Origin of the sequence: Corynebacterium sp. HMSC05E07, from assembly GCF_001807225.1 — a bacterium.
Taxonomy (GTDB): domain Bacteria; phylum Actinomycetota; class Actinomycetes; order Mycobacteriales; family Mycobacteriaceae; genus Corynebacterium; species Corynebacterium singulare.
This window is the reverse complement of sequence record NZ_KV788209.1, coordinates 56920-114590: the sequence shown is the minus strand read 5'-3', so window position 1 is coordinate 114590 and position 57671 is coordinate 56920. Positions and strand designations below refer to the sequence as shown.

Below are 57671 nucleotides of genomic sequence, written 5' to 3'. Positions count from 1 at the left end.
TCTGCTGGGAGCTCGCGAGCCTGAAGGCGGTCGAAGAGCTTCTTTTCTTCTGGGTGGGCGGCTGCCCATTCATCGAACTTCTTCTGCCATTCGGCATGCTTCTGCGCGCCGCGCTCGGTGAGCTTGCGGGTATGGGCAAGCACCTCGTCGTCGATGTGGAAGTGCTGGTCGGGGTCGAAACCAAGAATCTCCTTGGTTGCCGCAACTTCCTCCTCACCGAGGGCCGCGCCATGAACACCGCCGGTGTTCATCTTGTTCGGTGCTGGGTAGCCGATGACGGTCTTGACGCGGATGAAGGACGGGCGGGTAGTCTCTGCGCGGGCAGCTTCAGCTGCTGCTTCGAGTGCCTCGACATCCTCACCGGACTCAACCGTCTGCACGTGCCAGCCGTAGGCCTCATAGCGCTTCACGACGTCCTCGTTGAAGGCGATGTTCGTGTCGTCCTCGATGGAGATACGGTTGTCATCCCAGAACACGATGAGGTTGCCCAGCTGCTGAGTGCCTGCCAAGGAGGAAGCTTCAGCGGTCACGCCCTCTTGCAGGTCACCATCGGACGCGATGACGTAGACGAAGTGATCAAAGGGGGATTCGCCGGCGGGTGCGGAAGCGTCGAAAAGCCCGCGTTCCTTGCGCGCGGCCATCGCCATACCGACGGAGGAGGCTAGGCCTTGGCCCAGCGGGCCGGTGGTGATTTCCACGCCATCGGTGTGGTGAACCTCCGGGTGGCCGGGAGTCTTGGAGCCCCAGGTACGCAGAGACTTGAGGTCTTCCATCTCAAGGCCGAATCCGCCCAGGAAAAGCTGAATGTACTGGGTTAGTGAGGAGTGGCCTACGGAGAGCACGAAACGGTCACGGCCAGCCCAGTGCACGTCCGCTGGGTCATGATTAATGATGCGCTGGTAGAGCGTGTAGGCCAGCGGTGCCAGGGACATCGCGGTGCCAGGGTGACCGGAGCCGCAGTTCTGCACAGCGTCGGCGGCGAGAACGCGCACGGTATCCACGGCGCGGGTGTCTAGGTCACTCCAGTCAGAGGGGTAACGGCGCTGGACCATAGCCTGCAGTTCCGGGGACAACTTATCGTGCGACACGGTGAAAACCTCACTTCGCTTCTGGAAACAGATATACCGTTTATCAGTGTAAAGGTTTTTGAATCCCCGGCGGGTAATTATAGAAACCACGATCTGGGCGGTAGGGTGGCATGGTTGAGGCCGGTCGGTTTGTACTCAGGTTTTCCGGAGATTGTCTTCACACCAATGTGAGGATGGTTGTCGGGAACTTTCGAGCCCCCGCAGCCGACCACTACTAAGACCCACTGCTCGTACGCTGTCGTTGCCAGATATACGGAGGATTGTTCCTTGGAGACCATCAAGGCCTATTTTGCGCTGACGAAACCGAGGATCATTGAACTCCTCCTCGTTGCGGCAATCCCGGCAATGCTCCAAGCACAGCGTGGATTTGACGCTGTCTCCTCGAACTTCTGGCTCATTATTTCCACAATTTTCGGTGGCTGGATGGGCGCGGCCGCAGCCCACACGTTTAACAACGTTGTGGACTATGAAATCGATCAGAAGATGCAGCGAACTCGCGCCCGTCCGCTTGTTCGCGCCACCATCTCGCGCCGCAACGCGGCCATCTTCGCATGGATTATGTTGGCCCTCTCTGTCTTTTGGTTGGCTGTGCTGGCACATTCGTGGCTCGCGGCATTTTTCGTGCTTCTGACGAACTTCTTCTACGTGTTCGTCTACACCAAGTTCCTCAAGATGCGTAACGCCCAGAACATTGTCTGGGGCGGTCTGGCCGGATGTATGCCAGCCATGGTGGGCTGGGCCGTCATTCGTGATAACGCCCCAGCGGGGGAGCCGGACCGCTGGTGGCAGGCCGTTGTCCTTTTCCTCATCATCTTCTTCTGGACGCCGCCCCACACGTGGGCATTAGCCATGAAGTACAAGGAAGATTACCGTAAGGCTGGCGTGCCCATGCTGCCTGTAGTAGCAGCGGAATCGGAGGTCACGCGGCAAATCGTGTGGTACACGGTGGGCACCGTGATCGTGACGTTGCTCATCATTCCAGCTGCCTCGTGGATATACCTCGTGGCTGCGGTGGCATCCGGTGCGGTCTTCTTGTGGATGGCAATCCGTCTCCACCAGGGAGTGAAACAAGGCGCCAAGGTCAAGCCTATGCGCCTGTTTATCTACTCCAACAACTACCTTTCGGTGCTGTTCATTGGACTGTCCGTTGACGCCGTTGTGGGGTGGGAGCCCATTGGCCGCATGCTCGGCTGGTCCGCTACCTTCTTCTAGCCGCGCAACGCGCGTCGAACCATGCTGGTCAGTTAATCCTCGCGTACACGCAAGACAATGGATCCGGTAGTCTTACGGTCTTGCAAGTCGCGGTGAGCCTGTGCAGCCTCGGCGAGTGGATACTCCGCCGAGACACGGAACGTGATATCACCGTCAATAACTGCTTGGACCACGGCCTGAGCACGCATGTGGAACTCACCCTCCTGCGCGGTCCACGCGCCCAGGGAGGGGCGGGTGAGGAAAATTGAGCCGTGCTTGTTAAGCAGCTGCGGGTCCATAGGGGGAACCGGGCCGGAAGCAGCGCCGAAAAGCGCCACTGTGCCGCGTGGGCGGACAACCTCGAGGGACTCGTTGAACGTGTCCTTGCCCACGCCGTCGTAGACCACATCCACGCCGCGTCCACCGTTGAAGCGGCGTACCTGCTCCGCCAAGCCTTCGCTATAGAGGAAGACTTCATCGGCGCCGGCCTCGTAAGCCAGCTTCTTCTTTTCTTCGGTCGAGACGACTGAATACACCGTTGCGCCGAGGGACTTAGCCATCTGGGTGAGAACGAGGCCCACACCACCTGCGCCGGCAGTAATTAGGCAGGAAGCGCCTTCGCCGAGCTGGTAAACGCCGTGGCTGAGGTAATGGGCCGTCATGCCTTGCAGCAGCATTGAGCCCGCGACAGCAGAAGGAATCTCATCGGGGACGGCGACGACGCGGTCACGGGGCACGCAGACCTGTTCTGCGTAGGAACCAAAGGCATGGTCCCAGGCCACCATGGTGCCCTCGGCAATCTCGCCCTTCGGATCATGGACTACTCGTCCGCTTCCCTCAAAGCCCACGATAAATGGGGTAGAGGCGTTGTAAATGCCTTCACGGTAGTAAGTATCGATGTAGTTAACACCGGCCACGGAGACGTCGATAAGCAGCTGCTCGTCCGTCGGCGTTGGGTTGTCTACCTCGGTGTAGGTGAGGACCTCTGGCCCTCCGGTCGTGGTTACCTGAATTGCATGCATATACCTAGGCTAAACGAAACCCCGATCACAGCGCAGCAAAAAGGCACCGCCTCCCACAGACGGGGATGCGGTGCCTAAGTGTCGTTATGACTGGGGACAGGCGTTTGAGTCGATTTCTTAAACGGCTTAGCGCTTTGTGGTCGGTTCACCGTCGAGTGAATGCACATCACGTGCATCCACGCGGCGGCGGCCATGTGCCCACAACAGTGCGGTGAACGCGGTGACCACGGAAGACATGCCGACGTGGAAAGGTACTGTCCAACGCGGAATGTGCAGGTAGAACTGGGCCACACCAATAGCCCACTGCACGACGATGCACATGATGAGAACCCAACCGGCGTTCTTGGCGGCCTTGGGAGCACTCGAGCGGTGCAGAAGAAAGACCATGATCAACGTCAGGGCAAGGTACACATACATGCAGATGGCGTGAATGACGGCCATGCCATAAGTGTCAACACCGAGGCGCCCTTCCATGCCAACCCCAGCATCACCGGAGTGAGTACCTGAACCTGTCACAAAGGTGCCGGTGAGCAAGACGATGGACAGCGCCACGGCGGCGATGACTGCGAGCGTACGAATAGCAGTAGGGAAGACGCGCGTGGGGATGCCATCATCGGGCTCAGCGATGCGTGAGTAGAGCATGGCGGCGATCCACACCAGAACCATCGACGGCAGGAAGTGAATGGCCACCGACCACCAGGACAGCTTGAGGAAGACCGAAAGAGCACCGATGAGGGCCTGCACCACGATGCCGGCCAAGCCGAGCCATGCGTAGACCTTTAGCTCGGTGCGGCGCTTGGCTTTATGCATCGCCACGATAGTGGCCACAGCGGCGGCTCCCACGACAAACGTCAACAGGCGGTTGCCAAATTCGATCACCTGGTGCACGAGCGGTGCAGCACCCTCGAGCGGCACCAAGGAGCCGGGGTGGCAATTGGGCCACGTGACGCACCCCAGGCCGGATCCAGTAACACGAACGATGGATCCAGAAACGGTGATGCCAGCCTGGCACAGCAACAGGATGAGCGCGAGGATGCGCTGCGTCTTCACTGAAGGGCCGACGGCGTGTCCGAAATCCTGGATAGAAGAGTGGGGCGACGAAATGTTGGCAGTACTCACGGCTCCTCAGCCTACCGCTCGGGCGTTCCCGGGACTAATGCCACCTGCTGTGCCCACGCTTGGTGGGGAGAAACGTCACATTTAACCGTCGAAGCGGAACCAACGCACCGCGGCGAACGACGCGACTGCCGCCCACCCCGCAAGGACGAGTAGCTCGGACCCGGGGAATCCGCCGGTCAACGCAGTGTCGAGCCCACTTGCCATAGCCACGGTGGGTACAAGCGTCAAGAGGCCGTTATCGCCCAAACCTTGGGAATACATGACCCAGCCCACCGTACCGAGCAGGATAAACCAGATGAGGTTGGATACAGCGAGAACCACCTCGGAGCTCATCGTGCCGCCGAGAAGCAGGCCTAGCGCAGTGAAAGCGGCGACGCCAAGGATCAAGGCCACGATACCTACCGCGATGCCCTCCGCACCTACCCGTAATCCCAGGATGGCTGCGACGGTACCCAGCACGAGAACCTGGATAACCACCATGGAGAGCACCGCGATGATCTTGCCCACGATAATGGCCCAGGCAGGCACTCCCGAGGCACCTGTACGTTTGAGTGCGCCGTAGCGACGATCGAAGGCGAGGGAAATCGCTTGCCCCGTAAAACCGGAGGAGGTGGCGGCGACGGCAAGCACCATAGGGAAAATCTCCTCCAGGCCATGGCCCGTAATGCTTTCTAGCTTGTGGGCACCGATAAGAATCGCGAGAGGAATAATAACGCTGAGCAGCTGTTGCTCGCCGTGGCGCACCATCAGCTTGGACTCAATGGCTCCTTGTGCGCGGGCCATGGCGGCTACGCCCACGCGCTGGGGCTGTGGGGAAAAGGTTCCAGGTGCGAAGGTGCTCATAGTGTGTGTCCTTAGGTGCGCGCGGTGTACGGGATTGTTCTAGCTACGCATTTCCCGACCTGTGAGGTCGAGGAAAACTTCTTCGAGGTTGCGGTGCGAGGTTTCCAGGCTGCGCAGCGTCACGTCTTGTGCGGCCAACGCGGTGGCGAGAGCCGCAATAGCCTCAGGGCTGACGGTGCTGGCGAGTCGATAGTGGAGCGGGCGCACGGCCTCGGCAGAAATACCTGCGGTGTGAAGGGCCTCAAGGTCTACCGGGGTAGCAGTTTCAAAGCTTACTTGCGCGGCTTCGGAGGTCTCCATGAGATCTGCCGTGGTGCCGCTGGCTACGAGTTGGCCATGGTCGATGATGACGACTCGGTCCGACAGTGCCTCTGCCTCATCCATCAGGTGTGTGGTGAGGACAACGGTGACGCCATCCTCCCGCAGAGCGCGAATGAGATCCCAGACGGCGAGGCGCGATTGAGCATCCATGCCGGCCGTAGGTTCATCGAGGAAGACGAGTTCGGGGCGCCCGATTATCGCCAGCGCCAGAGAGAGGCGTTGCTGCTGTCCACCGGATAGGCGACGGTATGTGTTCTTTGCCACGCCGGTGAGCCCGAGGGTCTCGAGCAACCAGTCCGGATCGAGCGGGTTGGCGTTATATGAGGCGCTTAGTTTCAGCATCTCGCGCACCTTGATTCCGGAATAGGAGCCTCCCCCTTGCAGCATGATGCCGATTCGTGCACGCACGGCATCGGGGTGACGAGAGGGATCTAGGCCGAGAACGTCGATGTTTCCGGAGGTGGGCTTGGTGAAACCTTCACACATTTCGATGGTGGTGGTCTTGCCGGCTCCGTTGGGCCCGAGTAAGCAGAGGATTTCGCCCCGGTTGACGCGGAAACTGAGTCCGTCCACAGCATTGACATCGCCGTATGTTTTGACGACGTTATCCAGGACCAGAGCTGTTGTATTCACGAAGGCTTAGTGTAGGACACGGACGCCGGCCCTGCGTAGCGCAACCCACCCCGCGGTTGCGAGGATAAGGAAAGTGACCACGGCTGCTAGGTAGATGACGAGTACTGTTCCCGGCGGAAGGCCAAGTCCGCGCGGGAGCACGATGAAACTCATCACTCCCGAGTAGATAATGACCGCCATTCGGAAGAACCGGCGGTTGGCCCACGCGGCAAGGGGGAGCACGGCCCACAGGATGTACCACGGCTGCACGACGGGAAAGAAAACGACGAGGACGAATGTAGACACGCCTAATCCACCGACGGGATGAATCGCGCCGCGATAGGTGGCGAAGAGCATGCGCGCCATGAACGCAGTGGCGATGAGAACACCCACCGCGCGCGTGACGGTGAGGATGGCATCGGTGTGATCACCCAACCCCAGTAGCATTCCGAGGAATCCGGCGCCGACGCCTACCGACGTCGTCGTGGACAGCCAGGATCGGATGGTAGCGGCACCGCCCTGGCCAAAAATCCACCCGATGTCGATCCCTGTCGTGATGGTGACTGCAGCAATCGATGCGGCAAGAATCATAACCTGTGCGATCCCAGCACGGAGGATGGCGCGCACTGGTGAGACGCCGTGCTTATCGACGAGCATTCGGGCCAGCGCCATCCCCACAAAACCCAACCCGATGAAACCCGTGACCTTGACCATGCCCGCACAGGAGATAAGCACACCGGAAACAAGGAAAAGAACCCAGCGGTGCCATCGTGAGGAGTTCTCGTCGCCCACAGCTCGCAGCCCGCATTCCAGGCCGACGAGGGCCAAACCCAGCATGAAGGCCTCGTTGTGGATGCCGCCGACGAGATGCAGGATGGTGAGAGGGTTAAGGATGCCCAGCCAGAGAGCGGCCTCAGGGGAGACCCGGCAACGCACAGCAAGGCGTGAGATAGCCCATCCTGCGGCGATAATGCCGGCCAAGGAGAGAACTCGGTGCGCCACTACACCCCAGATGATGGAGTCACTCGTTATCCAGCTCACAGCCGCAGCCAATCCCAGTGCCACCGGGCCATAGGGTGACGGTGAGTTAGCCCAGATGAAGGGCACGGAACGCGCAAGATCATTATCTGCACCTAAGAGTTCCACCGGACCCGCCGAATAGGGGTCGAGGCCTTGGAGAACAATGGAGCCGTTGGCCAGGTAAGAGTAAATGTCCTGGGTAAAGAGGGGAGCGGTGAAGAGAAGCGGCAGCACCCACCCCAACCATGTGCGCCACATGTGGCTTTGTGTTACGACGTGGGGGGAGTGGCTAAACTGCTGCGTGTGTACTGAATCTTCCCCACGGCTGCGGCGCGAAAGGCGCAGTGGGGCACCTACGAGGGGAGCCATGCAGATCCAGGCGATCACCATGAATCCCACGCCGATGAAAACTATGGCCGAGGCGGACTGCAGCATGCGGGACATGAGTGAGCCAAACGGCAACGACTCATAGGGATTTCCCACCACAGGCAGCGCGCCGGCGCCTAACCCTCCTAGGGCGATGAGAAGCGAGCCAATGGTGCCCAGCCATCGGAGTGTGAAGAGAGTGCGGAGATGGGCGATGGTGCGACGGTGGACGTCGCTAAGCGCGGCGTCCTTGCCCGTTCCCAGCGAGTCCGGAGCGTCCTGGTGGAGCAGCGCGGAGCGGGACCCTGCTAAGCCCATCCGTGGCAGCTCATCGCGCACACCCCACACGGCGCGCTTGAATCGCCCCGATCGGGTGTAGTGACGCTCCTCTTTCATGAGTGTCTACCTTAGTCGCTCGCCTATCGGGCGACACGCAGGTGCCTCTGTGGATGAAAGAGTGGAAATTGGGAATGAATTAAGGAACACTAGTGTTGTCTAATCTGAGACACGTTTGCTAAGACACACTCAAGGAGGTGCACACCGTGACGAAGGAGACTCGCTCCACTGAAGGCGATACCCGCCGGCATGTCATGCTGTTGCTTCTCAAGGACGGTCCGGTCACGGCGTCGTACCTGGGTGAGCGTCTAGGTCTCTCGGCTGCTGGCATTCGTCGGCACTTAGACATTTTGGTGGAAGAAGGACTCACCGAGGTGGTTCACCGCCGTCCGCCGGCCCGCCCAGGGCATACGGCTGGCCGTGGCCGCCCCGCTAAGCACTTCCGCCTCACAGATCAGGGCCGTGCCCAATTTGGCCACGCCTACGACCAGCTCGCCGCCGAAGCTCTCACTGCGCTCCGGGAAGCCGGCGGGCCCGAGGCCGTGCGCCGCTTTGCGAAGGCTCGTTTCGAGCGCCTCGTGGAGGACGTGAAACCTTTGGTGGCTGACGATGAATCGGTACCGGAGGTAGCACGTCAACTTGCCGAGGTTCTTGATGCACATGGTTACGCTGCCACAGTGACCTCTGTGGGTAACGGCGTGCAGATCTGCCAGCACCACTGCCCGGTCGCCCATGTGGCTGCCGAGCATCCGGAGCTGTGTGAGGCTGAGCAGGAAGTCTTCTCCGCCCTCTTAGGAAAACATGTGCAGCCCCTGGCCTCTATTGCGGATGGCCACGGAATCTGCACCACAAACATCCCTCTTACACCCGTGCCGCCGTCTTCGGCGGGACGGGAAGAACGCTAATCGACGAGAAAGGAGCGGGCTTTGACACAGGCACAACCAGCACCAGGGCTTGAAACCAAGATGAGCGATGATGAAATCATCTCCTCCATCGGTGGCTACGAGTATGGCTGGCACGATTCCGACGAAGCCGGCCAGGCAGCACACCGCGGATTGAGCGAGGATGTCGTTCGTGACATCTCGCAGAAGAAGAACGAGCCGGAATGGATGCTCGAGTCGCGCCTCAAGGCACTGCGCGTGTTCAACAAGAAGCCGGTTCCGACGTGGGGCCCGGATCTGTCTGACATCGACTTCGACAACATTAAGTACTTCGTCCGCTCCACCGAGAAGCAGGCCCAGACTTGGGATGACCTTCCGGAGGACATCAAGGAGACTTACGACAAGCTGGGCATCCCGGATGCAGAGAAGAAGCGCCTTGTCTCCGGTGTTGCTGCTCAGTACGAGTCCGAGGTTGTTTACCACAAGATCCGCGAGGATCTTGAGGAACAGGGCGTTATCTTCGTCGATACCGATACTGCTGTGCGTGAGTACCCGGAGATTCTTCAGGAGTACTTCGGCACTGTTATTCCGGCCGGTGACAACAAGTTCTCCGCGCTCAACAACGCCTGCTGGTCCGGTGGTTCCTTCGTGTACGTGCCGAAGGGCGTGCACGTGGACATCCCGCTTCAGGCTTATTTCCGCATTAACACGGAGAACATGGGTCAGTTCGAGCGCACCCTCATCGTCGTCGAAGAGGGCGCTTATGTTCACTACATTGAGGGCTGCACCGCCCCGATTTACAACTCGGATTCCCTGCACACCGGCGTCATTGAGATTGTGGTGAAGAAGGGTGGCCGCTGCCGCTACACCACCATCCAGAACTGGTCCACCAACGTGTACAACCTGGTGACCCAGCGCGCCAAGGTGGAAGAGGGCGGCACCATGGAATGGGTTGATGGCAACATCGGCTCCAAGGTCACCATGAAGTACCCGTCCTGCTGGCTCACCGGTGAGCACGCCAAGGGCGAAGTTCTTTCCCTGGCTTTCGCTGGCGACAAGCAGGTCCAGGACACCGGATCCAAGATGATCCACATGGCGCCGAACACCTCCTCCAACATCGTGTCTAAGTCCGTGGCCCGTAACGGTGGCCGCGCCGCGTACCGCGGTCTTGTCCAGGTCAATAGCAATGCCTCGAACTCCACCGCAAACGTCGAGTGTGATGCTCTGCTGGTGGATAACGACTCGCGTTCGGACACGTACCCGTACAACGATATCCGCAACGATCACGTCACCCTGGGCCACGAGGCAACCGTCTCGCAGGTCTCTGAGGAGCAGCTGTTCTACCTCATGTCCCGCGGTATCGCCGAGGAAGAGGCAATGGCCATGATCGTGCGCGGCTTCGTCGAGCCGATTGCTAAGGAGCTTCCGATGGAATACGCCTTGGAGCTCAACCGCCTTATCGAACTGCAGATGGAAGGATCGGTGGGCTAAGTGGTAGCTTCCAACGAATTTAACCCAGCTGACGTCACTAAGGGTGACCAGTTCACCTCGTTCAACGTCGAGGATTTCCCGGTACCGCACGGCCGTGATGAGGTCTGGCGTTTCATCGCGCTGCGTAACCTTCGCGGCCTGCACAATGGCGAGTTCGCGCCGGCTACCGCACAGAAAATAGACGTCACCACCCCGGAGGGCGTTACGTCTGAAACTGTCGCGGCTGATGACTCCCGTCTGGGTGCCGCTGGTGCACCAGCGGACCGCGTTGCCGCTCAGGCATGGACTTCCATGCCGGAAGCACAGGTTGTCACCGTCGCCGCAGAGGCACAGCTGGACAAGCCGGTTGAAATCACCATCACCGGCGCTGGCGAAGGCGTGACCTCCTTCGGCGCAACCTCCATCCACGTGGGCCACCACGCTGAGGCCACTGTCGTGCTGAAGTACGTCGGTTCTGGCACTCACGCAGACAACGTAGAGTTTGTGCTGGAGGATGGCGCCCAGGTCACCGTCGTTGTGGACGCCGACTGGGAGGATGACGCTGTTCACCTGTCCCACCAGGTAGCTAAGGTGGGTCGTGATGCGGTCCTGCGTCACAACACCGCCATCTTCGGCGGCGAGATTGTGCGCCTCGTCCCGCGCGTGGTCTTTGACGGCCCTGGCGGCGACGCCGAGCTGCTCGGTGTGTACTTCGCTGATGCTGGCCAGTACTTTGAGAACCGCCTGCTCGTGGACCACGATGTCCCGAACTGCCGCTCCCGCGTGTTTTACAAGGGTGCCCTGCAAGGCGCGACGGCCGCTGAGAAGGAGGAGGCTGGCGCCTCGTCCCGCACCCCTGAGGCTCGCACCTGTTGGGTTGGTGACGTGCTCATCCGCAAGGATGCCAACAACACCGACACCTATGAGACGAACAACAACCTGATCCTCACCGAGGGAGCGCGCGCTGACGCCATCCCGAATCTGGAAATCCAGACTGGTGAGATCGTCGGTGCCGGACACGCCGCGACCGTGGGCCGCTTCGATGACCTCGAGCTGTTCTACCTCATGTCCCGCGGTATTCCTGCCGCCGAGGCTCGCCGCCTCATCATCCGCGGCTTCTTCTCTGAAGTCATTTCCCGCATCCCGGTCGAGTCCCTACGTGAGGATCTGGAATCCCGCGTCGTCGACGAGCTCGCCAAGATCAACGCTTAAAACTCCCCGAAAGCAGGTACCAACTCCATGTCTACTCTGGAAATCAAGAACCTTCGCGCGCAGGTACTCCCGAATGAGGAGGACGGCGAGGCCAAGGAGATTCTCAAGGGCGTCAACCTCACCATCAACTCCGGTGAGACCCACGCTGTCATGGGCCCGAACGGCTCCGGCAAGTCCACTCTGTCCTATGTCATCGCTGGCCACCCCAAGTACGAGGTCACTGAGGGCGAGGTGCTTCTCGACGGCGAAAACCTCCTCGAGATGGAAGTTGACGAGCGCGCTCGCGCTGGCCTCTTCCTGGCTATGCAGTACCCGACCGAGGTACCGGGCGTGAAGATGGCTCAGTTCATGCGCTCTGCTGTCACTGCCATCCGTGGCGAGGCCCCGAAGCTGCGCGAGTGGAACAAGGAACTCACCGAGGCTCGCGAAAAGCTCTCCATCGATAAGTCCTTCGCTCACCGTTCTGTCAACGAGGGCTTCTCCGGTGGTGAGAAGAAGCGCCACGAGGTTATGCAGCTTGATATCCTCAAGCCGAAGTTCGCCGTTATGGATGAGACCGACTCCGGCCTGGACGTCGACGCCCTGCGCGTTGTTTCCGATGGCATCAACCGCTACCAGGATGAGACCAACGGCGGCATCCTCCTCATCACGCACTACAAGCGCATTCTCAACTACGTCACCCCAGACTTCGTCCATGTCTTTGCTGATGGTCAGGTCATCAAGACTGGTGGCGCAGAGCTGGCTGATCAGCTTGAGGCTGACGGTTACGATCAGTTCCTCAAGTAAAGCTAGTACCCCAACCACACCGAGACGCGCGATGGCCGCGCGCGACAAGTAGAAGAACCGAGCAGAAGGACCTATGTCTGAACTAGACGTTACTGCGATTAGGGAGCAATTCCCCATCCTTTCGCGCACTGTGCGCGATGGTAAGCCCTTGGTGTACCTGGATTCGGGAGCAACCTCGCAACGTCCGCTGCCGGTGTGGAAGGCTGAGGAAGCATTCGTCCTCGGTACCAACGCACCGGTGCACCGCGGCTCCTATCAGCTGGCGGAGGAAGCCGATGATGCCTACGAGTCCGCTCGTCAGGCCATCGCTGCCTTCGTCGGCGCCGACCGAGATGAGATTGCCTTCACAAAAAACGCTACTGAAGCACTCAACGAGGTTGCCTTCACGCTCAGCGATGAGCGTGCTGGTGAGCTCTACATTGGTGAAGGTGACACTGTCGTGGTCACCGAACTCGAGCACCATGCCAACTTGGTTCCGTGGCAGGAGTTGTGTCAGCGTACCGGTGCAACGCTCAAGTGGTACTCCATGACCGAAGACGGTCGCATCGACCTCGACTCACTTGAGCTCGATGATTCCGTCAAGGTCGTGGCTTTTACTCACCAGTCCAACGTGACAGGAGCAGTGGCTCCCGTTACGGAACTTGTACGACGCGCACGTGTCGTGGGTGCCATGGTGGTCCTTGACGCCTGCCAGTCCGTCCCGCATATGCCGGTGGACTTCCATGCCCTTGACGTGGACTTTGCTGCTTTCTCAGGCCATAAGATGTGCGGTCCGACGGGCATCGGCGTGCTCTACGGCAAGGCCGAGTTGCTTGCGAAACTTCCGCCGTTCCTGACGGGTGGTTCCATGATCGAAGTGGTGAAGATGGATAACTCCACCTTCGCGGAGCCGCCCACGCGTTTCGAGGCCGGAACCCAGATGACCAGCCAGGTCGTCGGACTAGGTGCAGCGGTGAAGTATCTCAGTGACGTGGGGATGGAGGCTATCCACGCCCACGAGCAGAAGCTCACTGCTTATGCGCTGGAGAAACTCAGCGAGATCCCAGGTCTACGCATCATCGGCCCCGAGAACACCGAGGAGCGTGGGGGAGCGGTATCCTTCGTCGTTGAGGGAATCCATCCGCACGACTTGGGACAGGTTCTCGATGCCCATGGAGTCTCCATCCGCACCGGCCACCACTGTGCATGGCCGTTGCACCGCGCGTGCAAAAATAATTCGACCGCACGTGCCAGCTTTTATCTGTACAACACTGAGGACGAGGTCGACGCCCTTGTAGAGGCGGTGCGGGAAGCCCGCGCCTTCTTTGGAGTGAGCGAATGAACCTAGATTCCATGTACCAGGACGTCATCCTGGACCACTACAAGAACCCGAAATTCTCCGGCCTGCGTGAAGGTCAGGCAGAGGTCCACCACGTTAATCCCTCGTGTGGCGATGAGATCACCTTGCGGGTGAAGCTGTCCGCGGATGGCTCTACCGTCGAGGACGTCTCCTACGACGCTGAGGGCTGCTCCATCTCGCAGGCATCGACCTCCGTTATGGCGGAGGAGATTGTCGGCCGCCCGCTTGAGGAGGCCAATGGCAAGCTCGCGGAGTTTGAGAAGATGGTGACCTCTCGCGGCGAGATCGAGGGTGACGATGAAATCATCGGGGATGGCATCGCCTTTGCTGGTGTGGCCAAGTTCCCCGCCCGTGTGAAGTGCGCGCTTCTAGGGTGGAAGGCTTTTCAGGCTGCCACCGCTGAAGCTTTGAACAAATTGGAGAAGTAAATGGCTGAGACCACGAACTCTACGGAACCCGCCGATCCGTACCAGGATGAGAACGCCTCCTTCGATGGCGGCGCTGTCAAACCTGAGCAGACCGAAGAGCAGATTGCGAAGGCCTTCGACATCACGGAGTACCTCCGCGATGTTATCGATCCTGAGCTCGGCATCAACATCGTTGACCTCGGCTTAGTCTATGACCTGTGGCTCGACGAGATCGATGGTAAAAATACCTGCGTCATCAACATGACGCTGACCTCCCCAGCCTGCCCGCTGACCGATGTCATCGGTGAGCAGATCGATGATGTCATCGTAGGAAACAAGCTCGCGGACGCAGTCCAGCTCAACTGGGTATGGATGCCGCCGTGGGGCCCGAACATGATCTCTGAGGAGGGGCGCGAAATGCTCCAGGCCCTCGGCTTCGCCGTCTAGCATCAGCGAGACGCCGCGGCCCAGCACCGACGCCGCCGGCCCGACATAGCGCTTTACCATGCGCGGACGGACCGGCGGCGTTCTGCGTATCAGTCCATCTCTCACTTGCCTTCATCGCAGTGTTTTCACTCAAATGCATATCCCCAGACCTCAAACCCGCAAGACGCAGGTGGACGTCGTCAAGCGCTGCTTCGTTGAGAACAAATGAGCAGGGAGTTGCGGGGCCTAGGTCTGGGGATTTGTGGGGTTGACGGTGGTGCCTCCACGGTGCCTCGTTGTGGAACTGTGCGGTTCGGGTTTATCTTCGCTGGTTGCTAGACTGTTTCGACGTGATTGTGACCAATGATTTCGAGGTGCGCGTCGGCGCACGGACGCTTCTCGACGCCCCCGGCCAGCACCTTCGTGTCCAGCCCGGGGATCGCATCGGCTTGGTGGGCCGCAATGGTGCGGGCAAGACCACAACGATGCGTATCTTGGCCGGCGAGACCGAACCCTACGGCGGTTCGGTGACCCGCTCCGGCCCCATTGGCTACCTGCCGCAGGACTCCCGCGAAGGCAACATCGAGCAGACTGCGCGTGAGCGAGTGCTCTCAGCCCGTGGGCTTGATGACATCAAGCGCCGTATGGCCAAGCAGCAAGAACTCATGGAAACCGCCACGGACGATAAATTCCGTGACAAAGCCATTCGGAAGTTCTCGCGCTTGGAGGAGGAGTACCACGCGCTCGGCGGATACGAAGCTGACTCCGAGTGCGCGCAAATCTGCGACAATTTGGGTCTTCCGCAGCGCGTTCTGGACCAGCAACTCAAGACTTTGTCCGGTGGTCAGCGCCGGCGTGTGGAGCTAGCGCAGATTCTTTTCGCGGCATCGGCTGGCTCCGGGAAGTCCCAGACCACGCTGCTTCTCGACGAGCCCACGAACCACCTCGACGCCGACTCGATCACCTGGCTTCGCGGCTTCCTGTCCAAGCATGAGGGCGGCCTCGTGATGATTTCGCACGACGTGGACCTGCTGGAGGCCGTATGCAACAAGGTCTGGTTCCTCGACGCAGTGCGTGCGGAGGCGGATGTTTACAACATGGGCTTTAAGAAGTACCTTGACGCCCGCGCTACCGATGAGGCTCGCCGCCGCCGCGAGCGCGCGAATGCTGAGAAGAAAGCTGCGGCGCTGCACAAGCAGGCCGCAAAGCTCGGCGCGAAGGCCACCAAGGCCGCTGCCGCAAAACAGATGCTGCACCGCGCCGAACGCATGATGAACGAGTTGGATGATGTCCGCGTGGCCGATAAGGTCGCCCACATCAAGTTCCCTGAGCCCGCTCCCTGCGGCAAGACGCCCATGAACGCCAAGGGCCTGACCAAAATGTACGGCTCGCTCGAGGTATTCGCCGGTGTGGACTTGGCCATCGATAAGGGTTCACGCGTTGTGGTGCTCGGGTACAACGGTGCCGGCAAAACAACACTGCTCAAGCTGCTCGCTGGCGTGGAGCGTACCGATGGTGAGGGCGGCATCGTCACAGGTCACGGCCTGCGTATCGGTTACTTTGCTCAGGAACACGACAACATCGACCCTGATAAGACCGTGTGGGAAAACACCATCGATGCCTGCCCCGATGCTGGGCAGCAGGATTTGCGCGGGCTGCTGGGTGCCTTCATGTTCTCCGGTGACAAACTGGAGCAACCCGCAGGAACGCTGTCTGGTGGTGAAAAGACCCGCTTGTCATTGGCCACGCTGGTGTCCTCCCGCGCGAACGTGCTGCTTCTTGACGAGCCCACGAACAACCTCGACCCGCAGTCCCGCGAGCAGGTGCTTGATGCCCTCGGCACCTACACGGGAGCTGTGGTCCTCGTGACCCACGACCCAGGAGCCGTCAAGGCACTCAACCCCGAGCGCGTCATCATCATGCCCGACGGCGATGAGGATCTGTGGAATGACGAATACATGGAAATCGTTGAGTTAGCCTAATAGGCTGATGAGCATGACTGCTCAGCCTGTCCTTCTTGACTGTGATCCCGGTATCGACGATGCTCTCGCTCTTATCTACCTCGCGGCGCTTCATCACGCCGGGGAGGTGGAACTGGTGGGGATCACCACCACTGCCGGAAACGTCGGAATAGACCAGACCGCGCGTAACGCTGCCTACATCATGGAGCTGTGTGGTCTTGGGGATATTCCGGTGGCTGCCGGGCTACCCAAACCTCAACACGTAGAGCTCGTCACGACCCCGGAAACACATGGAGACAGTGGTCTGGGGTACCTCTCGGTCCCGGAAAAGTCCTCGACAGCTACTGAAGAAGAGTTACCGAACTGGACTGATATCTGGTCAGCTGCCGCTCGGCGCGGCGCACTGCTCATCGTGACTGGCCCGCTGACCAACGCCGCTGAGTTCGCCGCCACGCATCGTGCTGAGTATGCCTCTTTTGCGGACGTGGCCGTCATGGGCGGCGCCGTGAACTATCCCGGTAATACTACGCCGACCGCAGAATGGAATTTTTGGGTCGATCCGCACGCCGCACGTGATTTCTTTGCGTCCGCATCGCGGCGCATAACGCTGTGCACCCTCAACGTGACTGAAACGATGTTGATTGGTCCATCCCGGCTTGATCAGCTCCTCAAGGCTTTAGGGCAGCATCCAACGGCAAAAATTCTGCCGGAGGTGATGCGCTTTTACTTCGAGTTCCATGAAGCGCACGGAGCTGGGTATCAAGCCCAGATCCATGATCTTCTGACCTGCATGGTCGCCCTCAATAAGGTCCCCTTCTTTACGGCATCCACTACTGTTCGAGTCGCCTCCGAGCCGGAGTGGCTGCGCGGCACGAGTGTGGCGGACCTCGAAGGTCGGTGGGGCGATGAGCCCAACACGAGCCTGGTGACGGCCGTCGATGTGGATAGTGCACACCGCGAGTTCCTTCGCGCTGCCGCGGTAATGGGCCGTCAGGAAAACCTATAGTGCGCTAGAATCGGTGGCACAATCACGAACCGCTCAAGACTCTATTTCTTGGGTCTCTTCCGTCTCCCACGTACAGGGTCTGCCAGTGGTAAGACCCCGCCGTGCTGGGCAAGAGAGGAAGAAGGACATGAGCACCGCCGACACCGTAGATACCGTCATTGAACCTTTACTGACAGGTTTGGTGAGCAAACGGCCCGATATCCGTGTGGACTGGGCCTACCCGGAACTCAAGAAAGGAATTGAGTCAGGGGAGTGGGACGACCACGTGGATCAGATCCGTGAGCGCCTGACTGGTTACCTGCGCACCGACAAGGTGTGGACCAAGTCGATGGCTACCCGCATTCTGAATGTCTTGGCTGAATCCAGCCACTTCCATTACGAGGACTACCTCACTTTCCGCGCTTGGTACGTCACAGAAGATGACACCCGCGGCTTCGTCAAAGACATTGGCCCTATCATGGCCGTCGGCCACGGCGCCGACTACGTAGAAACCTGTGTGCGTCTCGGAGTTATCCCGGCAGTCGAAGGAGCAGCCATTATCTCGTGCCGTCTGCGCGCGCCCGGTGGCGTGTGGCACGACGATGAAGGATGGCGGCTGGCTCGTGCTGCGTGCACGACGATAGCCAAGAGCACGTCACCGCACATGCTCGAGATTTGGACCGGGCGGCTCAGTGATACGGTTTTGACGGAAGGTGTTCGCAATGGCAACCGCGCTGTCGTGGAAAACTTCGCGCACTTTCTCAATGCCACAGCGCGCATGGTGCGCAGCGAAGCGGAGGATTGGGGGATTGACACCGACCGCGCACAGCTAGCGTTGCCATTGCTCGCCGGACTGGAAAAGCAACTTCGCAACGCCAGCGCCTGATTCGCCCTGAAGGAAGAGAGAATCCTGCGTCTTTAATTGCGGAAGCCGTGAACCGGCGCGGGGATGAAACCACCGCGGTTGATGAAGGTGGCGTTGCCTACCTCGTTAACCGGAATGACTGGGGCGTAGCCCAATAGGCCCCCGAAGTTGACCTCGTCGCCAGCCTTGGTGCCCGGGGCCGGGATGACGCGCACTGCGGTGGTCTTATGATTCATCACACCAATGGCGGCTTCATCGGCGATCATGCCGGCGATGGTTTCTGCGGAGGTGTCACCCGGGATAGCGATCATGTCTAAGCCCACCGAGCAGATCGAGGTCATGGCCTCGAGCTTGTCAATGGAGATGGCGCCGGAGCGCACCGCGTCGATCATGCCCTTGTCCTCGGAGACCGGAATGAAGGAACCGGACAAACCACCCACGCGGGAGCAGGCCATCATGCCGCCCTTCTTGACGGCGTCGTTCAGCAGCGCGAGAGCTGCCGTCGTGCCGTGAGTTCCCACCTGATCGAGGCCCATGTGTTCCAAGATGTGGGCCACGGAATCGCCCAGCTCCGCAGTCGGAGCAAGCGAGAGGTCGATGATGCCGAATGGAACGCCGAGGCGCTCTGACGCAAGCGAACCGACAAGCTGGCCGGCACGCGTGACCTTGAAGGCAGCCTTCTTGACCTCTTCAGCAACTTCATTGAGGGTGGCGCCCTTCAGAGAACCCAGCGCGCGGTCCACAACACCCGGGCCAGACACGCCCACGGAGACAACGCAGTCCGGCTCCTCGATGCCGTGGAAGGCACCTGCCATAAAGGGGTTGTCGCCCACGGAGTTGGCGAAGATCACGAGCTTGGCGCAGCCGATAGCGCTACGGTCCTTGGTGAGCTCGGCGGCCTCCTTAATAATGTGACCCATCTGTGCCGCAGCATTCATGTTGATGCCGGCACGCGAGGACGCGATATTCACAGAGGAGCACACCAAGTTGGTCTCTGCGAGTGCCTCCGGGATGGAGCGGATGAGAGCTTTTTCTGCGGTTGTCGCGCCTTTTTCAACGAGGGCAGAGTAGCCACCAACGAAGTCGACACCGGTCTCAGTAGCAGCGCGGTCGAGAGCGCGTGCGACGTCGACAGGGTTGCCGTCCACGCCTGCGACAATGAGCGATACTGGGGTGATAGAAATACGCTTGTTGACGATGGGGATGCCGAGTTCGGCCTCGATGCCTTCACAGACCTCGACCAGTTGAGAAGCTCGGGTGGTAATGCGGTCGTACACGGCCTCAGCGGTAGCCTCCATGGTGGGGCGCGTGCAGCCGAGGAGCGACATGCCCATAGTGACTGTACGGATGTCGAGGCGGTACTTCTCGATCATCTCGATAGTGTCGAGAATGCTGACGGTATTGAAACGATTAAGCATGACTCGTTATCGTCCCTAGATCTCGTTCATGGCAGTGAACAGCGCTTCGGACTGCACACGAATGGACTGGTTAATGGATTCTCCTACCGTGTTCATCCGCTCCTGAATCTCCTGGATAGACACAATGTTCTCAGCAAACTCGACGCGCAGGATCATGGTGAAGTACCCAGACATGAGAGTCTGCGAGACGTCAATGATGTTGACGTTGAGTTCAGCAAGAGCAGTGGTCACGGAGGCGATGATGCCGGTGCTGTCGGCACCGGTGACAGTCATGATGGCGATCATGACTCGATTGTATCCTGTGGGCTTTTCGCGCTGCCCAGGGGTCATGCAGAATCGAGTGCAGGGGCGTACGGTGGCGCTCATGACTGATACGACAACTACTGCACGCAAGAAGGTTCTCTACATTGGCGGCCACGGCAAGGTGGGATTGCTGGCGGCGCCGAAGCTTGTCGACGCCAACGTGGACGTCCACTCCCTTATCCGTAATCCCAACCAGGTTCCTGATATTGAGGCGAGTGGAGCCACACCGGTTCTGCGCGATCTCACTGAGATTTCTGAGGAACAGTGGGCTGAACTCCTAGGCGAGTATGACGTCGTTGTATGGGGCGCTGGCAACGGTGGCCGCGCAGGCGCTGACGTCACCTGGGCAGTGGACCGCGATGCTGCGCTCGCATCGATTGCGGGTCTGGAGAAGCTTGCTGCCGCCGGCAAGAACACTCCTGCCTACATCATGATTTCCTACATGGGGGCTACGACGAATACCACCGATCCTGCTGACGAAAAGTGGTATGCCTACGTGGAGTCCAAGAAGGCAGTGGACAATAAGCTAAATTCCACTAACCTGAACTACCTCATCCTTGGCCCAGCTGCTCTCACTGAGGAGCCAGCGCAGGGCATTACCGTCCTCACAGAGGATTCGCAGCGCACTGCTGATATGAAGACATCGCGCGATTTGGTAGCCGACGTTGTCACCGAAGTGGCCACCCGCGAGACACTGCCGTCCTCTCCGCTGGAGTTCATCGACGGCGACGGGAGCGTTAAGGATATTTAGCGCACCCAATTCTTCGCTGCGAAGGAGAGAACTGCTTCTACCTGCTGCTTAGTGAGCCCGAGCCCAAACTGGGGCTCCGGGTTAGGAAGGTCCACACGGTAGCCAACGACATCCCAGCCATTATTGTGAGTGAAGTCGACGGTGGCCGTCTGTGGGCTGTCGGCCATAGCGAATTTTTTCGCCTTCAGCCACGCTGGGTCCCTATTAGTGAACTGGCTTGAAGGAACCCTGTTCATGCTCCCGTCTGGGTGCAACATCAGAAGCGGTGCGGTGTAGTAGTACGTCACTGTGTCGCCGTCGTCCTTCTGCCGCACCAAGGCTAGCTCGCCGATGAGCACTGGCCGGTATTCAATCCATCCGTTCTTCCATGTGTTATCCATGCCTTTCACCGTGCGGTTCAACGATTTCTTTCCGCGGACAGAAGCAACGACAAGGAATACTGTAAGTGCGACAAAAATGAGAAGGCTGATGAGAATGACGGGTCCTGCTGCCTTCGTCTCCGAGTACACCGCAAAGGCGGCCGCAGCTATCGCGAGACCTATGATAAAGACGGTAGTGACGAGTATTCCGGTGATGAGTCCAGTGGAATTCTTTTCCAGGAGGGCGCGTCCCGGGCTGGGGCCGGCGCCATCGATGATTTCGCGGATACCACTGCGATCTATATGTGGATTTGGCTGAGATACATCGGCTGTAGATTGTTGAGCTGCAAGAGTTCTCGGCACATGCGGCGAAAGCTTCAACTTGGTGCGCGGCAGAGTGATGGGGGATTGTGTCATAGTTCGCACACTAACTGAGAAGCCAACACCTTTAGTGCTGACTGGGGAGCTTCGCCGTGGAGAAATGGTCCTCATGACGAAGCACGCAGTGAAGCAGTGATCCCAGCCCGCACTTGACCTTCCGTGAGCCTGTGCAAGAAGCCGGCTTCACTAAGCGGCTTGGTGGCTATGTGACCTGCTAGGTACCAACCGTTCACTCGCTCAAACTGTGCGTCTTCTTCATCGTCGACCACCGCGATGCCCATGCGAGCACATTCCTCAGGAGTACGGTTGTCAAGAAAGGCTTCAGTAGTGATGTCGAAGCTCGAACCATCCCTGGAAAACAGTCTCGCTTTGGCCCGGTAGCAATACTCCGTCGGATCATATTCATGTTCGACGGTGCCAGTGTTCCAGATTTCACCTACAAGCGCTGGGTAATACTCGATCCATCCGTTCTGTGCGGCGAGTTGAACGCGCTGCGCACCCCAAGTGTTGCGTCGGATTGATTTCCCAAGGTCGTGTACTCCCACAATGAACGCTGCGGACAAGAGCAGTTTGATGGCCCAGGAAATCGCCGGGTGGATGATGACTTCATCGTCCATGACTAGGGCAGTGGCGGAAGCTGCGAGGATTAGCACAAGGATGGCACGCCCCACCAATGATTTCTTATTGAGCGCTGATTTTCCGGGGAAAGGGCCGGCGGCGTAGACAGCTCGTGCGACATCGGGCGTTGCGGGTGCCGGGTTAGGAGAGGACACGGACCGCCTGGTCTTCGGGATAATTCGGTCAGAATAGAAATGACTCTGAAATTCGAAAGGTGCGAGTGAATTCTGGAACATCCGACCTACTTCACCCATGAATTTTCGGCGAAGGTCAAGACAGCCTCCATTTGCTCTTTGCTGAGCCCGTGTTGAAGCGCGGGAGTGGGGTTGGGATCGTCAGCACGGTAGGCAACGACATGCCAACCGTTGCTATGGTTGAAGTCCACCGTGGCAACCAGCGGGCCATCCGCCACGGTGAAACCGCGCATCTTTAGCCAATTGGGATTGGCGCTGACAAATTCGGCGCACCATGCTTTCGGCATTGAGCCATCTGGTTGAAGAATTAGTAGTGGAGCTTTGTAGTAATGATCTGTTGAGTCGTCATTCCTCCTGCGCCGATGCAACACCAATTCCCCGATGAGTGCCGGCCGGTATTCGATCCATCCGTTTTTCCAGGCAATGGACATGCGCTTGGAACTACGTTTCTCACTTCGTACAACGAGAATGGCAAGACCGACAAACAAGACTGCGAGCGCCCCGCAAACTAGGAATCCATGCACTATACCGGAGCTATCTCCCTCGTCGCTTCCAGCAGAAATGAAGATTACAAACCCGAATATAAGTGCGAGGAAAGCCGCGGTTACGCCGAAGAAACCAAGGAATAATCCTGCGAGCACATCGCTTGCCTTTGCGCGGCCCGGTGGCAAGCCAGTGGAGTCAATGGCCTCTCTGATACCGCTGCGGTCGATTTCCCGATTTGGCTGGGAATCATGCGTTTGAGATTCCTCTGGTGCAAGGTAAGCTCGCGCCTTATCTGAGATCTTGAGCTTTGTGCGCGGCAGTCGGATAGGAGAATGAGTCATACCTCACAGACTAGCGGTAGTAAAACCCTGTGGGCTATGTACAACAGGCCCCTGGGGGAGCAGTACCCGTAAATCGTGTGTGGGTGGACCTCCATGCCTGACAGCGTCATGAGGACACAGTGCCCATAACGAGGAAACAGTGTGCAACTACTGCGTGCGCGTTCCGCGGATTGTCTGCTCAACCAACAAAAGAACCTGCTCCAAGTTCGACGTGTCACCCAGTGCGAGGCGGTTAATGAATCCATCCATAAAGGTCTCCAGATAGGTCACCAAGGTGTCGATGGAGACATCGTCGCGTAGCCGGCCCTTCTCAGCATTGGATTCCAAGCGGGCGCGCACGGCTTTGCCAAGGACTTCCTGTTCCTCGCGCCAGCGAGTGGCAAAGGAAGGATCGGTGCGCAGCATTGAGGCCACTTCTAGGCGGGTGGCGAGCCATTCGTGGCGCTCAGGGTGGCGGAGCATTTCGCTCATCACCTCGACCAAACCGTTGTTTGCCACGACCTCCGCCTCCCGGGCGGCATCCTCCCGAGCCAGCGCGAGGAAGAGCGATTCCTTATCACCGAAGTGGTGGAAGATGGCGCCTCGCGACTTTCCGGTGGCCTCTTCCAATCGGCGGACTGTGGCGCCTTCATAGCCATGCTCTGCGAAGCATTTTCTCGCCCCGACGAGGATGTCGTTACGGCGGCGGTTGAGCTCAGAATCGCTCATAATCGGCATGGCTGGACAAACTCCTTGGAAGGAAGCGCGGCACGAATCTGCCGCAACGATAGCGGGTAAGGGAGGGGAACCGAGTAGGGAACTACATGCCAACGACTCGGTAAATGGAAAGCCTTGTGGATAAAGAAAGGCCAGCCAGCACTCATCTCGTTGCTAGCCGGCCTTCCGCTGAGCTATGCAGAGCCCACCTGGTGGGCTCTCAAAGCGGCTTGAGCCTTCTTAGGCCTTGACCATCTGGCGCAGCACGAACTGCAGGATGCCGCCGTGGCGGTAGTAGTCGGCCTCACCAGGCGTGTCGATGCGAACCTTGGCATCGAACTCGACGGTCTCGCCGGATTCCTTGGTGGCGGTGACGTGTACCGACTTCGGAATGCCGCCTTCGTTGAGGGCTGCGATGCCATCGATGTCGAAGGTCTCGGTGCCGTCGAGGCCGAGGGACTCGTGGGACTCGCCCTCCGGGAACTGCAGCGGGATAACGCCCATACCGATGAGGTTGGAGCGGTGGATACGCTCAAAGGACTCGGTAATGACGGCCTTGACACCCAGCAGGTTGGTGCCCTTGGCAGCCCAGTCACGGGAGGAACCGGTGCCGTACTCCTTGCCGGCCAGAACGACCAGCGGGATGTCAGCAGCCTTGTAGTTCTCGCAAGCATCGAAGATGAAGGCCTGCGGTGCGCCGTCCTGGGTGAAGTCGCGGGTGTAGCCGCCAGCAACGTCGACCAGCTGGTTCTGGAGGCGGATGTTGGCGAAGGTACCGCGCATCATGACCTCGTGGTTACCACGACGGGAACCCAGGGAGTTGTAGTCCTGGCGCTCCACACCGTTCTCATCCAGGTACTGAGCGGCCGGGGTGCCCGGCTTAATGGAGGAGGCGGGGGAGATGTGGTCGGTCGTGACGGAGTCACCGAGCTTTGCCAGAACGCGTGCGCCCTTGATGTCCTCGACCGGCTCCGGCTCAGTCGGCATACCGTCGAAGTACGGAGCCTTGCGGATGTAGGTGGAGTCCTCGTTCCACTCGAAGGTCTCACCCTCCGGAACGTCCAGGCTGCGCCATGCGTCATCGCCCTTGAAGACGTCAGCGTAGTCAGCCTCGTAGAGCTCGCGGGAGATAGCCTGCTGGATGGTGTCCTCGATCTCCTGCGGGGAAGGCCAGATGTCCTTAAGGAAGACATCGTTGCCGTCCTGGTCCTGGCCCAGCGCCTGGGTCTCGAAGTCGAAGTCCATGGTGCCGGCAATAGCGTAAGCGATAACCATGATGGGGGAAGCCAAGTAGTTCATCTTGACGTCTGGGGAGATACGACCCTCGAAGTTACGGTTACCGGACAGGACTGCGGTAGCAGCCAGGTCATGCTCGTTGATGGCGTTGGAGATCTCTTCCGGCAGCGGGCCGGAGTTACCGATACAGGTGGTGCAGCCAAAGCCGGAGAGGTAGAAGCCCAGGGCTTCCAGGTCCTTCCACAGGTCTGCACGCTGGAAGTAGCCGTCCACAACCTGGGAACCCGGAGCGCAAATGGTCTTGACCCACGGCTTGGACTTGAGGCCCTTCTCAGCTGCCTTGCGGGCAATGAGGCCGGCGCCGACCATGACGGACGGGTTAGAGGTGTTGGTGCAGGAGGTGATGGATGCGATAGCAACCATGCCGTGGTCCAGGGTGTACTCGCCGCCGTTCGGGGAGGTGACGGTCACCGGGTTGGACTGACGGCCGGAACCGCCCTTGGCAGCGGACTCACCTTCACCAGCGCGGGACTTGTTCAGACCGCCAGTGACGTCAACGAGAGAGTTCTCGTCGCCACCCTCGGAGGTCATGCGCTTTGCGGCGAGAGTGGTCTCGTCAGCGACGACGTCACCGGAAGCGTAGGTCGGCAGATCCTTACGGAACTGCTCCTTAGCCTCGGAAAGGAGGATGCGGTCCTGCGGGCGCTTCGGACCAGCGATGGACGGAACAACAGTGGACAGGTCCAGCTCGAGGTACTCGGAGTACTTAGCCTCCGGAGCGTCTTGCTCGAGCCACATGCCCTGAGCCTTGGCGTAGGCCTCTACGCGGTCGATCTGCTCCTGCGGGCGGCCGGTGAGCTCGAGGTACTTGATGGTCTCCTCGTCGATCGGGAAGATCGCAGCGGTGGAGCCGAACTCTGGGGACATGTTGCCGATGGTGGCACGGTTAGCCAGCGGAACAGACTTCACACCGTTGCCGTAGAACTCGACGAACTTCTGGACCACGCCGTGCTCGCGGAGCATCTCGGTGATGGTCAGAACAACATCGGTAGCCGTCACACCGGTCGGAATCTCGCCGGTGAGCTTGAAACCGACGACGCGCGGGATAAGCATGGAGACCGGCTGGCCCAGCATGGCAGCCTCGGCCTCGATGCCGCCGACACCCCAGCCCAAGATGCCCAGGCCGTTCTCCATGGTGGTGTGGGAGTCAGTACCAATACAGGTATCCGGGTAAGCAACGCCTTCGTTGTCGAAGACGACGCGGGAGAGGTACTCAATGTTGACCTGGTGGACAATACCGGTTCCCGGAGGCACAACGCGGAAGTTGGAGAAGTTCTCAGCACCCCAGCGCAGGAACTGGTAGCGCTCCTGGTTGCGCTCGTACTCGATCTCAACGTTCTTCTCCAGAGCGTCGGAGGAGCCGAAGGCCTCAACAATAACGGAGTGGTCAATAACCATCTCTGCCGGGTTAAGCGGGTTCACCTGGTCCGGCTTACCACCAAGGGTGGCAATGGCCTCACGCATGGTGGCAAGGTCAACGACACAGGGGACGCCGGTGAAGTCCTGCATGAGGACGCGGGCCGGGGTGAACTGGATCTCGGTGTCCGGCTCAGCGGACGGATCCCAGTTCGCCAAAGCGTTAATGTGGTCCTTGGTTACGTTCTTGCCATCCTCGTAGCGCAGCTGGTTTTCAGCCAGCACCTTGAGGGAGTACGGCAGCTTCTCCAGGCCCTCGACCGCGTTGATATCGAAGTAGTCGTAGGACTTACCGTTGACATCAAGAGTCTTCTTGGCACCGAAGGAGTTCAGGCTTTCAGTCACAGGGAGCTCCATTCCTTGGTTTTCGCTTGTGGGTTGTCGAACACCTTTAACATGTTCATCGAGCTCATCGAGGTGATGCCGGCATCCGGAGGAGTTCGGCGCATCGACGTTCTCAGAACGCGAAGGTTCCTAAACCATTGTAGAGGTTGGAACCCACGGTTGGTGCCACTATAACAGTACGGGCGTTCTGTTTCATCCATTTCGGGGGTACCGGCGCGTCACAAGCTTCACCCAGAGCCTTTCGGTTTAGGCTCAGGCGGGCAGAGATGAAGGAGAGACTCATGATCCCGGCTGGCGTAGACGTCGATAACATCGCCGAGCAGCTCTCGGAAGATGGCGTAGCCTTCTCTAATCCGGAACTGGCGCTTGACGACGCCCTCCAGGAACCCATCGCCGAGTCCCTCCGTCCCAATCACGGGGTAGCGGTCGTTGATGTCTTTCCTGAAAAGATTCCCGATCTACGAGATCTAGCGACCGCCCTACAAAAGGAGACTGGTCTCGACACCGTCATCCTTCAAGCCCCCATGAAGGTGTCGGCGGTAAGTAACTCCTATGACCGGGCAGCGCTCGAAGCCGCTGAGGATTCGCTGCCCCCAGGCCTCGATCAGGTCACACTCCTCAATGACTTCTACACAGCGGCCGATGGGTTCTCGGCGCCATGGCTTGCCATCCTGGGAACAATTTTCTGCCTAGCGGTGTTGGCGGGCGCTATGGCTTTCCGAAGCGCCGCCCACGATCACCGGTTCATCTCACACTAATCCGTGGCCGAGATCTGTGCTCAAACTGTCCTACAGTCGGACAGACAGTTTGAAGTTCAAAAGTAACGTTTCGAGGGGATTTCATCGGGGACAGCGGGGTGGCCATGCGCCTTGCGCGAGTGATTCGGCCACCCTGGGAGAGTGGGGAAGAGGCGAACGAGTCAACCACTAAGGCTTTACTTTGAGGGTGGGGGAGTGGTTTTGGCGCTGTGCCGCGTTCGGGGACTGCCCGCCCGACGAGTGGCCGGGATGCCGGATTCAATCGACACCCGACGTCGTTCAGCTGAAAGGCGGGCAAGGCTCAAGACTTGTCGAACAGGCTTGAGGGAAGAGTCAAATAGATCCCGCGTCGGCAGCCCAAATTAAGCATGAACTGCGACTAACTGCCGCTTCGCCCTGGATGAAAATTGAGCTGGTACGGGCCGTGTTACAGCTATGTGAGGAACGTCACAATCACACCTTGGTAACAAAATCATTGCAGGTTAGGTACTTCTGTAAGGGCCTGTGGCTGGACTTAACTCATGTGAAAAATGAGGAAAGTGTGCGGAATGGCGTGTCGGTGACGTATGGTTCACGTATCGACTCACGGGTTGACTCTTGCTTCATGTGTTCATGGGCCAAGCCTTGACTCTCAACTGAGACGACGCACGGGTATGTGGGGAAGCACGCCACGAGCGAATACGGCAGTTGAGGTTCACCGTCTGGCAAATGAGCGCCGTGCTTTCACAAGCACGCAGCGTTACGGGTTCCTCGCCGCAGTCGGTACCAGTGTTCGACTTTTTCAAAACAAGACACCTACCTTCCGAATGGGAGAGGCTCCTTTTCGCTTCCTGTGCGCTCCGTGCAGAGAAGTGCCGCGGCTTCTCGCCCTGTCGGTTCCCGGTCGGGTGCCAGCCATAGGGGCATTCTCCGCGCGCAGCGGAGGAGGATGCTTTATGCGCGGGGCGCTCGGCGAGGAGGAACCTCCCAGCGCGATGGCCTTCGAGTGACGTGTGCCCCTTTCGCTATCGGGACCATGGGTGAGGCTCCTATTGCTGCCTCGCGAATATGGTCCGGGTCTTAGCGTTGGTGTACACCCCGATTGGCTGTAGCTTAACCACGCTTTTGACAGGGTCTCAGATGAGTGCGTCCGCACCGGACGACCTCCATTCCCTCCTTTGGCATGCCCTTCTTTCCCTAAAGAATTGCTCAAGAAGCGCATGTAGTACGGAAGTGCCCCCGTATCCGTTGTCCTTGACTCTCCCGTGTCGCAGTAACCGGCGCTCGGGTCGAGCGTGCGCTATTGTTGTCGCGCCTAGGGCAGGTAGGAAACTGGGTAGGTGTCGAGGAGATATTTCTCGTGGCCACCACTTCATCCTTTGGCTTTCGTCGCTTTAAGGCAGCGTTTACTGCCATCGCGACCACAGCCGTATTGTCTACAGTCTCATCAGTCACGCCAGCCATAGCGGCGGAACCAGAGCAACTCAACATCAAGCAGCTGTTGTCGTCTGACAACCCATCCATCGCAGACCTTGCAGGGGCCATCGTTCAGGTAGAGGAACGCATTGCTGAGGCCGAGGCCGCGATTGGCTCACACCGTGAGGCAGTCAACCGAGCGCTCGTTGATCTCAATGATGCTCGCACGAAGGCCGAACAGGCGCGTCGCGGCACGACGACGGCCCGCGAGCAACTGGGCCTGGCAGAGGACGAGGTAGCTCAGGCTCAAGCAAAGCTTAACGATATTTCACGCTCTGCCTACCGCCGAGCAAACACCTCTGACTCGGTCTCTCGTGCAGCCGGCAAAGACGCTCGCTCCGACATGCTTGAGCGCCAGGCTCTTCTCCGTTCGCAATCCGACAAGCAGCAGGGCGTACTAGCCCAGCTCGAGCAGGAACGAACCAAGAAGGCAAACAAGGAGTCTCAGCTTCGGAAGACTCAACAACTTGCTGAACGGCGTGAGGAGCAGGCCACTGAGGCGGAAGCTTCAGCGCGCCAGACGCTTACAGACTCTGAAGCGTCAATCGAAGAATCGGCAGCCGAGCGTGTCGAGTTGCTCTCTCAGCTTACATCGCTCCATGAGGCTTTAAATCAAGCTAAGGGCGTTGACGAAGAAGAAAAGTCAACCGTCCCGACTGGACCTAACGTCCAGGGCGAGAGCTTGACCGAAGCGGATCAGGGTGCCCATGGAACCACGGCACCGGTCACAGAAGACCCGGCCGCGGAAGACCAGCCGACTGAGGAGGCAAAGAAGTCTGAGGAGCCTTCGGCGTCCTCCAGCGCTCCAGCTTCCGTCGCAACTGAAGAATCTACTGTCGCCGAGGGGCCGACCGCAGTTGAGGCCCGCAACCGTACGCTCCAAGCGCAGCAAACCAGCCCTTCGGTATCACCAGAGCAGATGAAGGAGCTCTCTAGCGCAGCGGATACCTTGTCGTCCGATCCGAATGTGAAGGAATTGTCCTCGAAGTCTGCAGACCGTAAGGAGCATGCGGGAGGAAGTTCCTTTGATCCGACATCACTTGACCCCGAAACCGTCGCTTTGGGCATCGGCGTCGTGGGTAGCGTTGCCTCCATTGTGGCAGCGTCCCAACCCAGCCACAGCAACAGTCTCACTCCCGATGAAATCGATGCACTAGCCCAGGGGTCATCGAAGCTCTTTGCCCTTCAATCGGAGCAGTCAGCGACGGGGACGACGCAGTCGGTATCGAACCAAGAGGCGTCGGCAAGCACTGCAGACACAACGACATCCGAGGAAACCTCCACGGAATCTACGTCGAACTCGTGGGGCACACGTGGTGAAGGAGACTTCGAAGATGAGGACTCTCTTGCCTCTGACGTGTCGGACGTTCTCGAGGAACTCGAAACAACCGATAGCATCACGGACAAGGCCACTTCCAAGCTTGGTGATGCTTCCCGTGAGGCGAAGATAGAAACCGTCATCCAGCGCGCTACTTCTCAGGTTGGCGTTCCTTATGCATGGGGTGGCGGCGACGCAAACGGACCGACCCAGGGTATTCGCGATGGCGGCGTCGCTGACTCTCACGGCGACTACAACAAGATTGGCTTCGATTGTTCCGGTCTCGTGCTCTATGCTTTCGCCGGCGTGGGCATCTCTCTACCGCACTACACCGGCTATCAGTACCAGAAGGGTGAGAAGATTCCGACCAGCGAGATGGAACGCGGTGACCTTATCTTCTATGGCCCCAGTGGCAACCAGCACGTAGCGATCTACCTTGGTGATGGCACCATGGTTGAGGCTCCACAGTCCGGTCAAAATGTCAGCATCACCCCAGTACGGCAAGGCGGAATGTCCCCGTATGCCGTGCGCCTACTTTAGACTAGCGCGTTGCTAAACTGGGCGGCATGACTGAAACACAGCGTACGGCCCCCGGTGCTGGCTTCGGCACTGGCCAAGCACCCTCCACTTTTGACGCCCTCCTCGTTCTTTCTTTCGGTGGCCCGGAAGGAAACGAGGAGGTCGTCCCGTTTTTGGAGAATGTGACCCGCGGGCGAGGCATCCCGCGCGAGCGCTTGGAAGAAGTGGGCGAGCACTATTTCCACTTTGACGGCGTTAGCCCTCTTAACGCCCTCAATCGCGATATCATTGCCAACCTCGAGTCTGAGCTGAAAGATCGCGGACATAATCTACCCGTGTATTTTGGCAACCGTAACTGGCACCCCTTCGGCACAGAAGCCGTCGACCAGATGGCGGAAGACGGGGTTCGCAACGTCGCAGTGTTCGCTACGTCGGCCTGGGGAGGATACAGTGCCTGCCGCCAGTATGATGAGGACATCACCAAACTGCGTGACTACGTCGCGGACAAGGGATACCCTGAGATCACGTTTACTAAACTGCGCCAATTCTTCGATCATCCGAAGTTCGTGGGCGAGATGGCGGACGCGGTCCGTGAGGCTTACGCGGAAGTAGCGGAGGAAAAGCTACCGAAGACGCGCATGCTTTTTACTGCGCACTCGGTGCCCACGGCTCATGACTCCGTAGGAGGCGCTGAAGGCGATAAACACATCTATTCTCGTCAGGTTGCAGAAGCCTCTCGACTTGTCGCCGAAGCCGCCGGCGTCAAGGAGTACGACCTCGTGTGGCAGTCCCGCTCCGGGAACCCGTCCACTCCATGGCTTGAGCCCGATATTGTCGATCACACTACCGAGATTCATAAGAACGATGGCATTGAAGCTGTAGTGGTCTGCCCGATCGGTTTCATTTCCGATCATATGGAGGTCATCTGGGATCTCGATTCAGAGTTGCAGGATGCCGCCGATGAGATGGGTGTCAGTGTGCACCGCACCCGGACCGCAGGTCCTTCCCAACGGTTCGCATCACTGATCATCGACCTTGTGGATGAGCTAGAACAGGGCTCACAGCCTGAGTCATTAGGCAACGTCACCGTGCAGGGCTGCACCGTTAACGGTGCTCCGTGCGCTGAAGGCTGCTGCGATATTTGGTCGCTGAAAAAGGCAGACTAGGCATCCAGGAAACCTACCTGCGTACCCAGCTCACCGGGCAAAATCGCTGAGTGCGTAGGCCACCCCGGCCATTCGCGCTTGACGAATGTGACGCCAGAGCCTGAGAAGCTGAGGATCGAGGCTGTGATCGTTGATACGGTCCGTCACGGTTTCGATGATGGCGGCTACGCGATCCGCACGCGCAAACAGTTTGGCCGCGCGCTCAGGCACTGCCGAGGGCAACCCCGGGGTGTCATAGAAATCACTCAGGGTTCCCACTGTTAGTCGAGGATTCGGGAGAACGTCGCTGCGGTAGCCAGTAGCCTCAATGAGCGCGGCCGACTCGTTAGTTGCGCGGCTCAGAAGGGCATCGGCATCGCCCGGGCTTAACCATGACGGTGCGGGCAGTGGAGAGTCTTCGTCGATGGCAGTCCAGATAGTTGCTCCGTCTGCATAGGCTGGAACGAGAACCACGTGGTGATCCCGATCGTTGGTGCGCACCACAATGGCCCCGGCTGGGTTATGTGCTACCGCGACAGCGGATTCAGATCCGGCGGGCAGAGCTGGCGCCTCACCGGGGCCGGAAAGAACAAGGCGCAGCAGGGGCTCGCGTTCACGGCGATCAATGATCTCAGTAGTTTCGCGGCGAAGGCGAGCGAGAAGGTCAACGAAGACTGCACCGTATGGACCGGTTTGTTGACCGCCGAGCTCCACGATGGCGTCGAGGAAATCATCCGTCGATTCTTTGCCCCAGAGCCATGCTCCGAGCCATACGGCGATATTTTGAACAGGGGACCAGACCTCGGCGCGCATATCCATGGCTGGCCAGTGTAGACGATAGGGTAGACCGCTATGAGCATGAATCCCCGAGACCCGTATGGCGGAGATATTTTCTCCGGTCACGCACGCACGAAGAAGCCGGACTACCCAGAGGTTTCTGCAGAGCCAGGCATGGTCGTCGAGGTACGGGGAGATGACTTCGTAGGAGCGGTCCTGGGTGTTGACAAGACGGCCTGGGGCCCAGTGGTACGACTGGAGGACCGCTACGGTGTCGAGCGAGTGTTCAACCTTGTCAAGGGTGGGTTTCTGGTAGAAGGCCAGCCGGTGACTCTGACTCGCTACGTAGAGAAGCAGGCACCCCGCAAATCCAATTCAGGCTCGCGTCGCGTGGAAAATCTTGAGGCCAAGGTAGCTGCTCCCTCTCGCATCTGGGTAGAGGGAATCCACGATGCCGCGATCGTGGAAAAGGTCTGGGGCCATGACCTCCGGGTGGAAGGTGTTGTCGTTGAATACCTTGAAGGGCTCGACAACGTAGAGGAGCGCCTCGCAGAGTTTCAGCCGGGCCCCGGCCGCCGCGTTGGTGTACTGGCAGACCACCTAGTTGAGGGCTCTAAAGAAACGCGTATGACCCAGACTGTCGGCGAGCACGTGCTCGTGACGGGACATCCCTTCATCGATATTTGGGCAGCAGTTAAGCCGGAGCGTCTTGGGCTGCGGGTCTGGCCAGAGGTTCCCTATGGCGAGGACTGGAAAACGGGGATCTGCCAGCGAGTGGGCTGGTCCGATCCGAAGGAAGGCTGGAGCCGCGTCTACAACGCGGTGAATTCCTTCCGAGATCTCGATTCCACGCTGATTGGCGCGGTTGAACGGCTTGTGGACTTTGTAACCACTCCGGAGCTCTCGAAAGCTGACTTGCTATAAAGAAAGCGTCTAGTGCGTCGTGTTGGCACGCTCGATGAGGTTAACCGCGAGCTGCCAACCGGCGGTCTCAGCAGCCCAGCCGGCCGCTTGCAGGCGCTGGGACATGGCTTGCTTGGAGATTCCAAGCTCCTCAGCCGCCTCATTCTGGTTGAGGCCCCCGCGCACTAGCGAGGTAGCTTCCCGGCCTTCCATGGTGCGTTTGTTGAGGACGAAACCAAGGAGTGCAAAAGTGGCCGCGATATCATTGGCCTCAGCTGCACGACCACGGCGGTCAACCTTGGCGTAAACGTGGCCGGCGCGTGCAGAGCCTTTTAATGCAGCCGTAGCTACTGCGCGAGTTTCCTTGTCGCTGGCGTCTTCCCCGGGGATAACGCCTATTCCGATGGCCCAATCGCCATCTGCAAGGAGGGCCATGACAACATCGCAGATCGAGGACGCCGAGTAGGCCACAGCGCAGATATCCTCCACACCTAGGACCTCGAATTCACCGATGCCATCCAAGGTGGATAGGGCAGCGGCTGAACGTTGGACCAATTCGGCGCGGCGCACCGAACGGCCGCGGTAGCGCGCGTGGACTGCTAGCACTGTGGGGAACTCCCTTCGACGTGAAACAAGCCCAAGTCTACTCCTCGCGCTTGACCGAACCTTGCACGCCTGGGGTGGCGGGCAAGCGCGTGTCGAGAACAAGACCTGCCACACCTAGCGCGGCAGCTACGATGAGCGCTATCACGGTCAGGGGATCGGTTTGACCTGTAAGGGCATCACCAAAGAAGACACCGATGGCAGTTGTGGGGATGGATCCGATGAGCGTGGCGAGAACAAACTGGGTTATGGGAATGGGCGTCAACGCCGCAACATAGTTTAATAAGGAAAATGGAACTCCTGCGACCAGGCGCAGTGAGGCTATGGCTAGCCATCCGCGGCGTTCGAGACGGACGTTGATTTTATTTACTGCTGGGTGGCTCAAGTGCGGGCGAATCCACTCGCCAAGAAGACTACGGACAATGATGAGTGACAACGTCGCAGAGATGGTCAAAGCCACCAGAGATATGCCGAGTCCCAGCCAAGGCCCAAAGAGGAGTCCTGCGGCCAGTGTCCACACGGTTCGTGGAATAGGAAATTGCGTGAAGAAAACATAGGCGGCGATGAACGCTGCGATAAACCAACTGCCGAGGTTCTCCGACCAAGAGCGAAGAGCGCCGATGGATGGGACGTCGACAAGCGTTGCGAGCGCTATTGACACTGCTACAGCAACTGTGACTATGGCCCAACGATGCCACGTCCACCCGCGAACGTCGTGCCACGCGGAATGCATCAACGACCGACAGTAATCGCCGAAACTGTTTACCCATCCTGAATTCATAAGGTATTTAGCCTAACCTGCCGTCAACCATGCGCGTCACTGCGCCATCTATCGGCATAGAGGAATGCTCCTACCATCTGTGTCTTGTCTGAAGGATTGGCACTAAGTATCTGTCAATGCCGATTCTGATCGCTATAAGTGGAGGTCGCTGGAGCGATACTTAACTGATTAAAGCTCCGTGCATGCGACTACGCACTACTTTTCGTCGTCCGCGCACGTCATCCTTCGTCGATTATCTCGACGAGCATCTCACAAGGAGTTCCCCGTGAACACGATCCATCACCTTGCGTCATACATGGACGCGGCGACCCTCCTGCAAGCCTTTGGTCCGTGGGTTATCGCCGGCATCGCACTAGTAGTTTTCGAGGAGTCCGGTGTGCTTTTTCCCTTCCTTCCGGGAGATTCCTTGCTGGTGACCGCAGCAATCCTCCGGGAAGACCTGCATGTGTCAATCTGGCTGCTTGTACTTGTCGGCATTGCTGCGGCTGTTGCGGGAGACCAAGTGGGGTATTGGATTGGCCACCGCTGGGGCCGCGGACTATTTAAAGATGATGCGAAACTTCTCAAGCTGGAGTACCTGAAATCAGCCGAAGATTTCTTCCGCAAGCACGGACCTCTCGCATTGATTCTCGGCCGCTTCGTCCCGATTGTTCGCACCTTCGTTCCCGTCGCTGCCGGCGCAGCAGGGATGCAGTATAAGAACTTTGTGGGGTGGAACGTCAGTGGTGCCGTCGCATGGGTAGCGTCCATGAATATGGTCGGTGTCTTTCTTGGCACCATCCCCGGCATCGCAGATTCGATTGAGAAGATCATGCTTCTCATCGTTGCTCTCTCTGTGACGCCGATCGTTATTAAGAGCCTTTACAGCTACATTGAGGGAAAGAAAAAGGCCACGGCTGTGGAAACATCCTAAGCGTTCCACAAACGTGGCCTATGTGGCTCAAGCTACGGAGCGTGGTGAGAACTTATTCCCGCGCCTAGCGGGTGGCATAGCGAGCAAACTCACCACGGAGGCGCGCATGGGTGACATAGATGGGCTCATTATCCACCGCAGTCTTGAACTCTTCTGTTAGTCCTGCCATGACAGCATCACGGGCTTCTGCGTGCGTGGCATGAAAGCTCATGACTTCACCGTCAACGACAGCCTCGCCGCGGCGCTTGACAACTACATACTCCGAGCCCTCTGGGGCTTCAATAACTTTGCGCTGTGCTGTAAAAGGGTCGAGGTAAGTAAAGGTTACCGTCATCCGGTGCTCCTTGGGTACGAACGGATAGGTAGGGGGGACACGAGCTTCGTGGCCCATGTAACGCAATCTACTGTACCGTCCCAACAATCCCCAGTGGCGCCCTTTAATCGGAGAGCTTTCTCCCGACGCTTCACACCGCACTCAGTGTGTCTAGAAAAGGGGGTTGAGGGTCCCTTCAAAAGGACCCGGTTTCACTGCGTGATGAGCGTGAAACGAAAAGTCTCGAGCCATCGTATTCACGATGTCTCGAGACTTCACAGTGTGCCCGAGGGGGGACTTGAACCCCCACGTCCGTTAATAGGACACTAGCACCTCAAGCTAGCGCGTCTGCCATTCCGCCACCCGGGCTAGGGTGTTTGTTCAGCCTCTCGGCTGGGCACTCGCATACTGTATCCCGATTCGTGTGCACTACACAAATCGCCACGTTATTACGTGTTTTAAGCCCTCATTGAAGGGCTTAAAACACACCGATGGAAGTAGCGTGTGTGTCAGCAGAAGTCGGTGCCGCGACCAGTAGGGCGAGAAGCGAGGATCAACAGTCGTGTTGAGGACGTCAGTCAAATCTTCCGCGCTCAAAAGTGAAGTCCGGTACAAAGGAAATATGACTAGCAACACATCCAACAACAGTGCTTCCACTCCGAACTATGCTGCGGACGCTCGCTTTCCGGGCCCCGACCCCTACGCGCCGTTGGGAGACGTGCCCGCGTTCACCGTGACCTCTTCCGATATCGAGGAAGGCGCGGAAATTGCAGAGCGTTTCCGTGCACCGGAGAATGTGTCCCCGCAGCTGTCGTGGAGTGATGTACCTGAAGGCACTAAATCTTTCGCCGTCACGTGCTTCGATCCAGATGCACCAACCGGTTCCGGATTCTGGCACTGGGCAGCCTTCAACATCCCGGCGGATGTTCGTGAACTCCCGACAGGGGCTGGCGCTGTCGAAGATTTGGGTCACGAGGGCGTTATCAGCTTGCGCGGTGATTCTGGCCAGCGTGCCTACTACGGGCCACAGCCGCCGGCTGGTCATGCCCCGCACCGCTACCTCTTTGCGGTTCACGCGGTGGACGTGGAGAAGTTGGATATCGACCCTGATTCGACGCCCACTGTGTTGGGCTTCAACCTCTTCTTCCATACACTGGGCCGTGCAGTTACGTGGGGTTGGTACGAGGCTCATTAAGGATCCCCGTTAAACTCATCGCAATGAGTACTAAACCCGACTCCGAAGGAGTATCGATCCCGGCCGGCCTGCGTGTGGGCGGCGCGTTCGCCCTACTGGCCGCTGTGCTAGCGCTCTTCGGGCTTATTTCCATCTTCACGGACGGGTGGGGAGCCACCTTCGAATGGACGTGGCGACGCCTTGCCATCGTGGGCGCGGCGCTTTTGGTCGGGGCCTTTAGCAGCCAGCGGCACGATCAACGTGGCAGTCGCGAACAAATCATTGCGCTGATTCTTGCCCTTGTCCTCATTGTCGCGAGCCGTGCGCTGCCGACTACGGTTCTGACAACGATGGGGCAGTACGTCGTGTTCCTCTACGCCGTAGGCGCGGCGTTGTGTGCAGCGGTTATCCGCCGCACTGTGCGTTAGTCAATCCAGCCCAAGCCAGATCCCACGGCCTCAGAGATGTTGCTCAGGCCGTGGTTTCGGATCTGCAGGGCAATGCCGCGATGAATATCGCGAATCCAGTCAGGTCCGCCGTAAATCATGCCGGTGTAGCCCTGCAGGAGTGACGCGCCAGAAGTGATACGCTCCCATGCTTCTTCCGGAGTGGAGATACCACCCACGGAGATGAGCACGAGCTTGTCACCGACGTGAGCGTTGAGCCGCTTGAGCACCTCGAGCGAACGAACCGCTACTGGAGGGCCGGAAACTCCGCCTGCACCCATGGCCGCTACCTCATCCGCCGGGGTAGCGAGGCCCTCGCGGGAGATGGTGGTGTTGGTGGCGACGATTCCGGCGAGCCCGACCTCGACGGCCATATCCGCCACCGCATCGATATCTTCATCAGAGAGATCTGGTGCGATTTTTACGAGGACTGGGCGCGACGTGGATTCCACGACTGCCTCCATGATGGGGCGCAGAGACTCCACCGCTTGAAGATCACGCAACCCCGGGGTATTGGGAGAGGAGACGTTGACCACAACGAAGTCCGACAGGTCACCGAGAACCGAGGCGCACTGGCGGTAGTCGTCCACAGCGCGCTCTGGGTCGGTCACCTTGTTCTTACCAATGTTGATTCCAACGACATCGTTATAACGGCGCTTACGAAGGTTACGTGCCGCATGAAGTGCACCTTCGTTGTTGAAGCCCATGCGGTTGAGGATGCCCTTGTCCGGCTTGAGTCGGAACAAGCGGGGTGCAGGGTTTCCCGGCTGTGCTTTCGGAGTTATGGTGCCCAGCTCGGCATAACCGAAGCCCAACGGCGCCCACGCGTCCGGAGAGGCTGCGTTCTTATCAAAGCCAGCTGCAAGACCCAGCGGGCGCGGGAAGCGCACGCCGAACACTTCCTGCTCGAGGACCGGGTCATTCACTGGAAGAACCTTAGCCAGCAGGCGGTTGGCTGGGCCCGCTGCCTGAAGTCCGGCAAGGCCACTGATGATGATGCCGTGGATGCGCTCCGGACTCAGCCGGAACATCCCCTTGAGTGCTACCTGGTAGGCGGCGTGGCGGGCGCGGTCGAGCGCAGAATACTGCATGAAGAATCCTTCTGGTCCGTAGTTGCTGGTGGAAGTCTAAAAAGAGTGAAGCCGAGTGAGAAGCTCACAGCTAGGATGAGCTGAGCTTGGCATCGGTGATGAACTGGAGGCCGTCACCAGTGGCGGAGGCGGCGACCAGTGTGCCGTCACCAAGCACTGCGATATTCTGCGCACCCGCAACCGTCGCTACGCTCCCAACCAACTCCGGCACGCCGGTAGAAACTGAGTAGGCGTGGAGAAGGTTGTTGTCAGTCGTGGTGACCCACGCCAAGGTGCGCTCGTTATCCCAGGCGACCGCCCACGGTGTGCCCTCGGTGTTACCAAATTGGTGCAGACGGATGACGTCGCTCGCTGTGTAGATAGCGACGCGCTTGCCCACAGTATCGGAAGCTACGACTACCGCACCGTCACCACCGGCGATCTGACCCACACCTTGACCAACGCGAAGGCGGCCACCGGCGCGATCTTTTTCCCAATCAAGCGACTGAATCGTAGAGTCTTGACGCAAGACGCGCACGATTCCGTCCGCCCCGTCGGGATTGGGTACGGAAATAAGCTGATCAGACCCGCCCTCCACAGAAATTTCGGTGGTGCGCTCGCCCTCCTTATAGACACCGATGGAAGCAGAATCCGCCGAGCCGACGAAGATTTCTCCGGTCGAGGCCTCAGCGGCCACCGTCACTGGGGTCTCCTCTTCCACCGCGAGTTCCTGTGGGGAATCCGGCTTCTGTGGATCAAACAGCAGGACTTTATCGCCGCAGGCCAAGACAAAGTGTTGAGGCGAAGCGGTGAGGTCCCCACAGTGTTCAGAAACGTCAATGCTCGGTGCCTTCGACGACTCGAATTCCTCTTGGGTTCCTATGCTGAGAGTGTTCTTCGTCCGTACAGCGAGTACATCGTCCAGCGCAGCGGTGTCTGACACTGCAGCGAAGTCGACAACTTTACCCACCGGTTCCTGTGCCGCGGGGGAGTCGGCGGGCTCTGCTTGGCCATAGACGGCTGAGTTGGGATCTCCACCAACTCCCACCGTGGGATCGCACGCTGCAAGGGCAGACACGCTGGTGAGAAGGGCACAAGAAAGCAGAACTCGACTCATTTTCACGATTCCTCATCCTAGCAGTCAGCGTGGTGAAATCCGGAAGCCGCAGGGCGCACTAGTAGGCTGTCGCGAGTGACTACAACAGCAGCTTCTGACGCCATGACATGGATGCAGGTCATTGTCCTGTCTCTCGTTCAAGGCCTCACCGAATTCCTTCCCGTGAGTTCCTCCGGCCATCTGCGCATCGTCTCTACGCTTTTCTGGGGGCACGACGCCGGCGCATCCTTCACCGCCGTGATCCAACTCGGTACGGAGCTGGCCGTGATCGTCTACTTCGCCAGAATGATCTGGCAGATACTCAAAGGCTGGTTCATCGGCATAGCCAACAAGGACAAGCGCGGGCAAGACTACCGGATGGGCTGGATGGTCATCGTCGGCTCCATTCCAATCGGTATCCTCGGCTTCCTTGGTAAGGACCTCATCCGCGACAACCTTCGCAACCTGTGGATCACAGCATCCATGCTCGTGCTCTTTTCCTTCGTTTTTATCCTGGCTGAGCGCCTGGGCAATAAGACCCGCAGCTTCGAAGAACTCACCATGCGCGATGCCATCGTGATGGGACTCTGCCAGTGCCTCGCTCTTATCCCCGGTGTGTCCCGCTCAGGTGGCACTATTTCAGGTGGTTTGTTCCTGGGCCTCGAACGCGAGGTAGCGACCCGTTTCAGCTTTCTCCTTGCCATTCCCGCGGTCATGGCGTCAGGACTGTTTTCGCTGAAAGACGCCTTCGGCCCCACGGTGGGCCAGTCCGCCACAGGTATGCAGCTGCTCGTGGGTACGAGCATTGCGTTCGTCGTGGGCTATGCCTCCATTGCGTGGCTGCTGAAGTTCGTGGGCAACCATTCCTTTGAGTGGTTCGCTGCCTACCGTATCCCCGTGGGCATCCTCGTCATGATTCTGCTGGCCTTGGGCGTGCTGGTGCCCTAAACGAGACCTTTTCGGAGCTCTCAATGGTGCCGGAGGCGCCATGGGACTGCGGCGCGCGTTAGGATTGTGGGCATGCATTCTTGGCCTGTTCCACACGTCGACTCCGTTCCTGGCGCACCCGTGCCGCTTCACCTGTATGATTCAGCTGACAAGTCTGTATCGAAGGTGAATATTGACGGGGATACAGCCACCATGTATGTCTGTGGCATCACCCCGTATGACTCCACGCACTTGGGCCACGCGGCAACTTATCTGACTTTTGATCTTATTTACCGTCAACTGTTGGATAACGGCTATGCGGTGAACTATGCGCAAAATATCACCGATGTGGACGATCCTCTGTTCGAGCGCGCAGAGCGCGATGGCGTGGATTGGCGTGAACTGGGTACCTCCCAGATCAATCTGTTCCGCTCCGATATGGAACTGCTCTCGGTGTTCCCACCTCAGCACTTCATCGGCGCGATGGAGGCTATCGACGAGGTCACGGAGATGGTGCAGGCGCTTCTCGACGTTGACGCGGCCTACATCGTCGACGATCCCGATTACCCAGACGTCTACGCCTCCATCGAGGCGACCGAAAAGTTTGGCTACGAGTCCAACTATTCCCGCGAGCAAATGGAGACCTTCTTCGCTGAGCGCGGCGGAGACCCCGACCGTCCGGGCAAACGTGACCCGTTGGACGCGCTAATCTGGCGGGCCCATCGCGAGGGAGAGCCGGCTTGGGAGTCTCCTTTCGGACCTGGTCGACCGGGATGGCACATCGAATGTTCTGCCATCGCCACCAACCGTTTGGGCTCCAGTTTCGATATTCAGGGCGGTGGTTCCGATCTGAAGTTCCCGCACCATGAGTTTTCTGCGGCTCATGCGGAAGCCGCACTCAAGGTGGACCGCATGGCGCAGTTCTACGTGCACACCGGAATGATCGGTCTTGACGGCACGAAGATGTCGAAGTCCCTGGGCAACCTTGTCTTCGTGCACAAGCTGGTGGAGGCAGGAATTGACCCCTCTGCCATCCGTCTGGGTGTCTACTCCGGACATTACCGCGGTGACCGCGATTGGTCAGATAGTGTCCTCAGCGCGGCGCAGGACCGCCTGGTGCAGTGGCGATCGGCCATGAAGACCCCGGGGTCTCTCGAATCCGTGCAAGCCGTCATCCACGACGTACGTGCGGCGTTGGCCGATGACCTCGATACACCGCGTGCACTGAAGGTACTGGATGATTGGGCGGCCCACGCGGCCGACGGCGGTCCTGACGGTGAGCATGACGATGCTGCTGAGGCAGCTGACGTGATGCGTACAGCAGTTAATTCTCTGCTGGGCGTGCGCCTCTAAGGATCTTCAGGCATTATCTAGCTCATGAGCATTCGCGCAGAATTCCAGCCCACCGTTGACGAGTTCATCTCCAACCTTCAGACCTTTGCTACTGGTGATTACCTTAAGGAAGACGAGAAGGAGTTTTGGGAGGCGCCGTTCGATGCCTCCGTCCTCCCGGAGCTACGAAAGATTCTGGAAAGTTTTCTCGATGACCTCGACAAGCTCCCGGACGATCCTGAGGGTTCCATCCTCAGCACCGCAGTTAAACCGTCGGTAGAAAATCTCGCGGCCTTCAACCGGAAGAATGCCGATGCTGTGCTTGAGCCGGAGGAAAAGGAAGAGCTCTCCGAGCTCATTCATTCCGCTTCGGCGGCCACCGGCGCCGATGACGTGGCCCTGTCCCAGCTACCGGAGCTGGACTTCTAATTGGCTGAGCAGACTGCACGTCCATCCGCGATCTTTTGGGACATGGATGGCACACTCACCAATTCTGAACCACTGTGGGAAGAAGCGACCTTTCACCTCTCGGAGAGCCTAGGGCGCCGTCTTACTCCGACAGAGCGCCTCGCTACTGTGGGTGCCACCTTTGAGGACACCCTCAACATCTGCGCAGATATAGCTGGCGTCACGTTGCAACCAGGTGATACCGAACGCTACCGTACGCTGATGTTCGACTATGTAAAGTCGCTCTTCGCCCAACACCTCGAAATCTTTCCGGGTATTCCGGAGCTCCTTAGCGAGCTCAAGGACCAAGGCATGCCCATGATGGTGACGACGAATACCGAGCGCTATGTCGCCGACTCGGCAATTGAGGCCTTGGGGCGAGAATATTTTGTGGACACGATCTGCGGGGATGAGGTACCTCGCGGCAAGCCAGCGCCGGACATGTATGCCGAAGCCGCACGGCGCTTGGGCCTGGAACCGGGGGAGTGCTTGGTCTTTGAAGATTCCGCGGCCGGCATGCGCGCGGCAGTTGATGCTGGCTGCGTCGTCATCGGGTTGCCCGAAGGAGACCACGTTGCGGTTCCTGCTGAAGCAACGGAGATTTCGCAGCTGCACTCTTCACGCCACCTTGACGGTGTGACCGCAGCTGACGTCCATGCTTGGTTTGCTCAAATCCGCACCTAGCCACTGACTCAAGAATTTCGGCTGGAGAGCAGAATTCTATGCACCTGTATGGAAGAATATGCACCTGTGAAGAATTTTGAGAGCCTGTTTGAGGAATTGTCCCGAAAGATCGCCGAGCGCCCCGAAGGGTCCGGCACAGTGGAGGCCTATGACAAAGGCGTTCACCATCTGGGCAAGAAGATCGTCGAAGAGGCTGGCGAGGTCTGGATTGCCGCCGAGTACGAGTCTGATGAGGAACTCGCCGAAGAAATGTCCCAATTGCTGTATTGGCTGCAGGTCATGGCCCACAAACGAGGCCTTAAGCTCGACGACATTTACCGCTATCTCTAGAAAGCCGCTCCCATGATTAAGATTGCTGTCCCCAATAAGGGTTCACTGTCCGAGTCTGCCCTCGAGATTCTTAAGGAGGCCGGATACAAAGGCCGTGGACACAATAAGTCCCTCAACGTCGTTGACGAGGACAACGGTGTCGAGTTCTTCTTCCTGCGGCCAAAGGACATCGCCATCTATGTTGCCCAGGGCGTATTGGACTTAGGAATTACCGGCCGCGATTTGGCCCAGGACTCCCGCGCTAAGTTCAACGAGGTTCTCGACTTGGGCTTTGGTTCCTCCACCTTCCGCTACGCGGCTCCGGCGGGTGAGGAGTGGGACGTCGCCAAGCTTGAGGGCAAACGCATTGCCACGTCGTATCCGAACGTAGTGCGCGACCACCTGGCCGCTCACGGCATTGAAGCCGAGGTCATTCGTCTCGACGGTGCAGTAGAGATTTCTATTCACCTTGGTGTGGCTGACGTCATTGCGGATGTCGTCTCTACCGGGGCCACGCTGCGCCAGCAGGGCCTCGAGCCCTTCGGCGAGCCAATCGTGACCTCTGAGGCAGTGGTCATCAAGCGCGCTGGGGAAGAGCTTAACGTCGAAGAAAACGTCGTTCTTGGCCGCATTCGCGGCATCCTCAATGCCCGTCATTACGTGATGCTGGATTACAACGTTGCTGAGGACAAGCTCCCGGATGTTGAAGCGGTTACCCCAGGTCTGACTGGACCGACTATCTCCCCGCTGGCTCGCGAGGGCTGGGTCGCGGTCCGCGTTATGGTTCCACGAAAACTCGCTAACCAGGTTATGGATAGCCTGTCTGGAATCGGAGCGGAAGCAATCTTGGCGTCGGATCTCCGAATTGCCCGATTTTAGGGGCACATTCCAAACATTTTATTCTGACTCCTAGCTACGATGGACGGTGTCCACCATCGTTCTTCGATTTATATGCAAGGAGTCAGCCATCATGGCAAAGTCCACTAAGAAGGATGCTCAGTCCGAGACCAAGGCTACGAAGTCTGAGGTTGAGGAGAAGGCCACCAACAAGGCCCCGAAGTCGACCACAACCAAGAAGACTCGTACTGAGACCGACCTTCTCGGCTCCATGGAAGTTCCCAACAACGCGTACTACGGTGTTCACACGCTGCGCGCTATTGAGAACTTCCAGATTTCCTACGTGACCATCAACACCATCCCGGACTTCATCCGTGGCATGGTTCAGGTTAAGAAGGCCACCGCAATGGCCAACCGCCGCCTCCACGTCCTGCCCAAGAAGAAGGCTGAGGCCATCATCTGGGCCTGTGACCAGATTCTGGAGGAAGGCCGCTGCATGGACCAGTTCCCGCTGGACGTCTTCCAGGGTGGTGCTGGTACCTCCCTCAACATGAATACCAATGAGGTTATTGCCAACCTGGCCCTTGAGCACCTCGGCGAAGAGAAGGGCGCTTACGACGTCATCAACCCGAACGATGATGTCAACATGTCCCAGTCCACCAACGATGCCTACCCGACGGGCTTCCGCCTCGGCCTTTACTACGCCATGGAAGACCTCATTGACCGCATCGATGCGCTGCAGGCCACGTTCCACTCCAAGGGCAACGAGTTCTACGACATCCTGAAGATGGGCCGTACCCAGCTGCAGGACGCTGTGCCGATGACCCTCGGTGACGAGTTCAAGGCTTTTGCCCATAACCTTGCTGAAGAGCAGGCCATTCTGCGTGACTCGCAGAAGCGCCTCCTCGAGGTCAACCTGGGCGCAACTGCTATCGGTACCGGTGTGAATACCCCGGCTGGCTACCGCCACCAGGTCACCGCCGCTCTGTCGGAGGTCACCGGTCTGGAGATCAAGACCGCCCGCGACCTCATTGAGGCCACCTCCGACTGTGGCGCCTACGTGCTTCTGCACTCCACCATCAAGCGCGCCGCCATGAAGCTGGCCAAGATCTGTAATGACCTGCGTCTGCTGTCGTCCGGTCCGCGCGCAGGTCTGGCGGAAATCAATCTGCCGCCGCGCCAGGCTGGTTCCTCCATCATGCCGGGTAAGGTCAACCCGGTTATCCCGGAGGTTGTCAACCAGGTCTGCTTCAAGATCTTTGGTAATGACCACGTCGTCACCATGGCCGCTGAGGCTGGCCAGCTCCAGCTCAACGTGATGGAGCCGGTTATTGGTGAAGCACTGTTCCAGTCCATCCGCATTATGGGCAACGCCGTGGACACCCTGCGTGAGAAGTGCGTTGAGGGCATTACCGCTAACGCCGATGTCTGCCGTGCTTACGTGGAGAACTCCATCGGTATCGTCACCTACCTGAACCCGTTCATTGGCCACCACAACGGTGACCTCATTGCTAAGGAGTCCCTGGAGACTGGCAAGGGTGTCAAGGAACTGGTCCTGGAGAAGGGCCTGCTCGACGAGGAAACCCTGAACCGCGTTCTGTCCGTTGAGAACCTGATGCACCCAGAGTTCCGCGGCCAGCTCTACATCGACGAATAAAGCGTTCAACCAGCGCCAGGCCACACTGGTGTTGGACTAGATACGCACCACAGCACCTGTGCAGCCCTAGTGGTTCGCACGGGTGCTGTTGCCGTTTTCTCCTCTTTCTCCTCAACGCGGCACCTAAAGGGCGGGGGATCGATCACCTACCTACGGGTGTGGAAGTGGACACAATCGGGCGTAAATGTCCACTTTTGGGCGCGAATAGGGAAGAATAAAAATAGTCAAATGTCGTTCGTCGGCTCAACTCAGGCTAGACGCGACCCACTTCCTAACGTGCAGCTCTGCTGCAAAAATTGGAGTCACACAATGGTTGTTGTGCACATCATCATCGTCCTTGCGGCGATCTACTTGGGTGCCCGTATTGGCTCAATCGGCATTGGTATGGCTGGTGGCCTCGGTGTCCTTCTACTCGGTCTTACCGGAGTACCAATTACCCGCGAGGACATTCCCTTCGACGTCATCGGAATTATTATGACGGTGATCGCTTCCATCGCGGCTATGCAGCGCGCGGGCGGTATGGATTACTTGGTCTACCTAGCTGAGAAGTTTCTTCGCAAGAACCCGAAGAAGATTACCTTCTATGCTCCGATTGTCACGTGGCTGATGACGGTGCTCGCTGGTACAGGACATACAGCTTTCTCCACGCTTCCGGTGATCGTTGAGGTAGCCAAGGAAGGCAAAGTCCGGCCATCCCGCCCGCTGTCCATCGCCGTTGTAGCTTCTCAGATGGCGATCTGTGCGTCGCCGATCTCGGCAGCCGTGGTTCTTCTGGCTTCGCTATTGGAGCCGCAAGGCGTTGGTTACCTGCAGATCCTCGCCGTTCTTATCCCAGCTACTTTCCTCGCTATCTTCCCGGCGGCGTGGTTTGCCAACCGCTCAGGAGTCGAGCTTGAGGATGATCCCGTCTACCAAGAACGCAAGGCTCAGGGCCTAGTAAAGGTCCCCCAAGGCTCCTCCAACTACAGCCCAAGCAAGGGCGCCAAGTCCTCCGTCATCATCTTCCTTGTCGCCATTGTCATCGTCATGCTGTGGGCCACTCTCACTTCCTCGCAGGTGGGTTTGATTGAGGAACCGACGCTGCCTCGCAACGAGGCGATCATGACCGTCATGCTCACGGCAGCAACGCTCATCGTGATGGTCACGAAGATTGCCGCGGGCGATGTCCTCAACACTCCGGTGTTTAAGTCTGGTATGTCCGCCTGCATCTGTGTATTGGGTGTTGCGTGGCTCGGCACATCCCTGATTAACCACTACATGGAGGACATTCAGGAGCTTTCTGGCGAGGTCATCGCTTCCGCACCGTGGTTGCTGGCGGTCGTTCTCTTCTTCGCCGCAGCGCTCCTTTACTCACAGGCAGCTACCACCAAGGCACTCATGCCGGCCGCCTTGGCCCTCGGCGTCAATCCGCTCACGGCAGTGGCTGCTTTCCCGGCTGTGTCCGCTCTGTTTATCCTGCCTACCTACCCGACACTCCTCGCAGCGGTGGAGATGGATGATACCGGCTCCACTCGCATCGGAAAGGCCGTGTTCAACCACCCGTTCATTATCCCGGGCGTCGTGAGCATCGTTCTGTCGATCCTCTTCTGCTACATCCTTGGCGCGGTCATCATCTAAAAGGTAGTCATCTCGCACCTGCGCGGTGGTGAGCAAGGGCCCTCCTGGACCCCAGGGTTATGCACCCAGGGTGTATGAACTGGAGGGCCTTTTTCTGTTCCTAGTGGCAGAATCTCTCACCCCGCCTTCGCGCTAAACTGGTGGGCATGAGTACGCAACCTTCTGACGTTGACATTGCCCAGGCTCACGAACTCGAGCCCATCACCGACATTGCAGCCCGCGCTGGCATTCCTGAATCCGCACTTATCCCGTATGGCCGCACAAAGGCCAAAGTCGATATCACGCAGATCGGAGATATTCCCGCGAAGGGAAAACTTGTCCTCGTCACAGGTGTGTCTCCCACGCCAGCAGGCGAAGGCAAATCCACCGTCCTTATCGGTCTCACCGATGCCTTGACAAAGATCGGTAAGAAAGCCATCGTGGCGTTGCGTGAGCCTTCCCAAGGACCTGTCATGGGCATCAAAGGTGGAGCCGCCGGCGGCGGGTATTCACAGGTCGTACCGATGGAGGACATCAACCTCCACTTCACGGGTGATTTCCACGCCATCGCGGCGGCGACAAACACCTTGGCCGCCATCATTGATAACCACATCCACCAGGGAAATGCACTGAACATCGATCCACGCCGCGTGACGTGGCAGCGCTGTATTGACGTCAACGACCGCGCGTTGCGCAACGTTGTCACCGGCTTGGGCGGTCCTGCCCACGGAGTTCCTGCCGAGACTGGTTTTACGATTACTGCGGCGTCGGAAATCATGGCCATCCTTGGTCTTGCTACCGACCTAGCAGATATGAAGAAGCGCCTGGGTGACATCACTGTGGGATACACCTATGATCAGAAGGCTGTCACTGCACGCGAGTTGGGGGCGGAAGGTGCTCTCACCGCATTGATGCGCGATGCACTCAACCCGAATCTGGTGCAAACGCTTGCAGGCACGCCCGCCTTCGTTCATGGTGGCCCCTTCGCCAACATCGCGCATGGCTGCAACACACTGCTAGCTACCCACACCGCGATGCGCTTTGGTGACATCGTTCTTACTGAGGCAGGTTTTGGCGCTGATCTCGGCGGCGAAAAGTTCATGGATATCAAGGCTCGCTTTGGAGACCTCGACGTCGCCGGTGCTGTCGTCGTGGCCACCATTCGTTCCCAGAAATACAACGGTGGCCAGCCTCGTGAAGAACTCACAACGGAAGACCTCGATGCCCTGCAGAAGGGTGTGGTCAACCTTGAGCGCCACGTGGAAAACCTCCGCAGCTTTGGTCTCACGCCGGTGGTGGCCCTCAACCTCTTCAGCAGCGATACGGACGCCGAGCGTGAGTTCATGCGCCAGTGGGCACAGGACATGGGCGTAGCTCTTGAAGAGGCCGATGTCTGGTCCAAGGGCGGCGATGGCGCCATCGAGCTGGCAGAGTTGCTGTTGGAGAACCTTTCGGAGGGCAGCTCACGGCAGCTTTATCACCCCGCGGAGGGAATCGAAGCCTCCATTAAAACCATCGCAACGACGATCTATCGGGCTGAGCGCGTGGAATATTCCAGCAAGGCGCTAAAGGATCTCAAGTACATCAAGAACAACGGCTGGGAAGATTTCCCGGTGGTCATCTCAAAGACGCAGTACTCCTTCTCTGATGATCCGAGCCAACTTGGTGCCCCTGAAGGCCACACCCTCCATGTGCGCGAGCTTCAGCCACGCACGGGTGCCGGCTTCATCGTGGCGCTTACCGGTGATGTCATGACCATGCCAGGACTGCCCAAGAAGCCAGCGGCCAACAACATCGACGTCGATGCCGAGGGCTCGATTTCTGGCCTGTTCTAGAACTGTCCTCTAGGTCGTTGTGGCCACTAGGACGGTGCGCGAGGTGCGCAGCGTCCTAGCCCGGCCAGCCGGGATACTCGGGTGGCGTGCCGCCGAAGGCAGGGCAGAGGTCTTGAAACGAGCACCAACCGCAGAGCTTCGATGTTTTGGGGCGAAAATCACCCGATTTACCGTCGCCTTCGATTTTCGCCCACAGCTCGCCTAAGTCGCGCTCGAAGTATTCCAGCTCCTCCGGCCCCGGGGTAAGGAACATGGAGTCCACGACCTTGAGGTACATGAGCCGCAGCTGCGTGGGGATGGTGTTAAACAGGCGCCAGTACACGAGAGCATAGAAGCGCATCTGGAATTGTGCGTCGTGGGAATAGCGGGGGATAGGCTTCTTGCCAGTCTTATAGTCCACCACGCGAACCTCACCGGTGGGTGCCACATCCACGCGGTCGATGAAACCGCGAACTGGGACACCGTTGGGGAGGACGGTGTCGACGTACATCTCGCACTCATGGGCATCGAAGCCTTGCGGGTTCTCCATCTGGAAATAGCCCTTGACCAGCTCGCGCGCCTCCACGAAGAAGTCCAGCTCTTCCTCTTCCGGGACGAGCTCGCGCAGGTCAGGATCGGTATTCACCATGGAGGTCCACTCCGGTTTAATCATCTTGACTGCCACAGGGTAATCGCGTTCTTCACGCGGCAACTTGTGCATGTTTTCCAGCACTGCATGGACCAATGTTCCCTTGACCTGTGCTTTCGTCTTGGGTTCCGGCAGCTTGTCTATCGCTCGAAAGCGATAGAGCAGGGGGCACTGGTTGTAGTCGGAGGCGCGGGAAGGAGAAAGTGCTATTCGCTGTGGCATAATGCTCCTCAGCCTAGCGCATGCCGATATCAGCACTGCGATACACAATGCAGCAGACGCGCGTCTCCTCGGCATGGCAAGCTTGAAGGTATGACTACTAGGAAAACGACGGAAGATTTTCTCGACTTCATTGCTGCCAGCCCATCCTCGTATCACGCTGCGGAAGAAGTAGCGCGCCAGCTAATCGACGTTGGATTTAGCCGCCAAGAGGAGACTGATGAGTGGTCGGCAGCGCCAGGTGGGCACGTGATGGTGCGCGGCGGAGCCGTCATGGCTTGGTACGTTCCGGAGGGCGCTGGCCCGGACTCGGGTTTCCGGATCATCGGTTCCCATACCGATTCCCCGGGCTTGGCCCTGAAACCTACCCCGGATTTCGATTCCGCCGGCTGGCAGCAGGTTGCTGTGGAAGTCTATGGCGGCGTGCTTCTTCACAGTTGGTTTGACCGCGAGCTGACCGTTGGTGGTCAAGTCATGACGAAGGACGGCACCCGCCACCTAGTCACTACCGGCCCGCTACTGCGGCTTCCGTCCTTGGCTATCCACCTCTACCGGAAGGATGAATTCAAGCCAGACCGCCAACGCCACATGCAGCCGGTGCTTTCCGTAGGAACACCGGAGACGTCGGTCCTGGGGGTCGTCGGCAAGCAGCTCGGCATCAATCCAGAGGACATCGCGGCCTTCAACCTCATCACTGCTGACGCGCAGCGCGGTGCGGTGTTTGGCGCCGGAGAGAAGCTCATCGCTGCTGGCAGAATGGATAACCTGTCCTCCGTCCATGCGTCGCTGCGGGCGCTGATATCGGCTGCTGAGCAGCTGGGCGTGGCTGATAATTCGAGCCACAACGACATCCTCGTCATGGCCGCTTTTGACCACGAGGAGGTCGGCTCCTCGTCACGTTACGGTGCTGGCGGGCCCATCCTGGGGGATGTGCTTACTCGCACCGCACGGGCACTGGGCGCCACTGAGGAGCAGCGTTTTCAGATGTTCGCTCGCTCCAGCTGCGTCTCCGCAGATGCCGCGCACTCGGTGCATCCCAACTACGCGGAGAAGCACGATCCCACTCATCACCCCATCATTGGCCAGGGGCCGGTGACCAAGATAAATGGCAACCAGCGCTATGCCTCTGATGCCCAGACGGTGTCGCTGTGGGAGGACGCGTGCCGCCGCGCTGACGTGCCTTTCCAGCGTTTTGTGGGCAACAATGACGTACCATGCGGTTCCACCATTGGGCCCATCTCTGCTACCCGTCTGGGTATCCCGACGGTCGATGTCGGAGTCCCGATGCTGTCCATGCACTCAGCACGTGAGCTGGTAGGTGAGCGTGACCAACTATGGCTCGGCCAGGCTCTTGAGGCATACTTGGTGGGTTAACCCCGTACCCCGCACTCTGTGAAAGGCCCTTGACGCTATGGCTTATTCTGGCCCCTTCAGCTACGGCGACCGCGTGCAGCTTACTGATGCTAAGCGCCGTCACTACACCATCATCCTCGAGGAGGGAGGCCAGTTTCATTCGCACAAGGGCATCATCAACCACGTTGACATCGTGGGCCTCGATGAAGGCTCCGTCATCGACTCCACGCTGGGCAGCTCCTTCCTGCTTTTCCGCCACCTCATGGTGGATCACGTTCTTTCCATGCCGCGTGGCGCTGCGGTGATCTATCCCAAGGATTCCGCACAGATTTTGGTCGAGGGCGATATTTTCATGGGCGCCCGAGTGCTGGAAGCAGGCGCAGGTTCCGGCGCGCTGTCCATGACGCTCCTTCGCGCCGTGGGCCCCCAAGGCCACGTGTACTCCTATGAGGTCCGCGATGACCATTTGGAGTATGCTGTGGACAACGTCACGGAGTACTTCGGCGAGCAGCCAGAGTGGTGGAGCCCGCGACTGGGAGATCTGGCTGATGTCAGCGTCGAGGATCTCGGGGGCCCGGTTGACCGCGTGATCCTTGACATGCTCGAACCATGGGAGCACTTGGAGAAGGTGCGCGACATCCTCATTCCCGGCGGCGTGTTCATGACCTACGTGGCCACAGTTCCGCAGCTGATGAAGGTCATGGAAGGCATTCGTGAGCTCAAATGCTTCACGGAGCCGAAGGCTTGGGAGTCCCTCGTGCGTGAGTGGAAGGTCGAGGGCCTGGCTACCCGTCCAGAGCACCGAATGAATGCCCACACCGCATTCCTCATTTGGACGCGCCGGCTTGCCGACGGCGTCACGCCGCCCCGCCCGCAGCGCCGCGCACGAAAGTAGGGGGATCGGCCCTCACCGCGCGCTAGGGTGGATCCTATGAACGATGCCCCCTACGGTTCCGAGCACACACAGTTGCGCCGCCAGATGGACCAGCTTTCTGAGCGCAACACCAAGCTCGCCGCCTTGCTGAAGGATGCACGCGTCAAGCTCCAGCAGCTACTCGCTGAGGTTGATGCCCTCGCAGAACCCGCGTCCACCTACGGTGTTTTCCTGGGTTATTCCGGCCGCCCTCACGATTCGCGCCGCGATGCCGAGGTTTATACCAATGGGCGTGTTATGCGGGTGAAGATTTCTCCTAACCTCGAACCAGGCTCGCTCAAGGTGGGGCAGCAGGTGCGCCTCGGTGAAGGTTTCGTCGTCGTCGAGGCCTGTGCGCCCGTTAGCACTGGCTCGTTGGGAACTCTTCAAGAGCGCATTGGTTCCGACCGAGCGGTGGTGACCAATTCCGCGGGCGAGGAGCAGGTGATCCTGTTAGCTGCAGACTTGCGTGATACCGTCCGTGCCGGGGACACACTGCTCATCGAGCCGAAGTCAGCCGTGGCTTCGGAGCGTGTCCACAAGACAGAAGTGGCGCAGCTGACGTTGGAGGAAGTTCCCGATGTTTCTTACGAGGACATTGGCGGCCTTGATGAGCAGATATCCCAAATCCGCGACTCCGTGGAGCTACCCTTCCTGCACCCGGATCTGTACCGTCAGTTCGATCTTCAGCCACCCAAGGGCGTGTTGCTCTATGGCCCTCCAGGCTGCGGAAAGACTCTGATTGCCAAGGCCGTGGCTCATTCGCTGTCTGCCTCCCTGGGCGCCACTGCGCCCAGCTATTTTCTCAACGTTAAGGGCCCAGAGCTACTCAATAAGTTCGTGGGCGAAACGGAGCGGCGTATTCGCCTCATCTTCGAGCGAGCACGCGAGCTGGCTTCCGAGCAGACCGCGGACGGGAGCCAGCGCCCAGTCATTATTTTCTTCGACGAGATGGAGTCCATCTTTCGCACCCGCGGTTCCGGTGTGTCCTCCGACATGGAAACCACGGTGGTTCCGCAGCTTCTCACGGAGCTGGACGGCGTAGAAAAGCTCAACAACGTTATCGTTATTGGTGCTACCAACCGTGAAGAACTTATTGATCCGGCCATCATGCGTCCGGGCCGTCTCGACATCAAGATCCGTGTCAACCGTCCAACCAAACAGGGAGCGCGAGAAATCTTTGCCCGTCACTTCCCAGACTCGGTGCCGCACGAAGGCGAGCTTGACGCGCTCATCGATGATGCAGTGGAGGACCTGTACGCTGACCGGCCCTTCGTCAAGTTGCGCTTCGCCAACGCGGAGCCGCGCGTACTGCATTACCGGGACTTTGTGTCCGGTGCGATGATTGCCAATATCGTGTCCCGCGCAAAGAAGCTGGCTATCAAGGAAGCCTTGACAGCAGCCGACGGCTCGGTATCAGGTATTACCGCAGCGCACCTTCATGAGGCTATTGCCGCCGAGCAAGCAGAATCAGAGTACGTGCCCACTTCCGCGAACCCGGAGGAGTGGGCCAAGATCGTCGCCGGAACCTCTGTGGGGGCACATGTCACCGGTGTTGAGTTGATGGGAGCGTAGACATGGGAAGAATGAAACGCGTACTTGGTACTGAGACCGAATACGGCATCTCGACGCCATCGAATCCCGCCTTGTCACCCATCGTGTCCTCTACGCATGCCGTCGTAGCCTATGCTGCGCTGCACACGGGAGCGCGCTCCCGGTGGGATTTCCGTGAAGAACATCCCTTGCGTGACAGCCGCGGTTTCGATCTCAAGCGCTATCACACCGTGCCTGTCGTAGATCCGAACGCCATCGGTGTTGCCAACGTGGTCACCGCCAATGGCGCGCGCTTTTACGTCGATCATGCGCACCCCGAGTACTCCTCACCAGAATGCACCACGGCCTGGGAAGGAATGCTGTATGATGCCGCGGGGGATCTCATCCTGCGCCGAGCGGCGGAGGCCGTCACTAAGCTCACCGCACAAGGTACGTCCGTGTTGGCCAACCACGATCCGTGTCCGCCTCTGAAGTTCTACAAGAACAATGTCGATGGCAAAGGCGCTTCTTACGGTAGCCACGAGAACTATCAATACTCCCGCGACACCAATTTTGAGGACATCGCGCAGGGACTCATTCCTTTCTTCGTGACCCGCCAGGTGGTCACGGGTGCCGGCCGCATGGGTCTCGGTGCTGACGGCGAAGAGGCAGGGTTTCAGATCTCGCAGCGCGCAGATTACATCGAAACCGAGATTTCCCTGGAAACTACTCTCAACCGCGGCATCATTAATACCCGCGATGAACCGCATGCGGTGGCTGAGGACTACGGACGTCTGCACGTCATCATCGGGGACGCCACCATGTCCCACACCTCGACCTTGCTCAAACTCGGCATGACCGCTCTGGTTTTGGATGCAATCGAGGACGGCGTGGACTTCAGCGATCTGCGTTTGGCGGAACCTGTGGCCGAAGTCCAGCGCGTCAGCCGCGATCTGTCGTTGACGCATGAGCTGGTGCTTCACGACGGCCGCCGTCTCACCGCCCTGGATATCCTCGCCGTCTATCGCGAACGAGTTACCGCCACTTCTCCTGCGGAGGACAAAGTCCTTGAAGCCTGGGATGAGGTGGTGGGTTTGCTTGCCCAGGATCCACTAAGCGCTGCTCATCTGTTGGATTGGGTGGCCAAGTATCGGCTCATCAAGGGCTATGTGGACCGTGGTCTCGCAGCTGATGATCCCAAGCTCGCTCTCATTGATCTCCAGTACACAGACATCGATCCGGCAAAGTCTCTGCACCATGCATTGGTGCGCAAGGGCCAGATGCGCACGCTTGTCAGCGATGATGAGCTCACCCGTGCGGCCGACAACCCGCCGAACGATACCCGCGCCTATCTTCGCGGACGTGCCACCCAAAAGTTTGGTGACGATGTCCTCGCCGCTTCCTGGCAATCGCTGACATTCCGCATAGGACCGGAGGACGGCGCTCAATCCGGTGCCGCCTCCGTGGCGCTGGATGAGACGACGAAGCTGGGGGAGGGCGACGTCGGCGCTGTGCTTGATTCCTCAGCAACCGCCGCGGAGTTCATTGACGGACTCCGCCAGCTGGGCGTCACCATCGAGTACCCTACGTTGTATTAAGCACGGTATGAAGCACGAATGGCTTCTCGCCTCAGCTTTAGCTCTTCACCACGCTTTTAGCTCATGAAAGGAGCATTCACCATGAGTGGAAACCAGTCCCAGGTCAACGCCGGCGGCGGCAACAACTCGAACGATAATGCCGAGGAGTTCGACGCCGGGCAGGTCAGCATCAACAGCGCAGGCACCGACGACCTTCTCGATGAAATTGATGGCCTTCTAGAGTCCAATGCCGAGGAATTTGTGCGTTCCTACGTGCAAAAGGGTGGCGAATAGGGGTGGATCAGTTCTCCGGTAACGCCCCCGTCTACGCGCGGCGCATCATGGGCATCGAAACCGAGTACGGCATCACGGCTTCCACGTCTGCTGGACAACGCGCGATGTCCCCAGATGAAATCGCCCGCCTCCTCTTTCGTCCCGTGGTTGCGAAGTATTCATCCTCAAATATCTTCGCTCCCAACGCCTCCCGCCTGTACCTCGATGTGGGATCCCACCCGGAGATTGCTACTGCCGAGTGTGACAGCCTGAGCCAGCTCATTGCCTATGAACGTGCCGGTGACCGCATGGTGGACAGCATGGCGAGGCAGGCCGAGGACACTCTGGCCGCCGAGGGTGAGGAGCGCGCGGTGTACCTGTTTAAAAACAACGTGGACTCCGCCGGTAACTCCTATGGCTGCCACGAGAACTACCTCATCAGCCGCCACGTCGTGCTTAAGGACCTCGGCCAGGCTCTGCTGCCCTTCATGATTACTCGCCAGCTCATTTGTGGTGCGGGCATGATTCAGAAGTCCGCAGGTGATGAACCGGCTCGCTTTGTGCTCTCCCAACGCGCCGACCAGGTATGGGAGGGTGTATCTTCGGCAACAACCCGCTCGCGCCCCATCATTAATACCCGGGATGAACCGCATGGAGATTCCAAGCGTTTCCGCCGAATGCACGTCATCGTGGGTGACTCCTCCATGGCTGAGCCCACCGTGGCGCTTAAGGTTGGTTCCACCCTGCTTATGCTGGAGATGCTTGAGGCGGGCTTTGACGTTCCTCACTGTGGCGTACAGGACCCGATTCACCACATTCGTGACATTGCGCTCGATCCCACGGGCAGTACGCGGCTGCCGCTCGTCGATGGTTCTACTGCCACTGCGCTCGAGGTGCAGCAAGCTCTCTGCGCAGCAGCGCAGCGCTGGCTTGAGCACCGTGAGGATGCCGGCACGCCGACCGCAGAAATGGCCCGAGTTGTTGACCTCTGGCAGCGCATGCTCACGGCAATCGAGTCCCAAGACTTCTCTGGAGTGGACCGCGAAATCGATTGGGTTATCAAGCGCAGCCTGCTTGAACGCTACCGCGCGCGCCTGGGAGGGGAGTGGGCCCACCCCAAATTGGCCCAAATCGATCTGACCTACCACGATATCCGCCCTGGCAGGGGGCTTTTCAGCGTGTTGGAACAGCGTGGGATGGTGAAACGCTGGATTGATGACGCGAGCATCGAGGCTGCAGTTGATAACCCACCACAGACAACCCGTGCCAAACTGCGCGGGGAGTTCCTTGCAGCTGCCCGCCAACTTGATGCCGCTGTGACGGTGGATTGGACGCGGATGAAGGTCAACCGGCCAGAACCTATGACGGAGGAGTTCTCCGATCCCTTCGTATCCGAGGATCAGCGTTTGGACGGGTTGTTAGACTA

Annotated in this window: 54 protein-coding genes and 1 tRNA gene (2 of these 55 only partly in view); 34 read left to right on the top strand and 21 right to left on the bottom strand. The window is 58.8% G+C overall.

The genetic code is table 11. The features are described 5' to 3' along the window. Positions 1-1052 carry the 5' portion of a transketolase gene (tkt, locus tag HMPREF3149_RS03015; protein ID WP_210385400.1) on the bottom strand. It extends 1024 nt beyond the left edge of the window, so the window shows 1052 of its 2076 coding nt (coding positions 1-1052); the start codon lies at positions 1050-1052; its stop codon lies off the left edge, out of view. Positions 1053-1265: 213 nt separating this feature from the next. Here tkt and HMPREF3149_RS03010 point away from each other — a divergent pair, with 213 nt between their 5' ends. After that, a complete protein-coding gene (locus HMPREF3149_RS03010; RefSeq protein WP_083280757.1) occupies positions 1266-2300 on the top strand; it encodes a heme o synthase in 1035 nt (344 codons plus the stop codon). 32 nt (positions 2301-2332) lie between these two features. On the opposite strand, the gene HMPREF3149_RS03005 is transcribed toward HMPREF3149_RS03010, so the two are convergent. The 5 genes from HMPREF3149_RS03005 to mptB form a co-directional block, all read right to left on the bottom strand. Next, complete coding sequence (locus HMPREF3149_RS03005) at positions 2333-3301, bottom strand: quinone oxidoreductase family protein (protein WP_070536495.1); 969 nt, start codon at positions 3299-3301, stop codon at positions 2333-2335. 126 nt (positions 3302-3427) lie between these two features. Further along, positions 3428-4384 carry a COX15/CtaA family protein gene (locus HMPREF3149_RS03000; RefSeq protein WP_371440942.1) on the bottom strand — a complete coding sequence of 319 codons (957 nt, stop codon included), beginning with the start codon at positions 4382-4384 and terminating at the stop codon, positions 3428-3430. A 117-nt stretch (positions 4385-4501) separates the two neighbouring features. Continuing rightward, entirely contained in the window at positions 4502-5263 is a 762-nt protein-coding gene (locus HMPREF3149_RS02995; protein ID WP_042530763.1) for an ABC transporter permease, read from the bottom strand. Between the two features lie 39 nt (positions 5264-5302). Then, positions 5303-6217 (bottom strand): ABC transporter ATP-binding protein, encoded by a 915-nt coding sequence (locus HMPREF3149_RS02990; RefSeq protein ID WP_070536491.1) that lies wholly within the window; start codon positions 6215-6217, stop codon positions 5303-5305. A gap of 6 nt (positions 6218-6223) precedes the next feature. Further along, positions 6224-7978: a polyprenol phosphomannose-dependent alpha 1,6 mannosyltransferase MptB gene (gene mptB / locus HMPREF3149_RS02985; RefSeq protein ID WP_070536489.1), complete on the bottom strand. Its 1755-nt coding sequence runs from the start codon at positions 7976-7978 to the stop codon at positions 6224-6226. 194 nt (positions 7979-8172) lie between these two features. Between mptB and HMPREF3149_RS02980 the strand changes: the two genes are divergently transcribed. The 10 genes from HMPREF3149_RS02980 (at position 8173) to HMPREF3149_RS02935 (ending at position 18271) form a co-directional block, all read left to right on the top strand. After that, the gene (locus HMPREF3149_RS02980) at positions 8173-8823 is read left to right on the top strand and encodes a helix-turn-helix transcriptional regulator (protein WP_070536712.1); all 651 of its coding nucleotides are present in this window, start codon (positions 8173-8175) and stop codon (positions 8821-8823) included. Positions 8824-8883: 60 nt separating this feature from the next. Then, positions 8884-10290, top strand: coding sequence for a Fe-S cluster assembly protein SufB (gene sufB / locus HMPREF3149_RS02975; RefSeq protein WP_168162175.1), 1407 nt, complete (start codon positions 8884-8886; stop codon positions 10288-10290). Beyond that, positions 10291-11481, top strand: coding sequence for a Fe-S cluster assembly protein SufD (gene sufD / locus HMPREF3149_RS02970; protein ID WP_070536485.1), 1191 nt, complete (start codon positions 10291-10293; stop codon positions 11479-11481). Between the two features lie 27 nt (positions 11482-11508). Then, positions 11509-12267 carry a Fe-S cluster assembly ATPase SufC gene (gene sufC, locus HMPREF3149_RS02965; protein WP_042530772.1) on the top strand — a complete coding sequence of 253 codons (759 nt, stop codon included), beginning with the start codon at positions 11509-11511 and terminating at the stop codon, positions 12265-12267. A 73-nt stretch (positions 12268-12340) separates the two neighbouring features. After that, positions 12341-13588: a cysteine desulfurase gene (locus HMPREF3149_RS02960; RefSeq protein WP_070536483.1), complete on the top strand. Its 1248-nt coding sequence runs from the start codon at positions 12341-12343 to the stop codon at positions 13586-13588. Next, positions 13585-14034, top strand: a complete 450-nt coding sequence (sufU, locus tag HMPREF3149_RS02955; RefSeq protein ID WP_042530777.1) for a Fe-S cluster assembly sulfur transfer protein SufU — start codon at positions 13585-13587, stop codon at positions 14032-14034. The genes HMPREF3149_RS02960 and sufU overlap by 4 nt, the downstream gene beginning before the upstream one ends. Then, the gene (locus HMPREF3149_RS02950; protein WP_070536481.1) at positions 14035-14460 is read left to right on the top strand and encodes a metal-sulfur cluster assembly factor; all 426 of its coding nucleotides are present in this window, start codon (positions 14035-14037) and stop codon (positions 14458-14460) included. It begins immediately after the preceding gene. Positions 14461-14789: 329 nt separating this feature from the next. Then, positions 14790-16421, top strand: coding sequence for an ABC-F family ATP-binding cassette domain-containing protein (locus HMPREF3149_RS02945; RefSeq protein WP_070536479.1), 1632 nt, complete (start codon positions 14790-14792; stop codon positions 16419-16421). Positions 16422-16434: 13 nt separating this feature from the next. Further along, positions 16435-17406 (top strand): nucleoside hydrolase, encoded by a 972-nt coding sequence (locus tag HMPREF3149_RS02940; RefSeq protein WP_070536477.1) that lies wholly within the window; start codon positions 16435-16437, stop codon positions 17404-17406. Positions 17407-17533: 127 nt separating this feature from the next. Beyond that, a complete protein-coding gene (locus HMPREF3149_RS02935) occupies positions 17534-18271 on the top strand; it encodes a DUF2785 domain-containing protein (protein ID WP_042530783.1) in 738 nt (245 codons plus the stop codon). 32 nt (positions 18272-18303) lie between these two features. Here HMPREF3149_RS02935 and HMPREF3149_RS02930 read toward each other — a convergent pair whose 3' ends face one another. Continuing rightward, the gene (locus tag HMPREF3149_RS02930; protein WP_070536475.1) at positions 18304-19668 is read right to left on the bottom strand and encodes a PFL family protein; all 1365 of its coding nucleotides are present in this window, start codon (positions 19666-19668) and stop codon (positions 18304-18306) included. Between the two features lie 15 nt (positions 19669-19683). Next, the gene (locus tag HMPREF3149_RS02925) at positions 19684-19953 is read right to left on the bottom strand and encodes an ACT domain-containing protein (RefSeq protein ID WP_042530788.1); all 270 of its coding nucleotides are present in this window, start codon (positions 19951-19953) and stop codon (positions 19684-19686) included. Positions 19954-20032: 79 nt separating this feature from the next. Here HMPREF3149_RS02925 and HMPREF3149_RS02920 point away from each other — a divergent pair, with 79 nt between their 5' ends. Next, positions 20033-20722, top strand: coding sequence for an NAD(P)H-binding protein (locus HMPREF3149_RS02920; RefSeq protein ID WP_070536473.1), 690 nt, complete (start codon positions 20033-20035; stop codon positions 20720-20722). On the opposite strand, the gene HMPREF3149_RS02915 is transcribed toward HMPREF3149_RS02920, so the two are convergent. The 5 genes from HMPREF3149_RS02915 to can all read right to left on the bottom strand — a co-directional run bounded on the left by HMPREF3149_RS02915 (position 20719) and on the right by can (position 26854). After that, positions 20719-21498 carry a hypothetical protein gene (locus HMPREF3149_RS02915; RefSeq protein ID WP_070536471.1) on the bottom strand — a complete coding sequence of 260 codons (780 nt, stop codon included), beginning with the start codon at positions 21496-21498 and terminating at the stop codon, positions 20719-20721. The genes HMPREF3149_RS02920 and HMPREF3149_RS02915 overlap by 4 nt on opposite strands. Positions 21499-21569: 71 nt before the next feature. Beyond that, positions 21570-22235 carry a hypothetical protein gene (locus HMPREF3149_RS02910; protein WP_141741437.1) on the bottom strand — a complete coding sequence of 222 codons (666 nt, stop codon included), beginning with the start codon at positions 22233-22235 and terminating at the stop codon, positions 21570-21572. A gap of 86 nt (positions 22236-22321) precedes the next feature. Then, entirely contained in the window at positions 22322-23101 is a 780-nt protein-coding gene (locus HMPREF3149_RS02905; protein ID WP_070536469.1) for a hypothetical protein, read from the bottom strand. 147 nt (positions 23102-23248) lie between these two features. After that, positions 23249-23818 (bottom strand): TetR/AcrR family transcriptional regulator, encoded by a 570-nt coding sequence (locus HMPREF3149_RS02900; RefSeq protein ID WP_070536467.1) that lies wholly within the window; start codon positions 23816-23818, stop codon positions 23249-23251. A 219-nt stretch (positions 23819-24037) separates the two neighbouring features. Beyond that, positions 24038-26854 (bottom strand): aconitate hydratase, encoded by a 2817-nt coding sequence (can, locus tag HMPREF3149_RS02895; protein WP_210385396.1) that lies wholly within the window; start codon positions 26852-26854, stop codon positions 24038-24040. Positions 26855-27120: 266 nt separating this feature from the next. Here can and HMPREF3149_RS02890 point away from each other — a divergent pair, with 266 nt between their 5' ends. The 3 genes from HMPREF3149_RS02890 to HMPREF3149_RS02880 all read left to right on the top strand — a co-directional run bounded on the left by HMPREF3149_RS02890 (position 27121) and on the right by HMPREF3149_RS02880 (position 32070). Continuing rightward, positions 27121-27612: an Rv1476 family membrane protein gene (locus HMPREF3149_RS02890; protein ID WP_246819928.1), complete on the top strand. Its 492-nt coding sequence runs from the start codon at positions 27121-27123 to the stop codon at positions 27610-27612. A gap of 1339 nt (positions 27613-28951) precedes the next feature. Then, entirely contained in the window at positions 28952-30925 is a 1974-nt protein-coding gene (locus HMPREF3149_RS13840) for a DIP1281 family NlpC/P60 protein (RefSeq protein WP_070536463.1), read from the top strand. 26 nt (positions 30926-30951) lie between these two features. Then, positions 30952-32070 carry a ferrochelatase gene (locus HMPREF3149_RS02880; RefSeq protein ID WP_070536461.1) on the top strand — a complete coding sequence of 373 codons (1119 nt, stop codon included), beginning with the start codon at positions 30952-30954 and terminating at the stop codon, positions 32068-32070. 30 nt (positions 32071-32100) lie between these two features. Here the strand turns inward: HMPREF3149_RS02880 and HMPREF3149_RS02875 are convergent, their stop codons facing one another. Continuing rightward, the gene (locus HMPREF3149_RS02875; RefSeq protein ID WP_070536459.1) at positions 32101-32868 is read right to left on the bottom strand and encodes a hypothetical protein; all 768 of its coding nucleotides are present in this window, start codon (positions 32866-32868) and stop codon (positions 32101-32103) included. 39 nt (positions 32869-32907) lie between these two features. On the opposite strand from HMPREF3149_RS02875, the gene HMPREF3149_RS02870 reads away from it, so the two are divergent. Continuing rightward, positions 32908-33750, top strand: a complete 843-nt coding sequence (locus HMPREF3149_RS02870; protein WP_141741445.1) for a DUF3097 domain-containing protein — start codon at positions 32908-32910, stop codon at positions 33748-33750. A gap of 9 nt (positions 33751-33759) precedes the next feature. On the opposite strand, the gene HMPREF3149_RS02865 is transcribed toward HMPREF3149_RS02870, so the two are convergent. Both HMPREF3149_RS02865 and HMPREF3149_RS02860 read right to left on the bottom strand, forming a co-directional pair. Further along, complete coding sequence (locus HMPREF3149_RS02865) at positions 33760-34335, bottom strand: MarR family transcriptional regulator (RefSeq protein ID WP_042530811.1); 576 nt, start codon at positions 34333-34335, stop codon at positions 33760-33762. Positions 34336-34372: 37 nt separating this feature from the next. After that, entirely contained in the window at positions 34373-35113 is a 741-nt protein-coding gene (locus tag HMPREF3149_RS02860; RefSeq protein WP_042530814.1) for a TVP38/TMEM64 family protein, read from the bottom strand. Positions 35114-35408: 295 nt separating this feature from the next. Here HMPREF3149_RS02860 and HMPREF3149_RS02855 point away from each other — a divergent pair, with 295 nt between their 5' ends. Next, a complete protein-coding gene (locus tag HMPREF3149_RS02855; protein ID WP_070536708.1) occupies positions 35409-36026 on the top strand; it encodes a DedA family protein in 618 nt (205 codons plus the stop codon). Between the two features lie 64 nt (positions 36027-36090). Here HMPREF3149_RS02855 and HMPREF3149_RS02850 read toward each other — a convergent pair whose 3' ends face one another. Together HMPREF3149_RS02850 and HMPREF3149_RS02845 are read right to left on the bottom strand one after the other, a co-directional pair. Beyond that, on the bottom strand, positions 36091-36360 hold the full coding sequence (locus HMPREF3149_RS02850) for a hypothetical protein (protein WP_042530816.1): 270 nt from the start codon (positions 36358-36360) through the stop codon (positions 36091-36093). A gap of 262 nt (positions 36361-36622) precedes the next feature. Next, positions 36623-36708 (bottom strand) — tRNA-Leu (locus tag HMPREF3149_RS02845). Positions 36709-36961: 253 nt separating this feature from the next. Between HMPREF3149_RS02845 and HMPREF3149_RS02840 the strand changes: the two genes are divergently transcribed. Both HMPREF3149_RS02840 and HMPREF3149_RS02835 read left to right on the top strand, forming a co-directional pair. Beyond that, positions 36962-37534 (top strand): YbhB/YbcL family Raf kinase inhibitor-like protein, encoded by a 573-nt coding sequence (locus HMPREF3149_RS02840; protein WP_070536455.1) that lies wholly within the window; start codon positions 36962-36964, stop codon positions 37532-37534. 23 nt (positions 37535-37557) lie between these two features. Beyond that, complete coding sequence (locus tag HMPREF3149_RS02835; RefSeq protein ID WP_070536453.1) at positions 37558-37941, top strand: hypothetical protein; 384 nt, start codon at positions 37558-37560, stop codon at positions 37939-37941. On the opposite strand, the gene HMPREF3149_RS02830 is transcribed toward HMPREF3149_RS02835, so the two are convergent. Together HMPREF3149_RS02830 and HMPREF3149_RS02825 are read right to left on the bottom strand one after the other, a co-directional pair. After that, complete coding sequence (locus HMPREF3149_RS02830; RefSeq protein WP_070536452.1) at positions 37938-39050, bottom strand: quinone-dependent dihydroorotate dehydrogenase; 1113 nt, start codon at positions 39048-39050, stop codon at positions 37938-37940. The two genes, HMPREF3149_RS02835 and HMPREF3149_RS02830, sit on opposite strands and share 4 nt — an antisense overlap. Before the next feature lie 70 nt (positions 39051-39120). After that, a complete protein-coding gene (locus HMPREF3149_RS02825) occupies positions 39121-40107 on the bottom strand; it encodes an NHL repeat-containing protein (protein WP_246819926.1) in 987 nt (328 codons plus the stop codon). A gap of 141 nt (positions 40108-40248) precedes the next feature. Between HMPREF3149_RS02825 and HMPREF3149_RS02820 the strand changes: the two genes are divergently transcribed. From HMPREF3149_RS02820 to HMPREF3149_RS02780, 9 genes are all read left to right on the top strand, one after another. Next, on the top strand, positions 40249-41073 hold the full coding sequence (locus HMPREF3149_RS02820; RefSeq protein WP_210385399.1) for an undecaprenyl-diphosphate phosphatase: 825 nt from the start codon (positions 40249-40251) through the stop codon (positions 41071-41073). Between the two features lie 72 nt (positions 41074-41145). Beyond that, entirely contained in the window at positions 41146-42405 is a 1260-nt protein-coding gene (mshC, locus tag HMPREF3149_RS02815) for a cysteine--1-D-myo-inosityl 2-amino-2-deoxy-alpha-D-glucopyranoside ligase (protein ID WP_070536446.1), read from the top strand. 24 nt (positions 42406-42429) lie between these two features. Continuing rightward, positions 42430-42813, top strand: coding sequence for a hypothetical protein (locus HMPREF3149_RS02810; RefSeq protein ID WP_070536444.1), 384 nt, complete (start codon positions 42430-42432; stop codon positions 42811-42813). Continuing rightward, complete coding sequence (locus HMPREF3149_RS02805) at positions 42814-43515, top strand: HAD family hydrolase (RefSeq protein WP_256366405.1); 702 nt, start codon at positions 42814-42816, stop codon at positions 43513-43515. A 66-nt stretch (positions 43516-43581) separates the two neighbouring features. After that, the gene (locus HMPREF3149_RS02800) at positions 43582-43845 is read left to right on the top strand and encodes a phosphoribosyl-ATP diphosphatase (RefSeq protein ID WP_070536706.1); all 264 of its coding nucleotides are present in this window, start codon (positions 43582-43584) and stop codon (positions 43843-43845) included. Between the two features lie 12 nt (positions 43846-43857). Then, a complete protein-coding gene (hisG, locus tag HMPREF3149_RS02795) occupies positions 43858-44703 on the top strand; it encodes an ATP phosphoribosyltransferase (protein ID WP_070536442.1) in 846 nt (281 codons plus the stop codon). A 91-nt stretch (positions 44704-44794) separates the two neighbouring features. After that, on the top strand, positions 44795-46318 hold the full coding sequence (gene aspA, locus HMPREF3149_RS02790) for an aspartate ammonia-lyase (protein WP_042530835.1): 1524 nt from the start codon (positions 44795-44797) through the stop codon (positions 46316-46318). Between the two features lie 309 nt (positions 46319-46627). Further along, entirely contained in the window at positions 46628-47935 is a 1308-nt protein-coding gene (locus HMPREF3149_RS02785; RefSeq protein ID WP_070536440.1) for an anaerobic C4-dicarboxylate transporter, read from the top strand. Between the two features lie 146 nt (positions 47936-48081). Next, a complete protein-coding gene (locus tag HMPREF3149_RS02780; protein WP_070536438.1) occupies positions 48082-49749 on the top strand; it encodes a formate--tetrahydrofolate ligase in 1668 nt (555 codons plus the stop codon). Positions 49750-49804: 55 nt separating this feature from the next. Here HMPREF3149_RS02780 and HMPREF3149_RS02775 read toward each other — a convergent pair whose 3' ends face one another. Then, positions 49805-50599 (bottom strand): RecB family exonuclease, encoded by a 795-nt coding sequence (locus HMPREF3149_RS02775; RefSeq protein WP_070536436.1) that lies wholly within the window; start codon positions 50597-50599, stop codon positions 49805-49807. Between the two features lie 90 nt (positions 50600-50689). On the opposite strand from HMPREF3149_RS02775, the gene HMPREF3149_RS02770 reads away from it, so the two are divergent. From HMPREF3149_RS02770 to pafA, 6 genes are all read left to right on the top strand, one after another. Then, positions 50690-51970: a M18 family aminopeptidase gene (locus HMPREF3149_RS02770; RefSeq protein WP_070536433.1), complete on the top strand. Its 1281-nt coding sequence runs from the start codon at positions 50690-50692 to the stop codon at positions 51968-51970. A gap of 37 nt (positions 51971-52007) precedes the next feature. Next, positions 52008-52844, top strand: a complete 837-nt coding sequence (locus HMPREF3149_RS02765) for a tRNA (adenine-N1)-methyltransferase (protein ID WP_070536431.1) — start codon at positions 52008-52010, stop codon at positions 52842-52844. Between the two features lie 36 nt (positions 52845-52880). Next, positions 52881-54437 carry a proteasome ATPase gene (gene arc, locus HMPREF3149_RS02760; protein ID WP_070536429.1) on the top strand — a complete coding sequence of 519 codons (1557 nt, stop codon included), beginning with the start codon at positions 52881-52883 and terminating at the stop codon, positions 54435-54437. Between the two features lie 11 nt (positions 54438-54448). Then, positions 54449-55993, top strand: a complete 1545-nt coding sequence (gene dop, locus HMPREF3149_RS02755; RefSeq protein WP_070536704.1) for a depupylase/deamidase Dop — start codon at positions 54449-54451, stop codon at positions 55991-55993. Between the two features lie 81 nt (positions 55994-56074). Beyond that, positions 56075-56266 (top strand): ubiquitin-like protein Pup, encoded by a 192-nt coding sequence (locus HMPREF3149_RS02750; RefSeq protein ID WP_070536427.1) that lies wholly within the window; start codon positions 56075-56077, stop codon positions 56264-56266. Between the two features lie 47 nt (positions 56267-56313). Continuing rightward, on the top strand, positions 56314-57671 hold the 5' portion of the coding sequence (gene pafA, locus HMPREF3149_RS02745; RefSeq protein ID WP_070536702.1) for a Pup--protein ligase. 25 nt of this gene lie beyond the right edge of the window; only the first 1358 of its 1383 coding nucleotides appear in the window; the start codon lies at positions 56314-56316; its stop codon lies off the right edge, out of view.

Bases quoted from the DNA above. Each gene is read 5' to 3' on its own strand.
- HMPREF3149_RS03005 (WP_070536495.1), bottom strand. From the start codon at position 3,301: ATGCATGCAATTCAGGTAACCACGACCGGAGGGCCAGAGGTCCTCACC.
- HMPREF3149_RS02995 (WP_042530763.1), bottom strand. From the start codon at position 5,263: ATGAGCACCTTCGCACCTGGAACCTTTTCCCCACAGCCCCAGCGCGTG.
- mptB (WP_070536489.1), bottom strand. From the start codon at position 7,978: ATGAAAGAGGAGCGTCACTACACCCGATCGGGGCGATTCAAGCGCGCC.
- HMPREF3149_RS02980 (WP_070536712.1), top strand. From the start codon at position 8,173: ATGCTGTTGCTTCTCAAGGACGGTCCGGTCACGGCGTCGTACCTGGGT.
- sufB (WP_168162175.1), top strand. From the start codon at position 8,884: ATGAGCGATGATGAAATCATCTCCTCCATCGGTGGCTACGAGTATGGC.
- sufC (WP_042530772.1), top strand. From the start codon at position 11,509: ATGTCTACTCTGGAAATCAAGAACCTTCGCGCGCAGGTACTCCCGAAT.
- HMPREF3149_RS02960 (WP_070536483.1), top strand. From the start codon at position 12,341: ATGTCTGAACTAGACGTTACTGCGATTAGGGAGCAATTCCCCATCCTT.
- sufU (WP_042530777.1), top strand. From the start codon at position 13,585: ATGAACCTAGATTCCATGTACCAGGACGTCATCCTGGACCACTACAAG.
- HMPREF3149_RS02950 (WP_070536481.1), top strand. From the start codon at position 14,035: ATGGCTGAGACCACGAACTCTACGGAACCCGCCGATCCGTACCAGGAT.
- HMPREF3149_RS02940 (WP_070536477.1), top strand. From the start codon at position 16,435: ATGACTGCTCAGCCTGTCCTTCTTGACTGTGATCCCGGTATCGACGAT.
- HMPREF3149_RS02935 (WP_042530783.1), top strand. From the start codon at position 17,534: ATGAGCACCGCCGACACCGTAGATACCGTCATTGAACCTTTACTGACA.
- HMPREF3149_RS02930 (WP_070536475.1), bottom strand. From the start codon at position 19,668: ATGCTTAATCGTTTCAATACCGTCAGCATTCTCGACACTATCGAGATG.
- HMPREF3149_RS02925 (WP_042530788.1), bottom strand. From the start codon at position 19,953: ATGATCGCCATCATGACTGTCACCGGTGCCGACAGCACCGGCATCATC.
- HMPREF3149_RS02920 (WP_070536473.1), top strand. From the start codon at position 20,033: ATGACTGATACGACAACTACTGCACGCAAGAAGGTTCTCTACATTGGC.
- HMPREF3149_RS02915 (WP_070536471.1), bottom strand. From the start codon at position 21,498: ATGACACAATCCCCCATCACTCTGCCGCGCACCAAGTTGAAGCTTTCG.
- HMPREF3149_RS02905 (WP_070536469.1), bottom strand. From the start codon at position 23,101: ATGACTCATTCTCCTATCCGACTGCCGCGCACAAAGCTCAAGATCTCA.
- HMPREF3149_RS02900 (WP_070536467.1), bottom strand. From the start codon at position 23,818: ATGCCGATTATGAGCGATTCTGAGCTCAACCGCCGCCGTAACGACATC.
- HMPREF3149_RS02890 (WP_246819928.1), top strand. From the start codon at position 27,121: ATGAAGGAGAGACTCATGATCCCGGCTGGCGTAGACGTCGATAACATC.
- HMPREF3149_RS02880 (WP_070536461.1), top strand. From the start codon at position 30,952: ATGACTGAAACACAGCGTACGGCCCCCGGTGCTGGCTTCGGCACTGGC.
- HMPREF3149_RS02875 (WP_070536459.1), bottom strand. From the start codon at position 32,868: ATGGATATGCGCGCCGAGGTCTGGTCCCCTGTTCAAAATATCGCCGTA.
- HMPREF3149_RS02870 (WP_141741445.1), top strand. From the start codon at position 32,908: ATGAATCCCCGAGACCCGTATGGCGGAGATATTTTCTCCGGTCACGCA.
- HMPREF3149_RS02860 (WP_042530814.1), bottom strand. From the start codon at position 35,113: ATGAATTCAGGATGGGTAAACAGTTTCGGCGATTACTGTCGGTCGTTG.
- HMPREF3149_RS02855 (WP_070536708.1), top strand. From the start codon at position 35,409: ATGGACGCGGCGACCCTCCTGCAAGCCTTTGGTCCGTGGGTTATCGCC.
- HMPREF3149_RS02850 (WP_042530816.1), bottom strand. From the start codon at position 36,360: ATGACGGTAACCTTTACTTACCTCGACCCTTTTACAGCACAGCGCAAA.
- HMPREF3149_RS02840 (WP_070536455.1), top strand. From the start codon at position 36,962: ATGACTAGCAACACATCCAACAACAGTGCTTCCACTCCGAACTATGCT.
- HMPREF3149_RS02835 (WP_070536453.1), top strand. From the start codon at position 37,558: ATGAGTACTAAACCCGACTCCGAAGGAGTATCGATCCCGGCCGGCCTG.
- HMPREF3149_RS02830 (WP_070536452.1), bottom strand. From the start codon at position 39,050: ATGCAGTATTCTGCGCTCGACCGCGCCCGCCACGCCGCCTACCAGGTA.
- HMPREF3149_RS02820 (WP_210385399.1), top strand. From the start codon at position 40,249: ATGACATGGATGCAGGTCATTGTCCTGTCTCTCGTTCAAGGCCTCACC.
- mshC (WP_070536446.1), top strand. From the start codon at position 41,146: ATGCATTCTTGGCCTGTTCCACACGTCGACTCCGTTCCTGGCGCACCC.
- HMPREF3149_RS02810 (WP_070536444.1), top strand. From the start codon at position 42,430: ATGAGCATTCGCGCAGAATTCCAGCCCACCGTTGACGAGTTCATCTCC.
- hisG (WP_070536442.1), top strand. From the start codon at position 43,858: ATGATTAAGATTGCTGTCCCCAATAAGGGTTCACTGTCCGAGTCTGCC.
- aspA (WP_042530835.1), top strand. From the start codon at position 44,795: ATGGCAAAGTCCACTAAGAAGGATGCTCAGTCCGAGACCAAGGCTACG.
- HMPREF3149_RS02785 (WP_070536440.1), top strand. From the start codon at position 46,628: ATGGTTGTTGTGCACATCATCATCGTCCTTGCGGCGATCTACTTGGGT.
- HMPREF3149_RS02780 (WP_070536438.1), top strand. From the start codon at position 48,082: ATGAGTACGCAACCTTCTGACGTTGACATTGCCCAGGCTCACGAACTC.
- HMPREF3149_RS02775 (WP_070536436.1), bottom strand. From the start codon at position 50,599: ATGCCACAGCGAATAGCACTTTCTCCTTCCCGCGCCTCCGACTACAAC.
- HMPREF3149_RS02770 (WP_070536433.1), top strand. From the start codon at position 50,690: ATGACTACTAGGAAAACGACGGAAGATTTTCTCGACTTCATTGCTGCC.
- HMPREF3149_RS02765 (WP_070536431.1), top strand. From the start codon at position 52,008: ATGGCTTATTCTGGCCCCTTCAGCTACGGCGACCGCGTGCAGCTTACT.
- arc (WP_070536429.1), top strand. From the start codon at position 52,881: ATGAACGATGCCCCCTACGGTTCCGAGCACACACAGTTGCGCCGCCAG.
- dop (WP_070536704.1), top strand. From the start codon at position 54,449: ATGAAACGCGTACTTGGTACTGAGACCGAATACGGCATCTCGACGCCA.
- HMPREF3149_RS02750 (WP_070536427.1), top strand. From the start codon at position 56,075: ATGAGTGGAAACCAGTCCCAGGTCAACGCCGGCGGCGGCAACAACTCG.